The sequence below is a fragment of the Oceanisphaera ostreae genome, assembly GCF_042676125.1.
GTDB classification, from domain to species: Bacteria; Pseudomonadota; Gammaproteobacteria; order Enterobacterales; family Aeromonadaceae; genus Oceanimonas; species Oceanimonas ostreae.
The window spans coordinates 1-57,671 of sequence record NZ_JBHTJS010000006.1 but is presented as its reverse complement, the minus strand read 5'-3'; the positions used below and the strand labels follow the sequence as shown (position 1 = coordinate 57,671).

Genomic DNA, 57,671 nt, shown 5'->3' with positions numbered 1-57,671 from the left:
TTATTGGGTACCTTGGCTGCTGCTTGCGGTAAGCGTGCTCTATGCCCGCCAATTATTAAGTAAGGCGGGGTTTGAAGGGCCATTGGTACTGCGCCTTCGTGGTTGGCCATTATTATTTAGTGGCAGCTTTTATGGTGGTTTTTTCGGTGGCGGCTTAGGCGTACTGTTCATGTCGATAACCGGTCAGTTACGCATGGGATCTAATTTACAGCAGCACGCTATTAAGCTGTATTTGTCGATGTTAGCCAGCGGTGCCACCATAGTGGTGTATTCACTCTCAGGCTTAGTCTATTGGCAGGGCGGTGTCGTACTGGCGCTGGGCTATTTAATTGGCGGCAAGCTCGGTGCCAAACTACTTACCCGGATTAATCCCAAGCTACTGGCATGGAGCATAGTTACCTTCGGCATGGTGTTAAGCGGCTACTACTTCGTACGATTCTATTTATAGACACCGCTAAAGCAGCGCCTACAGAAAACACCTGGCACAAAAACAAAACCCCGAACCTTTGCAGGTATCGGGGTTTTTCTTTAGCTAGGCTTTCATTCAACATTAAGCATTTAAAACTCAACATTCCCGCGCAGCGGGTAGCCTGGCGCTACATTTACTTAAACTTCAAACATCGCTGAAATTGACTCTTCGTTGCTGATGCGGCGAATGGCTTCGGCCAGCATTGGCGACAGCGTCAATTGTTTTACTTTGCTCAACGACTTCATTTCTTCGCTAAGTGGTACAGAGTCGGTGACGATCACTTCATCAATCACAGAATCTTTAATGTTCTGATAGGCATTGCCCGAGAACACGGCGTGAGTTGCATAAGCAAACACGCGCTTGGCGCCACGCTCTTTCAGCGCTTCAGCGGCTTTACATAAGGTGCCGCCGGTGTCGATCATGTCATCAACAATGACGCAATCACGGCCTTCAACGTCGCCAATCAGGTTCATTACCTGAGACACGTTAGCGCGTGGACGACGCTTGTCGATAATGGCAATTTCAGTTTCATCCAGTAACTTGGCCACGGCCCGGGCGCGAACCACACCCCCGATATCCGGAGAAACCACTACCGCGTTTTGCAAACCTTTAGCCAGCATATCTTCTAGCAGCACCGGCGTACCAAATGCATTGTCTACTGGTACATCGAAGAAGCCCTGAATTTGCTCGGCATGTAAATCAACGGTCAACACGCGGTCTACACCGACGCTAGACAGAAAATCAGCCACTACCTTAGCGGTAATTGGCACTCGAGAAGAGCGTACACGACGGTCTTGGCGGGCATAACCGAAGTAGGGGATAACGGCAGTGATACGACCGGCAGAGGCTCGGCGTAACGCATCCACCATCACGATCAGTTCCATCAGGTTGTCGTTGGTTGGCGCACAGGTCGACTGGATGATGAATACATCGCCGCCCCGTACATTCTCGTTAATTTGTACGCTAATTTCACCATCACTGAAACGGCCAACATCGGCAGCACTCAGTTTAATGAATAAACGATCGGCGATACGTTGGGCGAGTTCCGGCGTAGCATTACCAGCAAACAGCTTCATGTCGGGCACGGTTGAAAACCTCAGGATTGTTTCATGGGTGGCGAGACTGGACGGGGCCGTGAACCCGTATCACGAAAACACTTTCGCTATCCAGCCCGTTTTAAAAATCAAATTAGAGTATACAGTGTATCAAACAAGGTGTTGAGTTGGAGTACTCAAGCGGTGAGATGGCGTTAGGCCTAATCATCCTGTTTGTACACTTAACAGTCAATTAACTCTTCGAATAAGAGCGAAAATGGGCCCACCCCATTCCCTGTCATTGCTGCCTAAATTGTCGAATTAGAAGACGGCACACGCTTAATCGCTGGCTTTAGCTTCTCTAGCGCACTAAATAAGGGTGACTGATTACAGCCTTTGGCCACGAAACCGAATACACCCCTCGGGGCTTTCGCAAGCACATCTTCAGCCGCTTGTTGACTACCAAAACTGGCGAAGATGCAGGCACCCGTGCCCGTCATTCTTGACGGCGCATATTCTAGCAACCAGCTAAGTAGCTTGGCAACCTCGGGGTGACGCTTTTTAACCAGCGCCTCACAATCGTTGCGCCAAGGGGTCTCTAGCCATTGTTGCAGGGTTAAAGCCGGGCTGTTACGCACCAGTTCTGGGTCGTTAAAAATAGTCGCGGTGGCCACTTCAAGCTGCGGGCAGAGTATTAAATACCAAGGCTCGTCGGGGCAAGCGGGAGTTAATATCTCACCAACGCCTTCGGCAAACGCGGCGTGCCCCCGTATAAACACTGGTACATCGGCACCTAATGCAATGCCTAGCTCAGCAAGTGTGTCGGTGCTTAGCCCCAGTTTCCATAGCTGATTTAGCGCAACTAATGTGGTGGCCGCATCGCTAGAGCCGCCACCCAAACCACCCCCCATGGGTAAGAGTTTAGTTAAATGGATATGTGCGCCTTGGGTGGCGCCGGTTTTCTTTTTTTGCAACTCTTGCAACAATCGCGCAGCTTTTATAATCAAATTTTGTTCAGGCAAAACGCCGGCAAGCTCGGGTGTTAGTATCAGTTCACCGTCGTCGGTAGGCGAAAAAGCTAACGAGTCACCATAATCTACAAACTGAAATAGGGTTTGCAAGTTGTGGTAACCGTCGTCGCGCCGCCCGGTAATGGATAAAAACAAATTAAGCTTGGCCGGTGCCGGTAACGTGAGCATATTCAGATCTCTCAAGAAGGATATAAAGAAAGCCGTACGTTTAACGCTGTACGCCGTACGTTAAAGAAAAACACCGGTTTGGTCTTTACGCACAGCGTTTAACGTAAGGCGTACCGCTGCTGTCATGGATTGCCGCGTCGCTACGCTCCTCGCAATGACGTCTAAAAGAAAGCCATACGTCTAACGCTGTACGCCGTACGTTAAAGAAAAACACCGGTTTGGTCTTTACGTACAGCGTTTAACGTAAGGCGTACCGCTGCTGTCATGGATTGCCGCGTCGCTACGCTCCTCGCAATGACGTCTAAAAGAAAGCCATACGTCTAACGCTGTACGCCATACGTTAAAGATACACACCTGTTTGGTTTTTACGTAAAGCGGTCAGCGTAAAGCGTATAGCCGTCTGCCGTCTGTTTTATTTTAGCTCCCATTGATGAATGGCTAAACGCAGCTTGGTCTCTTTATGGGTAAGGTCTAATCGGCTGGGTAACCACAGGCCATCAATTTGGGTGTAGCCGAAATAACGTAGTTGCCAACCGTGGGCATTAATCGTTTGTGGGCGGCCATGCTCGTCATAGGTCACTTGGTCGTCGGCACCAGGCAGCCCCTTTATCCAATAAGATAACTGTTCAACGGGTAAGTCCCAGCCGGTTAATCGCCACACCAACTCGCGGGCATCGGTGGCTTGGTGCTGTTGCCCTTTACTGTCTATTAGCGCCACCTTGTTGCCACTGCGACTAAGATCAAATACCCGCTTCCCCACTACATTGGTGAGGTTCATGCGGTAGTCATCAGAGTTTTGTCGCCAAAACAAACTTAGGCTGCCACGTTCTTCGGCAGTAATAATGCCCAGCTTGGCCGACAGCTGCCAATCCTGTAATTGTTCAAGCGAGTTTTTTTGTGCCAACCAGCTACCTGCTGGGGCTTCTTCGGCCTTATAAGCACAGCCTGACAGCCATAACAGGGCTAAAATAATCAGTGTAATCCGCACGTGTAATTCCCCCTAAAAATATGTTGTCAGTATAAGGGCAAGGTTGGTGCCTTTTAAAGCCTTACTCTTTCTCGTACAATGTACGGCTACTTGAAAGATGCAACGAGCCGCGCAAAACCCTCATGAGCCTGCTGGTACTGGGAATTAATCATAAGACAGCTTCCGTCGCCCTACGCGAACGGGTAGCATTTGGACCTGAAGTTGCCCCTAGGGCACTGCAGGAGCTAGTGCGTACCCCAGGCGTGGAGGAAGCGGTGATCCTGTCTACCTGCAATCGCACCGAGCTTTATTGTAGTTTAGAGCCCGACTGCGATAGCAATTTGGTAAGGCAGTGGCTGCAACAGTTTCATCAGCTCGATGAAAACGAGCTTAATAGCTGCCTATATCAATATCATGGCGAAGAAACGGTGCGCCATCTGATGCGTGTAGCCTGCGGACTAGACTCATTAGTGCTGGGCGAGCCGCAGATTTTGGGGCAAATGAAGCAGTCCTATAACCAGTCCCAAAAAATGGGTAGCCTAAAAGGGTCGCTGGATCGATTGTTTCAAAAAACTTTTTCTGTCGCCAAACGGGTGCGCACCGAAACCGAAATTGGTGCCAGTGCGGTATCGGTGGCCTTTGCCGCCGTTAGCCTCGCCAAGCGTATTTTCTCTGACTTAAGCCGCACTCGCGTGCTGTTGGTCGGTGCCGGTGAAACCATCGAGCTGGTGGCGCGCCACCTTAAAGAACAGTCGGTAACCCAAATGATGGTGGCCAACCGCACACTAGAGCGCGCCCAAAATCTGGCACAAGAATTTAATGCTCAGGTGATGACCCTCGAGCAAATTCCCGACTATTTGCCCTCGGCTGATATCGTGATCAGCTCCACTGCTAGCCCGCTGCCGATTATTGGCAAAGGGCTGGTTGAGCGCGCCTTAAAAGCGCGCCGTCAGCAGCCTATTTTGCTGGTCGATATTGCAGTGCCACGCGACATAGAGCCCGAAGTAGACGAGCTAAACGACGCCTATCTTTATACGGTGGACGACCTACAGGGCATTATCGAGCAGAATATGGCTACCCGCCAACAAGCCGCAGGCCAAGCCGAGGTGATCATCGAAGAAGAGCGAGATCACTTTATGGCGTGGTACCGCTCGCTTGAGTCGGTGAAGTTGATTTTAGACTATCGCAGCCACGCCGAACAATTACAGCAACACGAGCTGGCACTAGCGCTACAGGCGCTGGCACAGGGCAAAGACAGTGCACAAGTCATGCAACGACTGGCCCGTCGCCTTACCAACAAACTGATCCATACTCCTACTCAAGCGTTGAACCAAGCAGGCAAAAACGGCGATCAAGATATGCTTACCGTATTAGCCAATAACCTTAAACTTGGTCAACATTGATTTAGCCCTAGCTGCGAGACACCATGAATAAATCCATATTAAAGAAACTGGAAGGGCTGCAGGAACGTCACGAAGAAATAGAAGCGCTGCTTAGTGAAGCGTCTGTGATCAACAATCAAGAACAATACCGCGCCCTTACCAAAGAATATGCCCAGCTAGAAGACGTAGTTGGTTGCTATGGGCGCTATCGCCAAGCCGAAGCTGACTTAGCGGCAGGCCAAGAAATGCTGGCCGAAGACGACGCCGAAATGAAAGCCATGGCGCAAGAAGAAATTGAAGCCGCTAAAGAGACCATTGACGCGCTCGGCGTTGAGCTGCAAGTGCTGCTATTGCCTAAAGACCCTAACGACGACAATAACTGTTTCTTAGAAATAAGAGCCGGTGCCGGTGGTGACGAGGCGGCGATTTTTGCGGGTGATCTGTTTCGTATGTATAGCCGTTATGCCGAACAGCAGCGCTGGCAGATAGACATTGTTAGTGTTCACGAGGGTGAGCACGGCGGCTATAAAGAACTGATCGCTCACATTAGCGGCACCGGTGTGTACGGCAAGCTCAAGTTTGAGTCTGGCGGCCACCGCGTGCAGCGCGTGCCTGAAACCGAATCTCAGGGGCGAGTACATACCTCTGCGTGCTCAGTGGCGGTAATGCCAGAAATAGCCGAAGCCGAAGCCATCGTCATTAACCCGGCGGATCTGAAGGTAGACACCTTTCGAGCCTCGGGCGCGGGCGGTCAGCACGTTAACAAAACCGACTCCGCCATTCGTATTACTCACTTGCCCAGTGGCGTAGTGGTGGAATGTCAGGATGGGCGATCGCAACATAAAAACCGTGCCCAGGCGATGAAGGTATTGGGCTCGCGATTAGCGCAAATTGAGGAGGATAAACGTCACGCTGCAGAGCAAGACACCCGCCGCAACTTGTTAAGCACCGGGGATCGCTCCGACCGCATTCGTACTTATAACTATCCGCAAGGTCGGGTTTCGGATCACCGTATTAACTTAACACTGTATCGCTTAAACGAAGTGTTAGAAGGCGATCTCGAGATGCTGTCACAGCCAATTTTGCAAGAGCATCAGGCCGATTTATTAGCGGCATTGGCAGACTATTAATGACGCTAGCACAGTGGCGACACTGGATGCGCGAGCAGCTGGTCAACTCAGAGTCGGTGGCGCTGGATACTGATGTGTTGTTATGCCATGTGCTAGCTAAGCCGCGCAGCTTCTTAATAGCGTGGCCGGAGTATATTCCCACCGAGGCCGAGCAAACTCAGCTATCGGCCCTTACTGCGCGCCGTAAAACGGGTGAGCCGGTGGCGCACTTGACCGGCGAGCGCGAGTTTTGGACGTTATCGCTGGCGGTATCTTCGGACACCCTGATCCCTCGGCCCGACACCGAGCTGATTATTGAAGCGGCACTGGCTCGCTTGCCTGCATCGACATCCACCTTGGCCGATTTAGGCACCGGCACCGGCGCCATTGCGCTGGCGCTAAAAAGTGAACGACCACAAGACACCATCATTGCCGTTGAATTTAATCCTCAAGCGGCGGCGCTAGCACAGCGTAACAGCGAACGTTTAGCGCTTGAGATAGATGTGCGCCAAGGCAGCTGGTTTGAACCCTTGGCCGACCAGTGTTTCAATATGATTTTATCCAACCCGCCTTATATCGACGGCGCCGACCCGCATTTACAATTAGGTGATGTGCGCTTCGAGCCGGCTTCTGCCTTAATTGCCGATGCCGGTGGCATGGCAGACTTACAGCATTTAATCACCCATGCACGTTCGCACCTTGTACCTAATGGCTGGCTATTACTCGAACATGGCTGGCAGCAGGGCACGTTGGTGCGTGATTATTTTAGCGAGCAGGGTTACCAACAAGTAAGCACGCTACGCGACTACGGCGGGCATGAGCGTATTACGCTGGCACAGTGGCCCGGGAGGCACAATGCTGAAAACAAACATCAGTGATCGTTGGTTAAATGATGAACCTGCCAATTTGATGACATTGGCATTGGACGTAATAGAAAGTCTGTATGGGTTAGCAGCGCGAGATAAGAGCGAAGTCATGCTGTTTGCTTTAGAGCAGGAGTTGGCCACACATTTTGCTGAACACTTAGCGCAGCAGTCTAAGCCCATAGCGGCCAGTGACTTGTTGGCAGCCTTATACGGCCCGCTCGGCTTTGCTGGTGACTGGGAGCGTTTCTTTTCTATCGACAACTGCTTAATCGATAAAGTGCTAACTCGCCGCCGTGGCATTCCGGTCACATTGGCTATTGTGGTATTGCACCTATGTGAGCGTTTTGATATTCGCGGCGAAGGCATCAGCTTTCCGGGGCATTTTTTGCTGCGCGTCTTTAGTCGTAACGAGAGCAACGGCGAGAGCAGCGATATTATTGATCCCTTTACCGGTAAAGTGTTAACGCGTCGCGACATCGATTTGCTACTGCGCGGTGCTAGAGGTAACTTGGCCACAATAAAGCCCAAGCATTTAGACGCGGCAGAGCCATTCGAGGTATTAACGCGCTTGTTGAATGTCACCAAGGGGTCGTTTATTCATCATCAGCAGTTTGCCCAGGCGCTAATGTGCAGCGAGCTGCTGCTTAAGCTGAATCCCGAGTGCCCCTTTGAGCGGCGTGATCGTGGCTTTTTGTATGAGCAACTCGACTGTAATCAGCTAGCGGCCGACGACTTCGAATTTTTTATTGAGCAATGCCCAGAAGATCCCGTATCCGACGTGCTTAAAGCTCAAATTTTGGCCTTGAACCTCGTACCCAAAACCCTTCACTAAGGAAAAATGATGAAAACCGTTCATATCAATCATATTCCCGTTGCCAACGATAAGCCCTTTGTGTTGTTTGGCGGTATTAACGTGCTGGAGTCTCGGGACTTGGCCATGCAGGCCTGCGAACACTTCGTTAACGTCACAGAAAAGCTCGGCATCCCTTATGTGTTTAAGGCCAGTTGGGACAAAGCTAACCGCTCCTCCATTCACTCCTATCGTGGCCCAGGTCTTGAAGAGGGCATGAAGCTGCTGCAAGAGGTGAAAGACACCTTTAAAGTGCCGGTTATCACCGACTTGCACGAACCTCATCAAGCTGTAGCAGTAGCCGAAGTTGCCGATGTTATTCAGCTGCCCGCCTTTTTGGCCCGTCAAACCGACCTCGTTGAAGCCATGGCCAAAACTGGCCGAGTGATCAACATTAAAAAGCCGCAGTTTTTAAGCCCCGGCCAGATGAAAAACATCGTCGATAAGTTTATCGAGTGTGGCAACGATCAATTAATGTTGTGTGAGCGCGGTGCTAACTTCGGTTACGACAATCTAGTGGTCGATATGTTGGGCTTGGGTGTGATGAAGCAAGCCACCGGCGGTGCGCCCATTATTTTTGATGTGACTCACGCGCTGCAATGTCGTGATCCCTTAGGCGAAGCTTCGGGCGGGCGCCGCGAACAAATCGTCGACTTGGCTCGTGCGGGTCTAGCCACCGGCCTTGGTGGTCTATTCTTAGAAGCTCACCCCGATCCTGCTAACGCCAAATGCGACGGCCCCAGCGCCTTACCGCTTACCAAACTAGAGCCGTTTCTCGCCCAGCTTAAAGTACTAGATGACCTGATCAAAAGCTTTGCCGTACTGGATACATCTAACTGAACGTAGATAGTGAAGCGTGAGGGGGAGAACGCCTTACGCTGTATGCCTTACGTTAAAAACAACACCCCCGAATCTGCATGCAGGTTCGGGGGTGTTGTTTTGTGCATATAAGCTTGCTTTTGTAGGGGCGAATTTATTCGCACAAAATCATGGCACAGATTTAAAACGGTCGAATAAATTCGATCTACGAAAAATGGACCCCGGGCTCCGTTTTATCTAGAGCTCGGCGCTGCTCTTTTTCGCCGGCAGGTCGAGTGGGTCAAAATCATCTACGTTAATGGTGCGTAGGCGGCTTATTTCGGTCTGATGCAAGATGTTGGCTTCCTCTTTGTTGATAATATCGGCACTTAATGCCTCAACGGCCAGTGCATCTAATCCAGTAAAGGGGCGTCGGCCTAACACCTCAACAATCTTGTTAAAGATAGGCTCCGCCTGAAAAATATCGGCAAATGCTTGCTCTAGCATGCCCAGCGGATTGCCTTCTTCAACGGTTAAATACAAATCTTTACTGAGGGCCTCTCGGGCCACACCGGGCGTTTGCAGTGCTTGGGCCACTTGATGATCCAGTCGGTCAGACGGACGAACTAGGGTGGCACCCCAAGGGTAAACTAAGGCTCCCAGTAACTTACCGAGCATCGGTGACGGGAAGTTTTCTAACAGCTCAATAACCGCCGTTTGCGCCTGATATAAGCCGTCTTGGCAGGCCCAATGCACCAAGGGCAGTAACTCGTCGGGGCGCCCGTCATCGTTAAAGCGCTTTAAAGTAGCCGACACTAAGTACAACTGACTAAGCACATCGCCTAAGCGTGCCGATAAGCGCTCTTTGCGTTTTAGCTCACCGCCCAGCGTGGCCATGGCGACGTCGGATAACAAGCTGAGGTTGGCACTTAAGCGGTTCATCTGGCGGTAATAGGGCGCGGTTGCGTCCGTTACCGGCGAGGTGCTAAAGCGAGCGTTAGTTAAGCCTAACCAGAAGCTGCGCACCGTGTTACTGATAGCAAATCCAATATGACCAAACACGGCCCCATCAAACTGCTCCAGCGCCTTGTGTGCATCCGGCTCTTGTACCGACAGCATTTCTTTTAGCACATAAGGATGACAGCGAATGGCACCTTGGCCATAGATGATCATGCTGCGGGTGAGAATGTTGGCACCCTCTACCGTAATCGCGATGGGTGCGCCCTGATAACCACGCGCCAAATAGTTATTCGGCCCCAAACAAATGCCTTTTCCGCCGTGAATATCCATGGCATCAATTAAGCTGTGCTGGCTGCGGTGCGTTAGGTGATATTTAACGATGGCAGAAATGACCGACGGCTTCTCGCCCAAATCGATACCGGTTACGGTGAGCATGCTGGCCGCATCAGACAAATACGCATTACCGCCTAGACGCGCCAACGGCTCTTCAATACCTTCCATCTTACCGATCGGGATGCGGAACTGACGACGAATTCGGCTGTAAGCGCCAGACGCAATAGCCGATACTCGCGTGCCGGCGGTACCCGTTGAGGGTAGGGTGATGCCCCGGCCTACCGACAAGCATTCGGTCAGCATGCGCCAGCCTTGGCCTGCCATGTCGGGGCCACCAATAATAAAGCTGATGGGTACAAATACGTCTTTGCCTTGAGTAGGCCCATTTTGAAACGGCACGTTTAGCGGAAAGTGCCGACGACCTATGGTGATGCCCGCCATATCGGTAGGGATTAAGGCACAGGTAATACCCAAGTTTGGTTTATCACCTAGTAACCCTTCTGGATCTTGCAGCTTAAAAGCCAAGCCGAGCACGGTGGCAATGGGGGCCAGCGTGATATAGCGCTTGTTCCAGGTTAGGCGCATGCCCAGCACCTGCTCGCCTTGCCATTCGCCCATGCACACTATGCCCACATCGGGAATCGCACCCGCATCGGATCCAGCCTCGGGGCCGGTGAGCGCGAAACACGGAATTTCATCACCATTGGCCAGACGGGGCAGGTAATAATTTTTTTGTTCGGTGGTGCCGTAATGTTGCAGCAACTCACCTGGGCCCAGTGAGTTAGGTACCCCCACGGTAGAGGCCAGTACTGCACTGGTACCACACAGCTTTTGTAATATTCGCGACTGGGCGTAAGCCGAAAACTCTAAGCCGCCATACTGCTTTTTGATGATCATGGCGAAAAATTTATGCTGCTTTAAATATGCCCATACTTCAGGGGACAAGTCGGCAAGCTCGTGGGTCACTTCCCAGTCGTTAGTCATGCGACAGACTTCTGCTACTGGGCCATCCATAAAGGCCTGTTCTTCGGCGCTAAGCTCAGGCTTAGGGTACTGATGCAACGTCTCCCAGTTTGGCTTACCGGCAAATAATTCGGCTTCCCACCAAGTCGTGCCTGCTTCAATGGCTTCACGCTCGGTGGACGACATTTCGGGCATTAAGCCTTTATATACCCTGAACATGGGGGCACTAAGCAAGTGAGTGCGCAGCGGCGTTAGGTTTAACACCGCAGCTAGCACCGCAAACACCAACCAACAGGTTGGGCCCACTTCACCGAATAAGGTACCTAACACCAGCACGGCGGCAGTTAGCCAGCTAAAGGTGAGTAGCGATGCTCGGCGATAAGCCAACAGGCTCCAAGCAAGTACGAGTAGCAGTAAGGTGATCATCAAAAACTCCTTGTCGCATTAATAAGTGAGCATATAAATCGATACGGGTCGCTGAGGTCAGACCTGTTGATAGTTCTAGTTGTAATTGATGCCGATGTTTAAATCAAGTGATCAAAAAGTTAAAACAGCGCCAAGCGCCCAGCTAACGAAAAACACTTTTTGCAACGGAGTCCACGGAGCCCACAGAAAAATAGAGCTCAAATCTAAATAAAACCTGTTAATGGTGAAGTGTAAAGAGCGAAGAAGACAACCTAATTGATGCCATCTGATTTCTGTTTGTTTTTACCAATAAGAGCCCTCGGTACTTTTCGCTTTTATCTCAGCTTAATTTTTCCGTGGGTTCTGTGGATTCCGTGGCAAAAATAGATTTAGACTTTGTTATTAGCTTGCTGCTGGGCGCTTGGCGCAATGTATGCCAAAATGGACTTTTACCGTGAGTGAGAGGCAATTTCATGTATCAGGATCAGATCCGTAGCGAACTGAGTGAAGCGGCAGAGGTGCTAAATCGCTTCTTGGCCGACGACACTAATCTGCAAGCCATCGAGAAGGCGGCCAAATTACTGGCTGAACGCTTTAAAGCCGGCGGCAAGGTGTTGTCTTGTGGCAATGGCGGTTCCCATTGTGATGCTATGCATTTTGCCGAAGAACTCACCGGTCGTTATCGCGAAAATCGTCCTGGCTATCCGGCGATTGCTATCTCTGATCCTAGCCACATATCTTGCGTAGGTAACGATTTTGGCTTTGAATTTGTATTTTCTCGCTACCTAGAAGCAGTGGGGCAAACCGGTGACGTGCTGTTTGGTCTGTCTACCAGCGGCAACTCGGCTAATATTATTAACGCTATTACTGCAGCGAAAGCCAAAGGCATTAAGGTGATTGCACTAACCGGTAAAGACGGTGGCAAAATGGCCGGCCTAGCTGACGTAGAAATTCGCGTGCCACACTTTGGTTATGCAGACCGCATTCAAGAGATACATATCAAGGTCATTCATATTCTGATTATGTTGATCGAAAAAGAAATGGAGCAGGCGTAATAACATGTGTGAATTGCTAGGGATGAGCGCCAACGTACCCACGGATATTTGCTTTAGTTTTACCGGCTTAATGCAGCGCGGTGGGCGTACCGGCCCGCATAAAGATGGCTGGGGCATCGTGTTTTACGAAGGAAAAGGGTTACGTACCTTTAAAGATCCCAAGCCCTCTAGCCAATCGCGTATTGCCAAGCTAGTGCAGGAATATCCCATTAAAAGCTGCTCGGTAATAAGCCACATTCGCCAAGCGAATCGCGGCGGTATTGCGTTAGAAAATACCCATCCGTTTACCCGAGAGATATGGGGGCGCTACTGGACCTTTGCACATAATGGTCAGCTAACGGACTACGACAAGCTAACAACCGGCCGTCATAATCCGGTGGGCGAAACCGACAGCGAACTGGCATTTTGCTGGATCTTAGATGCCATGGAGCGTAAGTATCCGACTAAGCCCCAGGACGCGTCGGCCATGGCGGAGATGTTTCGCTATGTCGCCAGCTTATGCGACCAACTCCGCGAGTTAGGCGTATTTAATATGTTGCTGAGCGATGGCGAATATCTGATGACCTATTGCAGCAACAACCTGCACTGGATCACCCGCCGAGCGCCGTTTGGTCCGGCACGGTTAATAGATGAAGAAGTGGAAATCGATTTTCAAAAAGAAACCACCCCCAACGACATCGTGACCGTTATTGCCACACAGCCGCTGACCAACAACGAGCAATGGCACAAGATGCAGTCGGGCGAGTTTAATCTGTTTTTGCTGGGCGAGCGCATCGCGGCCACCGATCTGTAATAAGTGCGATTTGTGACAAGAGGGTAGGGAGCAAAGTATCAACAAGCATCTCAACCCTAAATAACATTTTTGCCACACAATACACGGAAAAATCGTGAAGGCTGATGGAGAAAAAAGTAAAGAGGACGGTATGGACAAAGTCCACTCTGCACCTAAAGGTTCTGTATGTAAGTCTGTCCCCTTTACTCTTCACATATTCTTTCGTGGAGAATAAATCTGTCATCTTGATGTGATTGCAGCTAACAAGCCTCAAGCACCGACTGCTTTTCAGTGATTTGTAAGTAGCTTAAAAACCACATAATTAACCCACCGCTAAATAAAGCCGCAGCCACATAGCCCGTTTGATTTGGCGCAGCGCCCTGAGCAATCACTATGCCGCCTACCCACGGACCAATAGCATTGGCCGTATTAAAGGCACATTGCACTAACGCCCCAATCATAGCGTGACCATTAGGCGATACATCCATTAATAATGTTTGGATTAAGGTGGCTAAACCGATACTACAACCAATAAAAAATATCACTCCATAAAGCAGCCAAATATTATGACTGGCCGTTACATAGATAAGTGAAAATATAATCGTGCCGACCAGCACCATTCCGGTAGTTTTAATTGCCGATTTATCGGCGGCTTTACCCAGCACATAATTACCAAGAGTCGAGCCGATACCAAACATTACCATGGCAATTGAAATAGTATAGGCTGGGCTTTCGGTGACCACTAAAATAGTATCGGCAATGTAAGTATAAATACAAAACACACCACCAAAACCAATAATTACAATACCTAAAATAGACCAAACCAGTTTATTTTTTAGTACACCAAATTCGTTAATTAAATTAGATGGTTGTGCATTTTTAACGTTTGGAACAACGTAATAGACACAAATAAAAGCAATGAAAGCTAAAGCCCCAGCACCCGCTAAACAGTAACGCCAGCTAAGATATTGTCCGACTAGAGTCACAATGGGTACACCGACAATAGTCGCGATGGTTAACCCCATAAAAACTTTCGACATAAAACTTGCGCGCTTGCCTGCTGGCGCAATCGACGAGGCTAATAGAATGGCCGCACCAAAATACGCGCCATGGGGTAGGCCGCTTAAAAATCTAAATAACACCAGTTGTTCAAGTGACGTTGCGAAGGCACTTAAGCCATTTGAAATGCACATTAGACTCAAAAATATTAGCAGCGCGGTGCGTTTCTTCATGTTTGCGGTGGCTAACATTAAAATGGGGGCTCCAACTACTACACCTATTGCATAGGCACTAATAGCATAACCGCTTTGTGACGGAGTGGAGTTAAACGTTTCACTAATGAGAGGAAGCATCGGCATCATTGAAAATTCAGCTAACCCTAAAATAAAGGCTCCGAGTGCTAACACAATTAAAATTGCGGTTCTGTTAAGTTGACTAGATGCCGATGTTACATCTGTGGCCATATAAAACACCTTAAGGTTAACATTTAATACATAAATAAACCGAAGCCACGGCAAGCTACGCGGATCTATCGCGCGGTATAAAGGCTAAAGAAGTGTAGATGTGTATGTAGATATAAGAATAGAGAGCTATTTTAAGTTAAAAGAGATACTGCGTCATCTATAAAAAACAAAACCCCAAGCCTGCTGGCTCGGGGTTTATTATTTGCTTGGCGCTAAAGCTTAAATTATTCTTCGGCGTAGCCGTGAGGTGGCAGTAAGGCACCGTCTAAATAGGCGTTGCCTTGTTGCATAACCACGCGGCCATCGCAAAACCAGCGCACCGTAAGCGGATAAATAGCATGTTCTTGCACTAGTACCCGTTCGGCTACTTCGCTGGCAGTGTCACCGGCAAAAATAGGCACTCGAGCTTGCAATATTACCGGACCACCATCCAGCTCTTCGGTAACAAAGTGCACACTGCAACCGTGCTCTTTATCACCCGCATCAATGGCTTTTTGATGGGTGTGTAGACCCTGATAACGAGGCAACAAAGACGGATGAATATTGAGCATCCGCCCCCGATAATGGCGCACTAACGTCGGCGTTAAAATACGCATAAAACCGGCTAGCACCACAAGGTTCGGCTGATAGCCGTCAATGACCTGCATTAAAGCCGCATCAAAGCTTTCGCGATCCGCATAGTCTTGGTTTGACACCACCGCCGTAGCAATGCCTGCAGCGTGGGCGCGCTCTAGACCATAGGCGTCGGCTTTATTGCTGATCACGGCCATAATTTGGCCGCCAAGCTGATTGGCATCAGACTGATCCAGCAAGGCCTGTAAATTACTGCCATTACCTGAGATCAGCACTACAATACGGGTCATTTAATATCAACCTGCTCTTCGCCGTCGGCTGCATTATCAATGTTGCCAATTAACCAGCACTGCTCACCGGCATCTTGCATAAATTTAACGGCCGCATCAGCTTGATCGGCAGGTAGCGCAATCACCATGCCCACACCACAGTTAAAGGTGCGATACATTTCTTTGGTTTCTACGTTACCGGCTGTCTGTAACCAGCTAAATACCGCAGGCCACTGCCAGCTAGCGCCATCAATTACCGCTTTAGTACCGTTAGGCAACACGCGAGGAATGTTTTCCCAGAAGCCGCCACCGGTAATATGGCTAAGAGCGTGAATATCAAACTTCTTGATCAGCTCAAGCACCGGCTTAACGTAAATGCGAGTTGGCTCCATAAGGGCATCAGCCAGTGTGGTGTCGCCTAAAGGCTGCTGTAAGTCGGCATTGCTCACTTCTAAAATTTTGCGGATCAATGAAAAGCCGTTAGAGTGCGGGCCGCTTGAACCTAAGGCAATCAGTGCATCACCTGCACCTACTTTAGTGCCATCGATAATGCCGCTTTTTTCTACCACGCCCACACAAAAGCCGGCTAGATCGTAGTCGCCTGCTTTATACATGCCGGGCATTTCTGCGGTTTCGCCACCAATTAAGGCACAGCCGCTCAGCTCACAGCCCGCACCGATACCCGTAACCACTTCGGCTGCGGCATCAATGTCTAACTTGCCAGTGGCATAGTAGTCGAGGAAGAACAGTGGCTCGGCGCCTTGTACGATCAAGTCGTTTACGCACATGGCCACCAAGTCGATGCCCACGCCTTGGTGGCGTTTAAGATCGATGGCTAAACGCAGCTTGGTGCCTACACCGTCGGTGCCGGCCACTAACACGGGCTCTTTATAACCAGTGGGGAGCTGGCATAGGGCGCCAAAGCCCCCAAGACCACCCATTACTTCTGGGCGTTGTGTGCGACGGCTAACGCCTTTGATGCGTTCAACCAGGGCGTTACCAGCATCAATATCAACACCGGCATCTTTGTAGCTTAGGGGTTTGTTCTGCGTCACGAGTGGTTACCTTGTCATTATATTTAGGAACGGGTTTAGCATGCATCAGTCTCATTTAGCGCTAAGCTAGCAGAGGGGGGGACGGCTGTTCCGTTTTATTAGTCACTGTTTCGGTCGCTATTCTAATTTAATGTGCAAGGCAGTGCCACCTAAACACCGTAAGGAGTGCAGCGTAAGGAGTGAAGGGATGAGATTGAGCACCAAACCAGGCCTAGGGCCAGCTAAATCCCGTGATGAGGTAGGCGCAGCTTTAGAAATTATTACCAAACTCTGCGCTAAAAGCCTGCCTAAGTTCGCTATTTTATGCTAAAGTTTCGCGGTTTTTTTGCGCATCGCCATAAGTCGGAGAGTAAAGTATGAAAGTCGTTGAGGTTAAACACCCTTTGGTGAAACACAAGTTAGGACTAATGCGCGAAGCGGACATTAGTACTAAACGTTTTCGTGAGTTGGCCCGAGAAGTCGGCAGCTTACTTACTTATGAAGCCACGGCCGATTTTGATACTGAGAAAACCACCATTCAAGGGTGGAATGGCCCCACTGAGGTTGATCAGCTTAAAGGTAAAAAAGTCACGGTAGTGCCTATTTTGCGTGCAGGCCTTGGCATGATGGACGGTGTGCTAGAGCACATGCCAAGCGCCCGGGTTAGCGTCGTCGGCGTCTATCGCGACGAAGAAACCCTGCAGCCGGTGCACTACTTTAATAAGCTGGTAAGCCATATTGACGAGCGTATGGCATTAGTTGTCGACCCTATGCTGGCCACCGGCGGATCTATGATTGCCACCATCGACTTATTAAAAGAAAAAGGCTGTTGCTACTTTAAGGTGATCGTTCTGGTAGCAGCTCCCGAAGGGTTAGCCGCGTTAGAAGCTGCACACCCAGATGTTGAATTGTACTGCGCCTCGATTGATGAACGGCTTGACGCTAACGGTTACATCATTCCGGGCCTCGGTGACGCCGGTGACAAGATATTTGGTACCAAATAATAGATGAGTAAAAACCGGCAGAGGCCGGTTTTTTTCTGTGTAAATAAGGTAAATACAAGATGAGCTCAGTAGAACAACCAGCAGGCCTAGCCCCGCATCCCGATGTAGCTAATACGCCTCTGCGCCAAGCATTAGCCGGATCGCAAATGCTCTTTGTCGCCTTTGGCGCCTTGGTGCTTATGCCGCTGATTACCGGTCTAGACCCTAACGTGGCGTTATTTACCGCAGGATTTGGCACCCTGATTTTTCAGATCTGTACCAAACGACAAGTGCCGATCTTTCTTGCCTCATCTTTTGCTTTTATTGCCCCCATTTTATACGGCGTACAAACCTGGGGCATACCCGCTACCATGAGCGGCATAATGGCAGCCGGAATAATGTATGTGTTGCTGAGTCAGCTGGTGCGCTGGCGCGGCACCGTCTTGCTTACGCGATTGCTGCCACCGGTGGTGGTGGGCCCGGTGATCATGGTGATTGGCCTTGGGCTGGCCCCCATGGCGGTGAACATGGCCATGGGGAGAGCAGGTGACGGATCTGCACAGCTGATACCGCAGAACATTGCACTGTGGTTATCCCTGCCGGCCCTTGCTACTACATTACTGGTGTCTACCATGGCTAAAGGCGTGTTCCGCTTGGTGCCTATTACCGCAGGCATCGCCGTGGGCTATGGCTTGGCGTTGTGGTTTGATGTGGTGGACTTTACGCCAGTGCAAGCGGCTGCTTGGTTGTCGCTACCGAATTTTGTTGCGCCCGAATGGCACTGGCAAGCGGTGCTATTTATGCTGCCGGTAGCCATTGCACCCGCTATTGAGCACATCGGCGATGTATTAGCCATTAGCTCGGTTACCGGGAAAGACTACTTGAAAAAGCCAGGCCTGCATCGCACCTTGCTGGGTGATGGCTTGGCTACCATGGGTGCGTCTTGTTTTGGCGGACCGCCTAACACGACTTACTCAGAAGTGACCGGCGCGGTGATGCTCACCAAAAACTTTAATCCGGTGATCATGACGTGGGCGGCAGGCTTTGCCATCGTATTGGCGTTTGTCGGTAAATTTGGCGCACTCATGCTTAGTATTCCCACGCCAGTGATGGGCGGCATCATGATTTTATTATTTGGCTCCATTGCTACCGTGGGTTTAAACAGCCTGATCAAACATCAGGTGGATTTATCTCAGGCACGCAATCTGTGCATCGTGGCCGTTATTTTAATCTTTGGTATTGGTGGTATGGCATTTGGTGTTGGCGGCTTTAGTCTGCAAGGCATTAGCCTGTGCGGCATTGTTGGTATTCTGCTTAACCTGATCCTGCCTAAGTCGCAACCGCATTGAGTCTGGTTTGAAGGCCACTCTGTGGTTATTATGGCAACCTGCTTTTTAATAATGGCAACAAGATGCTAAAAAATCTGCTTTTGGCTGCGTTATGTCTGTGTTCGGCGCTGGCTTCAGCTCAGTCGGTATTTGAAGTAACGCTTAACCCAGCTCCTTACAGCCGAGATGAGGCCCGTAAACAGGCTCTAGACATAGTATTGGCTCGCCTTAGTGGCGAGCAGGCTAAAAGCTCTTGGGTGCAAGAAGAAGCGCGTAGTGAAATAACGCGCTATTTGCAAAGCGAGTCATCAAGCTCAGGCTATCAGGCACAGTTTAACCCTCACGAGTTGCAGGCGTTGCTAAGCAGCGCCGGCTTGCCCTTTGCCACCGAGAATAAACCCAGCATATTAGTGTGGTTGCGCCACAATGGTCAGGTGAAAAATGAAGCCAGCCGTGGCTGGCAAACCGCCGCCGAGCGTTACCAACAGCCGCTGTTATGGCCACTGTGGGATTTAGAAGAACACATGACGCTTAATGATCAGTCGGCTTTTAATACTAAGTTATTGCGCCACGCCAGCGCGCGATACGACGCAGATTATTGGCTAGCCATCGAGTTAAATGATGCAGCGGCAACCGGCCACTGGCAATTATTTTCAGCGGTACAAACGGCACCACTATTCAGTGGCGAGTTAAACGAACAGTTAAATAAACAGCCGAACGAACAGCGCAATGGTAAGGCAAATACTCTTAACCACCTCATGGCGAAGTTAAACGACTATTGGGCTCGCCAAGCCGTACCTGCAGCGACCTTGCTGGCCCCTACTTTAATGGCCAAGAATATGCCCCCCGAGCAACCCTTGGTGGCCACGGCCGATAATGCCGACGAACTCACCATTTTAGTGTCCGGATTACACGCGTTTTCCGACTCGGTGTTGCTTGAGCGCAAGTTGCGCCAACTTAACGGTGTAGAGTCGGTATATGTAGTAGATAGCATGGGCTCGCAAGGACGATATCGCTTAAGTGTGCCAGGCTCGCGTGCCGCCATTTTGCAAGCGTTAACCACAGTAAACGGACTTACCCCCCAGGGTGACCGTACCTTTAGCTGGTCGGGGAGCTAACGTGACACACGACGATACAGAAAATCAGCCAGCTCAATTGGCACTAGCAGTACAATTGCCCGATGATGAAACCTTTGCCAGTTTTTACCCCGGCGATAATGCTCAGCTGATCACAGCCCTTAAAGATGCCGCCATTGGTCAAAATGACGATTTATTGTACTTTTGGGGACAAGAGGGCAGTGGCCGCTCACATTTGTTGCACGCCGCATGCGCCGAGCTAGATGATGAAGAAGGCCAAACAGCGGCGTATATTTCGCTGGATACTTATCACAGTATGTCGCCGCATATATTAGATGGTATGGAACAGCAGGCGCTGGTGTGCTTGGATAATTTAGATGCCATTGCGGGCATTGATATGTGGGAACGGGCGGTATTTAACTTTTTTAACCGTAGTCGAGAACGTGGCATTGGCTCATTGGTGATTAGTGCCATTAATGCGCCTCGTCATTTAGGGCTGGCCTTGCCAGATCTTGCTTCGCGGCTAGATTGGGGCGTGGCCTATCAGCTAAAACCGCTAGACGACGAGGGTAAGCTGAGCGCCTTGCAGTTACGGTCTGAGCTGCGTGGTTTTAAGCTACCCACCGACGTGGGGCGCTTTCTGCTTAATCGGTTATCACGAGACATGAGCACGCTATTAGCGGCCCTCGATTTACTGGACAACGCTTCGTTTCAAGCAAAGCGTAAACTGAGCATCCCCTTCGCTAAAGAAGTGTTAGGGTTTTAACCGGGTGTGAAGAGTGAAGAGGGCAAGCCACCCTTCACCCTTCACTTTTTTTTAGGTTCGACCGCTAAAAAATGACACACTTCTTCTAGTCGGGCTTGAGTGTCTTGATAGCCTAAATCAATAAGTTCGCGGCAATAACCTTTTTCAAATAACAAGAAGCTGGCTAAACCGGTGGCATCACCGGCATCTACGCCAAATAACCGCAGTAAGGCCCGAATGTTGTATGGCAACTTGTGAAAGTGCTTATGAGTAAGATCGTCTAGGTTTTTGCTGGGTTTAAGCACTAAGTTATCGATATGGCGCAACGATAACTGCTCGCGGTTTCGCTCTGGCACCAGTTTAATGGTGCTATTAATACGCTGCAGCCGTTCTATGTCTGAGGTTAGCGCATCGGTAAACACCGTATCCAGCAAGTGCCCGGCAATATCCGAACTACTCGGATCGCTGGGTAGGGTATCGGCATCACTTTCATCTGGGGCCAAGCTAATAATTAAAATGCGCTGTGCACCTAAATGAATCGCTGGGCTAAGCGGATTTAGCTGGTGAATAGAACCATCGCCATAATGATGGTTTTGCAATAAACAGGGTTTAAAAATAAAGGGTAGGGCACTGCTGGCCATTAAATGGGGCGGGGCAATAATGGCTGAGCGCCCAGAACGGCCCGCCCTTGCCCAAGGCTGATGATAAGGTCTGCCCTGATAAAAAGTAGTAGAGTCACCGGTATTGTAGTTAGACGCTGTTACCGCCAGTACTTCTAACGCGCCATACAGCAAGTTATTATCAATACGCGGAAAGTCTATGACCTTTTCTAGTAATCGTTCTAAGGGGCTGGTATCAAATAAGGGCAGGGCAATCTGCGTGGGCTTACCCAACACGCCCCAGAGCAGACTTTTAAGCGAATGCTGAATGACCTTTCTGGCCTGCAAGCGCAGCACATCTTCCGTGTTTAGATGCCGCCAAATATATTCCAGCTTACGTACGCCAAGATGAAAACAAGAGGCATAGCACGCCAACGCGGTGGCATTGATGGCCCCGGCCGAAGTACCGCATAAAATAGGAAAAGGAATCGCCTGACTACGAGGGTAGCACTCAGAAATGGCCTTCAATACCCCTACCTGATACGCCGCTCGCGCTCCCCCGCCGGTTAATACCAAAGCGCAGGAGTTATTTTCTTCTTGTTCCATTTATCACTCCCTTTGCAGCAAGTATAAGGCTTTGCCCCTTCATCACAAAGATTAGCCTAATTATGGAGTCGGGAACTGTGAAGCATAACGGTTGTGTTACGCCGTACGCTGCGCGTCTTACGTTGCAGATATCTCTTTAGATTTAAAAATCCCGCTGAGGCGGGACTGCCAGCTAAAGCGCCACCCTACAAAAGACCGCTTTACGCCTAACGCCTTACGCCTTACGTTAAAGATAAACACCTGCCTTTGTAGTCTTGCGCTTTAGCTGCAAGTCCTGCGAAACAGTAGGGTTTAAAGGTTTACGCCTTCGGCGTAATGCGAGCGCAAGCGTTCGCCTACAGCACACAAAAAATAAAACCCCGAGCCTAGGATATAGGCTCGGGGTTTGTTTTTAGCGCTTGCAGACAGCGTATAGCTAACGGCTTACAGCTGTTTTGAGGCGTTAATCAGCTGTGCGGCAATGTCACCAGTAGCCACTTCTAGCTTGTCGCCTTGGCGGCGGGTTTTATACTCAACCACGCCTTTTTCTAAGCTGCGGTCGCCAATAATCACGGTATGAGGCACACCTAACAGCTCCATATCGGCAAACATCACCCCTGGGCGCTCTTTGCGATCATCAAAGATCACCTCAATACCGGCCGCGGTCAACTCGTCATACAAAGTGTTAGCCACCTCTTTAACGGCGTCAGACTTATGCATATTCATCGGAATAATGGCCACCTGGAAAGGAGCAATTGCTTCTGGCCAGATAATACCGCGGTCGTCGTGGTTCTGTTCAATGGCAGCGGCCACAATGCGTGATACGCCAATGCCATAGCAGCCCATTTCTAAGACTGTGGACTTGCCTTGCTCATTAAGTACGGTGGCATTCATCTTGCTGGAATAGTTATTACCCAACTGGAAGATGTGGCCTACTTCAATGCCGCGCTTAATCTGCAACACGCCTTTACCGCAAGGGCTAGGATCGCCTTCTTTAACATTACGCAAATCGGCGATAGTTGGCAGCGCTACATCACGGCCCCAGTTAATGCCAAAGTAGTGCTTATCTTCAATATTGGCACCGGCTGCAAAATCACTCATTACCGCCACAGAACGATCCACAATCACCGGCAGGTTTAGCTTCACTGGGCCTAATGAACCTGGGCCTGCACCCACTAGCTCGCGAATTTCAGCCTCGTTGGCAAAGGTAAGCGGGCTAGCTACTTGTGGCAGCTTTTCGGCTTTAATTTCGTTTAGTTCGTGATCACCACGCACCATCAGCGCAACCAAAGTAAACTCTTGGCCTTCTGCTGCGTGTACGAACAAGGTTTTCACGGTTTGTTCAATATTTAGGTCAAACTGCTCTACCAGCTCATTAATGGTTTTAGCGTTAGGGGTATCCACCACGCTCATTTCTTGAGTAGGTGCATCTGCTTGAGCTTTAAGCGTCACAGCCTCGGCCTTCTCGATGTTAGCGGCATAATCTGACTCGCTAGAGAAGGCAATATCATCTTCGCCGCTGTCGGCAAGCACGTGAAACTCGTGGGAGGCACTGCCGCCAATGGCACCGGTGTCGGCCAGTACGGCTCTAAAGTCTAGATCCATACGCTCAAAAATGCGGCTATAGGCTTGGTACATCTCTTGGTAAGTCTGCTCTAAGCATTCTTGAGTGGTATGGAAAGAGTAAGCATCTTTCATCGTAAACTCGCGGGAGCGCATGACACCAAAACGCGGGCGAACTTCGTCACGAAACTTAGTTTGCACCTGATACAAATTCAGCGGCAGCTGTTTATAAGAAGACACTTCGTTGCGCACTATCGAGGTAATCACTTCTTCGTGGGTTGGGCCCAGTACAAAGCCGCGGTCGTGGCGGTCTTTAATACGTAATAATTCAGGGCCAAATTTGTCCCAACGACCAGTCTCGTGCCACAGCTCAGACGGCTGCACCACAGGCATTAGCATTTCCACCGCACCGGCACGGTTCATTTCTTCGCGCACGATGGCGGCCACTTTATTCAATACTCGCAGGCCACTGGGTAGCCAAGTGTATAAGCCAGACGCCAATCGGCGGATCATGCCCGCGCGAAGCATAAGCTGATGACTGATCACCTCAGCGTCGCTTGGGGTTTCTTTAAGAGTGGAAAGCAAGTATCGAGTAGTGCGCATGTGCTGAAACCTTATTGTGCTTAAAAACCATAATAGAGCTTAAAAAACCCATATAGAGAGTTTAAAAAGCCGATGGTTGAGCTGAAAACGGAATGGCGGTAATTGTAGCAGGGCAGGCAGAAGAGCAGAAGGAAAGAAGAGTAAAACACGCTGGCTTATATAATTCTCTGCCGCTTATGCTCAGCGCTCAGAGGCAACTGGTTAGCCTCTACCGACACGCTGCAAGCATCCTTATGACGCTCAATACATGACATCCGACCGCCATGGATGGCGGGAGTGTCAGCATTGCAGGAGCCTTTGTTGACGCTGTCATATGACGGTTGGCTGAGGCTATCCCTGCTGCCTCTTCCTTAGCATTGGAGTCGTCAATTTGTGATACAAACAGGCAACTCCACAGCTTATAGGAGGGCAGAGTGCGTCTGCTCAGCCGACCCTCCGCGCCAGGGCAGAAAAATGCTCCTGCCATTTCTGCATTTTCGCCATCCCTGGCGGGCAGATGGCGCGGCGGAGCCCCCATGGATGGGTTTACGGCGAGTCGGAGGAGTAGTGCGCTTTGCCTGACTGATGCCACTAATATCAACAAAAACTGGTGATTAATAAATAGTTTTACGTTTGGTCGCAGGCGTCGATGCTGAGTACCCGAGTGAGCTGGCCAAACACTTCAAAGCGCACATTGTAGTCATATAATCGCACCCCATATTGCTGCCATTCTTCCTGTTTACGTTTATAGGCTGGGCGCGGGTCTTGCATTAGCACTTCAGTAATAAATAGTTGTAAATCGGCAATATGAGAGCGGGCGCAGGCCAGCTCTGCGGCGGGGGTAAACCGCACTTCCATGCTTAAATCCGGTGGCGTAGGGGCAAAGCCACCATGGGCTCCGGGCACGCTGTCGACCCAAGGCAAGTACGGCTTTATATCTACAATAGGAGTGCCGTCGACTAAATCTACGCCGCCAAGCTCTAACCATACCTTGTTGCCGTCTTTGCACATGTCGAGCAGGCGCACCACAGACAACCCCAATGGATTAGGCCTAAAGGTAGAACGAGTGGCAAATACTCCTACCCGCTCGTTACCACCAAGCCGTGGTGGGCGTACGGTGGGGTTCCAGCCTTTATCTTGAGTTTGATGAAACACAAACATCAGCCATAAATGACTAAACTCGGCCAAGCCTCTAAAGGCGCTGGGCTCATTATACGGTGCTAGCATTTCTAGGCGCGCAGTAGCAGTCGATACCAAACCGGGCTGGCGCGGTACCGCAAACTTTTCTTTATAAGGCGAGCGAATAATGCCGATGGTATCTAGCACCGTTTGCGGCGCGCCGGTTGATTCGGTTTGCGACGGCTCTGTTTGTGCCATTAATCGGCTACCTTAATCGCTTGGCCGCTACATAGCACCTGCTCTAGGCAGCCGGGCATGTCGTTAAAACGAATACAGCGATCGAGCAACAAGCCATTTGCCCCCATGTCTGCGGCGCGTCGACGTATGCTTGCACGGGCATCGGCGTCTTTAGGCGGAGCTTCATTAGCGGCTACCTGACAGGCCTCACCTTCAATGGAGCCCAAGGTCACGTAATTTATCTCGGTTAACTCGGCCTTGCTATACAGCGTCACGCCATCGCCTTTGTAATAGTCTTTCACGCCCTCTGGCGACACATTGCTATTAAAACCCCAATTAGCACAACCCGATAATGCGAGGGTCAGTAAACCTATTCCAACAAGGCGCAGCTGCATAAGACAAGTCCTTATATTTAAAAAAGAAGTTAGCCCTATTCTGCACCAAAACATCCAGCAGCGCCAAGCTTACCCGCTGCGTGGGAATGTTGAGTGTTGAATGCTTAATGTTGAATGAAAAGCGTCGCTTTTGTAGGCGAACGTTTACTCTCGTATTCTGCCGCTTTAAACCGGTGAAGTGGAAGGGAAGCGAGCTTATGTACACCAATCCTTCAAATACGGATTATTATGTGTAGTCTTTATTCTATGTCGTCCCTTTCACTCTTTACGCTTCCTCCGTCACGGGTCTTTTGGGTCATTTTAACGTAAGACGTACAACGTAAGGCGCAAAACGGTATTTTCTTAACTATAGTGGACTCAATAGAAAACAAGTAAATCAGCCATCGTAGGGAGCCCATAATGAACCAACAGCAAATGGCGGTGTTACATCACGGTGCCGTACATGGCGTTACTGGCTCTTGCCACGAGTTACGATTAAACGATGCGGGCATACTCATTGACTGTGGCCTATTTCAAGGCAAAGATCAGCGCGACGATCTGTCCATCGACTTTGCCATCGATCATATTAAAGCGTTGGTGGTAACTCACGTACACATTGATCATGTAGGGCGCCTGCCCTATTTACTAAGCGCGGGTTTTAAAGGGCCTATTTATTGTTCGCAGCCAACGGCCTTATTATTGCCAGCGATGTTGGAAGATGCCCTTAAAATTGGCTTTACCCGCAATAAAAAACTCATAAATAAAGTGCTTAAACTGCTGAAGCAACGCCTGCGGCCGCTTGCTTATGGTGAATGGCAGCCGGTAGCTAACACCGACATTAGTATACGGTTGCAGCGTGCGGGGCATATTTTGGGGTCTGCTTACGTAGAGTGTGAGGCTCAAGGCGCGCGCGTGGTATTTAGCGGTGACTTGGGGGCTGCGCATTCGCCGCTATTAATGGCCCCCGCATCGCCAGAGGCCTGTGATGTGCTGGTGTTAGAAAGCACCTATGGCGATAAAAATCATGACAGCCGAATAGACAGACGATTACGGCTTAAAAGTGCAATAGAGCATGCCTTGGCTGACGGCGGTACCTTACTTATTCCGGCCTTTAGTTTAGGTCGCACTCAAGACCTATTATATGAAATAGAAAGCTTCATTAAAGAGTTTGGTAACGATGCCGCCGCACCGGGTTTACCTTGGCAAGAGTTAGAAGTGGTGGTTGATTCACCATTGGCGGCCAATTTTACTCGGCTTTATCGTAAGCTTAAGCCCTTTTGGAATAACGAGGCCAAAGCGCGATTAAAAGAGGGGCGCCATCCGCTTTCATTTGAGCAGCTGACCGTAATCAACAGCCACCAAGATCACCTTAAAGCGGTGCAATATATGGTCCGAAGCCATAAGCCGTTTGTTGTGTTGGCTGGATCGGGCATGTGTACCGGTGGGCGAGTGGTTAATTACCTAAAAGCTCTGCTGGAAGATCGCCGAAACGACGTATTATTTGTTGGTTATCAGGCAGAGGGCACGCCCGGGCGTGACATTCTGCAATATGGCCCCCGCTTTGACATCGGCGCTGATCCTTCTGCTGATAAAGATTCAAGAGGCGAAGAGGGCTGGGTAGTGTTGGATGGCACGCGCTTTACAATTCGCGCCAAAATACACCAGGTGAGCGGCTATTCGGCTCATGCTGGGCAAGATGATTTAATACGTTTTGCCACCGACATTACTCCCGCGCCTAAGCAAATTCGCCTGATCCACGGTGAAGATCAAGCCAAAGCCATACTGCAGCAAAAACTCACCGCCGCCTTACCTGATACCGAAGTGGTTATACCTTAAGAGCCCTTCGGGCAGCTATACGCGGTAAGCCGTACGCTGTCAGCTAACGATCAAGACAAACCCCGAACCGGTCGGCACGGGGTTTGTCTTGTGTTTTTTAACTGACAGCTTAAAGCGTACGGCTTACCGCTGCCCGAAGGGCTTGATGTCTTGCTTTTAGCTGGGCGCCGTACGCTTGCTCCTTGGCGCTAGGATCCCTTCAATACAGTCAAATTGCTGCAATTCTTGCTGCAAGCGTTGTTCATCCAATATCGCTTCTATTTTTCGCCACTGACCAATTTTAGCTGCCTCTCGCGCATTAAAGCGCGGAGACCGCTTAACTACAAATTTCTGACTGAAGCTGCTCCTTTCCATGGGCTCCTCCTGCTAGTTAATTAGTTGTTAATGGGTAGTATCAATTTAGATTTAGCATGACAGGAGTAAGAATAGAAGGGGGGTATGACATTGGAATGACAGAACAGTGATCGGAGTCAAGTAACGCCTAAGAGAAAGCTGGAAGCTATCAGCTAAAGACAGACGCTGATTTTTGTAGTCTAACGCGACCGCTGTTGGTCCTGCTGGGCAGGATGGGTTTCTGGGCTCTGTTTATCTTTAGGCTTACAGCTTACGGCTTTATCTTCGATCTGATCCCTGTTTTTCGTGGATTCAGTGGATTCTATTGCGAAAAGGTGTTGGTGTCAGGTTTTAAACCGTTCAGCTTTCGCCTACAGAAATATCGAATATAAAAAATAAAACCCCGAGCCTGAACGGATCGGGATTTTAGGGTATTCATTCAACATTAACAATTAAGCATTCAACATTGCCCTTTAGGCGCTGTAGTTATTTGTTAAGCATCTCCGTGAGCATGGTTTCTAGTTTGTTCTGGTCGATGGCGAAGTTGCGAATGCCTTCGGCCAGCTTTTCGGTCGCCATGGCATCTTGGTTGTGTTCCCAACGGAACTCGGCTTCGGTCATTGGCGTAGGGCGAGTCTCGGTTGCGCCTTTGTCTTGCAGCTTGGCAACTAACTCGCCTTTAGCTTGGCTAAGCTCTTCTAACAAATTAGGACCAATGGTGAGACGGTCGCAACCGGCTAGTGCCAAAATTTCGCCGGTGTTACGAAAGCTGGCGCCCATTACGACTGTGCTGTAGCCGTGTGCTTTGTAATAATCGTAAATTTCCGTCACCGATATCACGCCAGGGTCTTGCTCTGCGGTATATTCTTTTTGCTCGGTATTTTGCTTATACCAATCAAGAATACGGCCCACGAAAGGTGAAATTAAATACGCACCAGCTTCGGCACAGGCACGGGCCTGAGCAAAACTGAATAGCAAAGTGAGGTTACAGTTAATGCCTTCTTGCTCTAATACTTCGGCGGCGCGAATGCCTTCCCAAGTGGCAGCCAGCTTAATCAGGATCCGCTCGCGGCCGACGCCGGCTGCTTGATATAAAGCAACCAAATGGCGAGCCTTGTTGATGCTGGCCTCGGTATTAAACGATAAACGGGCATCTACTTCGGTAGAAATTCGACCAGGGATAAGCTTTAAAATTTCGCAGCCAATATTCACTGCCAGCTTATCGGAAGCATCCATTAGCTGCTGAGCCGCGTCTGTGCTCTGGGTTTTTGCCCAGTCTACTGCTTGGAGCAGCAACGGCTGATACTCAGGAATTTGTGCTGCCTTCAAAATTAAAGAAGGGTTGGTGGTGGCGTCTTGCGGCTGATATTTACGAATAGCTTCAATGTCGCCGGTGTCGGCAACCACTGTGGTCAGCGCTCGTAATTGCGTGAGTATATCGGTCATCATCAGGATCCTTGGCTTGAGTCTGCGTAAAAACAGCGCACAGTATCCCCCATTCAGACCAGTAAAATAAAGCCAAGCTTCTGACTCGTGTCTCGTTTTGGTCAGCAAGCAGTGAAAAAAACGCTGTCTGCGCGTTTTTATAGACGATGATAGTTTATTATTAAGGGTTCAAACCAATACCATCATTTACCTAGCCAGGACGTCACTCATGGATACCACAATTGCTTTTATCAACAATCTGCTCTGGGGGAGCTTGTTGGTCTATCTCCTGTTGGGTGCGGGTGCCTTTTTTACTATACGGCTTGGCTTTATCCAGTTTCGCCACTTTGGTCACATGTTTTCTGTGCTTAAATATAGCCGTCGCTCCGATGACGCAGGTATTTCCTCGTTTCAGGCCCTGTGTACCAGCCTTGCGGCTCGGGTAGGCACCGGCAACTTAGCCGGTGTTGCGGTCGCTTTATATTTGGGCGGTCCTGGTGCTATTTTTTGGATGTGGTTAATTGCGCTTATTGGCATGTCGACCGCCTTCGCCGAAAGTGCACTGGCGCAGTTGTATAAGGTAAAAGACGAACAAGGCAACTATCGCGGCGGGCCGGCCTATTACATGGAAAAAGGCTTGGGTATGCGCTGGATGGGCATGCTGTTTGCTGTGTTTCTAATTATTGCCTTTGGTCTGGTTTTTAATGCGGTGCAGGCCAACTCGATTAGTGTTGCTATGGAGGTTGCCTTTGGCATTCCCGAGTGGGCGACCGGTGTGGCATTAGTGTTGGGTGCTGGGCTAATTATTTTTGGTGGTTTGCGCACCATCGCTCGCTTTGCCGAGCTGGTAGTACCCTTGATGGCGCTGGCTTATTTAGTGATTGCACTGGTTGTGGTGGCCATGAATATTACCGAGTTACCCGGTGTATTTATGTTGATCATTAAGTCGGCCTTAGGGTTGGAGCAAGCGGGGGGTGGTGCAATTGGTTATGCTATTTCTCAGGCATTAATGAACGGTATTAAACGCGGCTTGTTCTCTAACGAAGCCGGCATGGGCTCGGCGCCAAACGCCGCAGCGTCCGCATCACCATATCCGCCACACCCCGCGTCTCAGGGCTATGTACAAATGCTGGGGGTATTTATCGACACCTTAGTTATTTGTACCTGTACGGCGTCTATTATTCTGTTGTCTGGTCAGTTTGAGCCCGGCTCAGGCGTTACCGGCATCGAGCTTACCCAGCGGGCTTTGTCCCATGAAGTGGGTGAGTGGGGCAGTATCTTTATTGCTATCGCTATTTTGTTTTTTGCCTTTACTAGCATCGTCGCCAATTATGCCTACGCAGAAAACAACATCGTGTTTTTAGAGCACGACAGCAAAGCAGGTCTACTTACATTTCGGTTATTTGTACTGGGCATGGTGATGTTTGGCTCAATTGGAGAGTTACCCACCATTTGGGCTCTGGCTGATATCTCCATGGGCTTAATGGCGTTAACCAACCTAGTGGCTATTTTGTTGTTGTCGGGGGTTGCCGTAAAACTGGCCCGAGATTACAACGACCAACGCAAACTCGGCAAAGTGCCCACCTTTGATGCCACTAAATATCCCGAGCTACACAGCCAACTAGAAGAAGGCATCTGGGACAACAACAAGAAATAACCATGAAGCGGGGATTAGGGACTAGAGATTGGGGAGTGAGTGGATATGTGCTGTCATTCCCCATTCCCCATTCCCCATTCCCCAAATTGTCAGGGCTGTTCGCCACGTAAAAACTGTTTGCTGATGGTTTTAAACTGCTCGGTGCCCGCTTGTTGTAATAGCTCAAAAACCACCATTTCTCGGCTAACAATGTGTGCCCCGGCATCGCGCATACGATCTAACCCCAGCTGGCGGTTTTGCTCGGTACGACTCCCCACTGCATCGGCCACTACAAAGACCTCTTTACCGGCTTTTACCAGCTCCAGCACGGTTTGCAGCACGCACACATGAGTTTCCATGCCGCACACGATTACCTGAGAGTAATGTTGCCAGTGTTTGGGCAAACAATTGGCGGCCACCACCGAAAAATGCATTTTCTCTACTATTTCTGGTTGCTCAACTAACTGAGTAAGCGCGGGCAGGGTATGGCCTAGGCCTCTGGGATATTGCTCGGTAAATAATATGGGGGTATCAAAGGCGTGACAGGCCGAAATCAGCCATTGAATACGGGCCTGTAATTGTTCGCTGTCAGGCATAGCCGGCAGCAGCTTTTCTTGCACATCTATGACCATTAACGCCGCTTTACCCGGTTCCATTAACATATTGTTCTCCTGATTATTACGCTGGGCCCAGTATGCCGCTTTGCCGGGGAAAGAAAAAGGCGCCCGTTTGCAGGCGCCTTTGAGGGTGAACTGATATTAAAGTGAGATCACACCTTGAACTCGCCTAGCAGTTTGTTTTGGCGCTGCATCTGTTCGAGCATAGCCTGGCAGTGTTTTACCTGTGCCACGGCACCGGTGGCCACATGCTGACTGATATCACGGATGTTAGTCGTGTTCTGGTTTATCTCTTCGCTGGTGGCGCTTTGTTCTTCTGCTGCGGTGGCGATTTGCAGGTTCATGTCGTTAATGCGGGTGATGGCATCGCGAATGCGGGCCAACACATCGTTAGCTTCGCTGGCATCAACCGAGGTCTGTGCCGCCAACTCTTGGCTTTTCTTCATCTTGTTCTCTGCCAGCTTAACGCCACTTTGCAGACGCTCTATCATGCCGCCTATCTCTTGAGTTGAGCGCTGAGTGCGAGAGGCCAGCGAGCGTACTTCATCGGCCACCACGGCAAAGCCACGCCCTGACTCTCCGGCTCGAGCGGCTTCAATGGCCGCATTCAGCGCTAGCAGGTTGGTTTGTTCGGCAATGCCGGTGATTACAGACAGAATCGACTCAATGTTATGGCTCAGTTGTGCCAGCTCATTCACCGATATCATGGTGTCTTCCATGTCTGCCGCCAGTCGCTCTATAGCCTGTGTTGAGCGAGATACAACCAATGCTCCCTGTTCGGTTTCTAGATTGGCCGCGTTGGCGGCTTCGGCTGCGTGCTGGGCGTGTTGGGCTACTTCGTTGGCGGTAGCCGCCATTTCATGCATGGCAGTCGCCAGTTGATCGAGCTCCTGCAGCTGCATCTGTAGCTGATTTTCAGCCTGCTCCGATTGCCCAGACGTATCATTAATACTGGCTCTCAGTTTGTGAGAGCTGTCCATCACTTCGCCGATTAGCTTCTGTAAATGACCTAAAAAGCCGTTGAATTCATTGGCGACTAGGCCAAAGTCATCTTGGCGTAAAATGGGGAGCCGTTTAGTCAAATCGCCCTGGCCGCCATTAATGTCTTTTAGAGACTGGTGCAGGCCATTCAGTGGCTTGAACAGATTACCCATCAGCAGGATCAGCAGTACCAGACTTATCAATACGCCTAGGGCCGAAACCAGCAACGCCTGCCACTGCAGACTATCGGCCTTGGCCATCACCATGGCTTCATTCAGAACAACACCTATATACCATTGAGCACCCTGCAGGTCGGTCAGGGGAGTAAAAGAGACCCAGTGGGGCTGACCAGCCAGAGAATAATGCGCGATGGCAGGGCTGAAGGTCGGGCGCTGCCCCTCAAACAGGCTGTCGACGGACTGACCATTGAGCTTAGTATCGGGGTGAGAGATGATATTGCCGTTTTTCGCCACCAGAAACGCATAGCCGGCGCCGTTGAAGTCGATGACGTTAATGGCTTCGGCCACAGTCTGCAGGCTGAGATCGCCGCCGAAGGCACCTTGAAACTGGCCGTTGGCGCGAATGGCGGAAACCACCGAAATCAGAATGTCACCCGTTGCTGAGTCTTCATAGGGTTCAGTCAGTACTGCTCTATCTGCTTGTTTAGCCAATGGGTACCAAGGGCGCTGGCGCGCATCCCAGTCAGACGGATTCCAGCTAGGATCATTGCCAATGCTGCGTCCGTTCTGGCTTTCCAGCCCGCCGAACACCAGCAGAAACTCTTCCTTTAATATCTGTGTGTCGAACACGCGCTGCACTTGTTCCGAGCTATACTGGTTATTGATGTTTTGGGCCATCATATCAACCAGCTTGAGTTTGGAGTTAAGCCAGTTTTCTATTTGTTTTGCTAGAGTCGAGCTGGTTTCGGTGATCGCAGCCGAAGTCTGGCTGCGCAGGGCGTCCCTTACTTGCGATAGCTGCATCCATGACAAAATACTGACCGTTAGCAGCAGCACTGTGGCGGCGGCGATACCAACCTTGTGAGCTATTTTCATACAACTAGATCCTTTAGTAATGACGTGTTCAAGAACGACTTATAATCTAGTCGCATATATTAGGGCTACAGACTGCATATACTTTGCGCTGGATCTCGGTGTCTATTTTTCCTACGGACGCGTGCAAGTAATGTTAAAGATATGTTTTATTATCGGCAGTCAAAGCGGATACTTGAGTAAGTTACGTTGTTTTACTGAAGAAACGTCGTAGTAGGCGGGCGGTTTACTTTAAGTCTTTGTATTTATTGATGACGGGGCTGGAGCATCAAATAAAGATGTCATCAGCTGAGGGGGGAGCCGTTCAGAATTTTTTCGCGTTATCACTTATATGACTACTTATGTCACGACTTATGCCACTATGGCGATGGCTCTTTTATGCCATGCTACCAAGGAGAACACACCGACAAGCCGTGTAACCGACACTCGTCTGGCACGCCCCGCCTTCCTTCTACTGCCAGATCCTACGGAGACAGCTCCGTCATCTCGATTCACTGTATTTTGTCACTGTTTTTAGTTTTACCTGGAGGTAAGACGTTGTGAGTAGTGCTAATCCCTGTTTGACCTGCGGCGCCTGCTGCGCCTTTTTTCGCGTTTCATTTTACTGGGGCGAGACCCTCAGCGATTTTCTGGTACCCGAATCTCTGACCGAGCCGGTGAGTCCGGCTAAGATGGCGATGCAGGGCACCAATCAGGCACAGCCCCGTTGTATTGCGCTAGAAGGAGAGGTTGGCGGCTGTGTTTCTTGCAGTATCTATCTCAACCGACCTAGCCCCTGCCGTGAGTTTGAGGCCTTTGATGCGGAAGGAGCCTGCAATCGAGCTCGAGCCGCCTATGGCCTGCCACCGCTCGCGGCGTGAATCTAGGTATTCGTTGGTGTTTCGGGGTTTGTACGGTAGGCTGGAGCATAAAATAGAGGAGTTGGTATATGGAAGTGCTTTCGCTATTAGAACAAAGAGTTATTGGTTGTTTAATCGAAAAACAGGTGTCCACGCCCGAAGTGTATCCGCTCACCCTGAAATCACTGCTTAATGCCTGTAATCAAAAAAGTAATCGCCAGCCGGTGATGAGCATCACCGAGGCCGAGCTACAAGTGGCTCTGGATTCGCTATCGGCACGGCATCAGGTAAATAACTGTGCCGACTTTAATGCCCGCACTGCTAAGTATCAGCACCGTTTTTGTAATACTGAGTTTGGTGACCTGCAGTTTAGTGCCGCTGAGCTGGCCATTATTTGCGAATTATTATTACGCGGACCACAAACCCCAGGCGAACTGCGCAGTCGCACCCCGCGCTTACATCAGTTTAGCGATGTGCCCAGCGTAGAAGAAAGCTTACAAAGCCTGATTGATAAAGGCCCTTACGTCATCAAGCTGGCCAAATTACCCGGTAAGCGCGACGCGCGTTACGGCCATTTGTTTTGTGATGCCGACTACGAACATTATGCAGACACGGGCAGCGCCGAAGATAACCAAGCCCTGTTACAACAGGTAAGCGACCTGCAAGCCCAAATCGCCCGTCTGCAAGCCCGAATACAAGAGCTGGAAGAATAAATAAAGCGCCGGACTACAAAATACGGTGGGTTTTGCCGTCATCCTGATAAATATCAGGATCTCGGGTTTGGCCTTTAAATACGAAAAGCGAGATACCGGTGCCGTCTTGCCGGGCTTGACCCAGTACGGGTAAGACGGCATAGGGTGGTTTTCTGTAGTCTGCCGCTTCAGCTGGCAGTCCCGTCTCAGCGGGGTGTTAAAAACCATCCTGCTCCGCAGGCCCGGCAGCTGAAACGCCGGACTATAAAAACGGTATTTATCTTTAACTTGCCGCTTCCAGCTTACGGCTGACAGCTTTCTTTAAAGCCATAACTTGTTAATCAGTGCTTCTGGTCCGCCGGGTAGGCCGACTTGCTGAAACTGTAAACGACCTTGCGTAAGTGGGCTGTCTTTAGTCAGGTAAAGCGGTCGAACCTCCCCGCGAGGAAGTTCGACCATAAACGGCACCGACGCCTGCAATATAGTTACGCTAAGCAACAGCGCCGTTATCATTAGTGGGCACTCCCTTCCATAATGATGGCCTTGCCTTCGTCGCGGCGTTCTTTCACGTCGTCGGGTGAAATAACCGCGCCATTATTATCCCAGCTATTAAGTATATAGGTTAAGGCGTTAGCGGTATCTTCATCAGATAAGCTCATGGCCGGCATAATGCTGTCAAACGCTTTACCATTTACTTTAATCGGACCCTTCAAGCCGTGTATCACCACATCAATGGCACGGGTGGTGTCTTCATTCAAGAAGTCAGACTTTGCCAATGGGGGGAAGGCGCCAGGAATACCATTACCATCCGCTTGGTGACACGCCTGACAGTTAGCTTCATAAACCCGCTTACCAAACAGCAGTTGATCGTCTTTGCTCGTTGCCACTAACTTAGGTCGACCATTAGGAATGCTCTGCACCGCTGAGCCTTCTGGCAAGTAGACGTTCTCGGCCACTTTGCCCGAATACACCACTTTATCCTCTTGGCCATCAACCGAAATCATGCCGAGAGCACCTTTGTTAAAGGCACGAAAAATAGAGTGATCCACCATAATGAAGTTGCCAGGTACCTCGAGCTTAAACTCGGCAACCGCGGCGCCTCCGGCTGGAATCAAGGTAGTTTGTACATTATGGTTTTCTAAGGTGCCTCCCTCAACATTAACTTTGTCAAAAATTTCGCCAATCACATGGAAAGATGACGTTAAATTAGGCCCGCCGTTACCCACATATAAACGCACGGTTTCGCCTACGTTGGCCGTTAATGATTTTTCACCATTGAGTGCGCCAACTGAACCGTTGAACAGCACATAGTCGGCGTCTTCTTTTATGGCTTTATCCATATCAAAGGGTTGAAAACCCTGTTCGCCATAGGCGCCCTTAGTATAAAAATCGCCCTGCATTACATAGTATTCTTTATCTACTTCTGGCAAGCCTTCCTCTGGCTCAACCAATATGAGGCCATACATACCGTTGGCAATGTGCATGCCCACCGGTGCGGTGGCACAGTGATACACATAAAGTCCGGGATGCAATGCTTTAAAGTTAAATACCGAGGTGTGGCCGGGTGCCGTAAAAGATGCTGCCGCGCCGCCTCCTGGGCCATTTACCGCGTGCAAGTCGATGTTGTGAGGCATTTTAGAGCTGGGATGGTTAGAAAGGTGAAATTCAATTTCATCTCCCTCGCGAACACGCAAAAACTGGCCAGGCACAGAGCCACCAAAGGTCCAGAACATATATTCTACGCCATCGGCAATTTCCATGACCTTTTCGACCGTCTCCATTTTTACCACTACTTTAGCAGCGTGGTCCCGCTTAATAGGAGGGGGCACCATGGGCGGAGACGTTAGCACTGCATCAATAACCGGCAAGCTATTTGCTTGAGCGGTTAAGGCAAACGCCATACCGATTGCGGCGACAAGTTTATTTAGCTTCATACATTGCTCCCTGCTTATTGCCGAACTAAATGTGCATATTAAATGCAATTATGTGGGTGGCTGGGAGAAATAATGCTGATATGGATCAATAAACAAGCGTATACCTTCGAATGTTTCAAGGCAGAGGCAGCGCTTGAAGGGGCGGCTTAGTTGGGGAAATAGGGCAGTAATAGCCAAAAATGGGTGGTAAAGTCGGCATTGTCCAGCTGAATAGTCTCGGGAAATGATTTGCGAACCGGGATTAAACGTTTCAGCTAATTGGTATAAGTAATCACGCATAACTTATGTGGGTTCCGGGTTCCCGCCTTAGCAGGAATGACACTCGCTTTATCGTCACCCTCGCGAAGGCGGGGGTCCAGTGCCTTTGTAGTCAGCTCTATGGCTGACAGCTCTGCGCCACAAACCCTGGATTCCCGCCTTCGCGGGAACGACAAGAGAGAGTGCGAGAATGGCAACAGAACCACGCCGGTTATGCGGCATTACTTCACAAGCATAAGGATCACCAGATGAACATTATTCCTCACCTGATCAATGGCGAACGCCACCACAGCACCACCACCCTTGGCGTCTATAACCCGTCCACCGGTCTGGTGTGCAGCCAGCTTTGCATGGGTGACGAAAGTCTGGTGGCCGAGGCGGTGTCTGCTGCCAAGGCGGCCTTTCCTGCCTGGCGCGATACGCCGCCGGCCAAGCGAGCGCGGGTGATGTTTCGCTTTAAACAGTTATTGGAAGAGCGGGCCGATGATATTTGCCGGCTCATCAGCGAAGAGCACGGCAAAACGTTAGAAGACGCCCGCGGCGAACTGCAGCGGGGCATCGAAAACGTGGAGTACGCCTGTGGTGTGCCCGAACTGCTGAAAGGCGACTACACCCGTAACGTGGGCCCCAATATCGATGCTTGGTCTGATTTTCAGCCGCTGGGCGTGGTGGCCGGCATCACACCGTTCAACTTTCCGGCCATGGTGCCGCTATGGATGCTACCCATGGCCATCGCCTGCGGTAACTGTTTTATTCTCAAGCCGTCGGAAAAAGATCCCAGCTCCTCGTTACTGATCGCCCAGCTGTTGGCAGAGGCTGGTCTGCCCAATGGCGTCATTGGCGTGGTGCACGGCAACAAGACGGTAGTGGATGCCTTGCTGACCCACAAAGACGTTAAGGCCATTAGCTTTGTTGGCTCCACTCCAGTAGCGGAATACATCTACGCCCAAGGCACCGCCAACGGTAAACGAGTACAGGCGCTGGGTGGCGCTAAGAACCATGCGGTGCTGATGCCCGACGCCGATCTTGATAATGCCGTTGGTGCCCTGATGGGTGCCGCTTATGGCTCCTGCGGCGAACGCTGCATGGCCATTTCGGTGGCGGTGTGCGTGGGGGATGCGGTAGCCGATGCGTTGATCGCTAAGTTGGATCCTCAGATCCGCGGCCTAAAAATCGGCCCCGGTACCCTGTGCGGTCAAGACATGGGCCCGGTGATCAGCAAAGAACACCTGGCCAAAATCGAAGGCTACATCAACGCCGGGGTAGAGCAGGGCGCAGAGCTGACCGTGGATGGACGCGGTATGAGCGTGAGCGGCCATGAGCAAGGCTATTTTATTGGTGGTTGCCTGTTCGACCGAGTCACGCCCGAAATGAGTATCTACCAAGAAGAAATTTTTGGCCCGGTACTGTGCGTGGTACGAGTTAACAGCCTAGAAGAAGCTATCGAGCTTATCAACGCTCACGAATACGGTAACGGCACCTGTATTTTCACCCGTGATGGTGAGACCGCCCGCTTGTTTGGCGATGAAATAGAAGTAGGCATGGTCGGTATCAACGTGCCGCTGCCGGTACCGGTTTCTTACCACAGCTTTGGCGGCTGGAAACGCTCGCTGTTCGGCGACCTAGCCGCCTACGGGCCCGACTCGGTGCGCTTCTACACCCGCCGCAAGACCATCACCCAGCGCTGGCCGGAGCGCGCCAGCCACCAGGCTTCCGACTTCGCCTTTCCGAGCATGTAGAGCGTTTGAGTGATAAAAGTGAGCATGAGAGGAGGCGTTCAGCATCCGGCTTTTTCTGGCAGTAGGGCCCATATCAATAGGCCCTGCTAATACCAATCACATTAAGTATTTGTTCAGTTGTTGGGTCGGAACGTCAGAGGTAGCACAGCCGCCTCCCATGACACGCTACGAGTGACCATCACATGACAGGGAGGTCATGTGCTGAGCGCCACAAGGATGTGCTTGCAGCGGGTCTATGGGGCGGGCCCTTTGTTCGGGGCTGGTATAGTAACCGCACAGATCGATTGTTGAATGGAATTGGTATAATAGCTTCTTAAATACCGCTATGTTGGGTCTTTTCTTGACCGCCGCAAGCTGGCACAATGTACGCTTCTTGGGGGAGTAATCGTTCGGCGCCAGCCGAAACCATCGTCAACAATCTCTAAGCCGCATGCTTATGGTGATGGTGTCCTAACGGATTGATGAGACCTGAGTTAAACCTATTTTCCGGGCGGGAACTGGGTTTGACTCTGGTATTTAAGATCCCGCCCTTAAGAGCCTTTTATGTTATCTGCTATAAAAAAACTCAACAAAACCAAACTATTAAATACTAGTCATGTCGTTCATGTGGGGGCTTACCTATGTTGATGTCTATTGCGGCCATTGTACTTGGCCTAGCCGTGCTGGTCTGGAGCGCCGACCGCTTTGTTGATGGCGCCTCGGCGACCGCCCGTTACGCCGGTATGCCGCCATTATTAATTGGTATGGTCATTGTAGGATTTGGTACCTCGGCACCGGAAATTGTGGTGTCGGTGATCTCCGCCATGGAGGGCAACCCTGGCCTAGCGCTGGGTAACGGTTATGGCTCTAACATCGCTAATATTGGCCTAATATTGGGGGTAACGGCGCTGATTAGCCCCATAGCGGTGCATTCGCAAGTGTTGCGTAAAGAGCTGCCTATTTTGTTGTTCATTACCTTATTGTCGCTGGCGCTATTATGGAACGGCATGATAACGCGTACCGACGCCACTATTTTACTGGTGGTGTTTGTGCTGCTAATGGGATGGAGTATTAAGCAGGGCATGAAGGGCGGTGCCGACAGCATGGGCAGTGAAGAGGCCCAAGAGTTGGACGACAATCCGATGAGCCTAAAGAAGGCTATCATCTGGTTAATCGTCGGCTTGCTGTTATTAGTGGTAAGCTCACGTATTTTAGTGTGGGGTGCCGTCGATATTGCTCAAGCCTTTGGCGTAAGTGACTTAGTTATTGGCTTAACGGTGGTGGCTATTGGTACCTCGCTGCCCGAGCTCGCCTCGTCTATTGCCGCCATTCGCAAAAACCAGCATGACTTAGCCATCGGTAACGTCATTGGCTCTAACTTATTCAACACACTAGCGGTTGTTGGATTAGCGGGGGTGATCAGCCCCATGGAAGTGGCCAGCGAAGTGTTCAGTCGTGACTTTGTGGTGATGATAGGGTTAACACTATCGCTATTTGTACTGGGCTATGGCTTTAAAGGTCGTCCAGCGCGCATTAATCGTATAGACGGCGGTTTACTACTTATCATCTATATCAGTTACACCGGCTGGGTAGCACAAGGCGCACTCGTCGGGGTGTAAGTATTTGTTATTGTTGGTGTTTTAGGCCCAGCTAAGCTGGGCCTTTTTGTTTTAGTACTGTAAGTTTTATTGTTCATATATCAACCATTAACAATAATTTCAAAATGCATGTCAATAAATGCACTTTGCGATTGATTTAGATATTGTTTCCCTTCAAAATAGACTCAAAAGAGAATGTTGAAAGCGTAGGCCTTGTATTTTGTTTGTTTTTTATAAAGCGAATCGGCCATGATTTTTATTTTAATGGCGTGATATAAGGTGAGGGAAATGAAAGGTATTTTACTTATTTCTTGTGTTGGTATTTTACTTAGCATTAGTGGCTGTTCACAGACGGTGCCAAAGTGTGGAGATACTGAAACAGTAGATTTAGTGAAAGAGATAGCAGATTCTGAAATGGTTAGTCAGTTAGGTTCAGAGGCCGCAAAACTGTTCACTTACTCTGTTGATGCGATAAGAACGACAAGTACCAACGAACAAACAGGGGCACATGAATGCTCTGCAGATCTAGATGTTACTGCAAAAAATAATAATAAAACGAGTAGGTTGCCGATTACCTATACGGTTGAGATAACAGATAGTGGTGAGCACCTCTACGTTAATGTATACGGGCTTTAATGATAAATTAGGTAACTAAATGAACATAAGCTTTATCTTAGGATGAAGTGATTTTATACGTTCTTATTTACAATTTATTATGTGAATTACTACATTAACGACTTACCTGAAGAAACTAGAAATAAGCGTATTGTTAGTGGTACCAACGCGGCAGGAATCACTGCAGACCCTAGTGGTTTAAATTTAATTTACTCTTTATTTTAAGGATGAACGACATGGCTTTTACTTCAATAATATTTAAAAACCCTAACACTGGCGCCATAAAAGAAGCGCCTGTTGGCTTCTCTTGGACTGTATTCTTTTTCGGATTTTTTCCTCCTCTTTTTCGTGGTGATTGGAAGTGGGCAGTGATCATGCTGTTATTAGCATCGTTTACTTTTAACCTAAGTAGCATAGTGTTCATGTTTATTTATAATAAGCTATACATTAAAGATTTAATTGGTTCTGGCTTTAAAGCTGAGTCAATCGCTAGTGGTGATATGAGCTTTGCTAGCTCTCGAATTGGTATGAATATACCTCAGATTGATGCTGCTTAAATTACAGAGTAGTTAAGCTCTATTTTTAAAAGCCCCTACTTTCTATAGCTAGGGGCTTTTTTAATACTATTTTTTGTGTTTGGTTTGGTGTTGAAGATACCCTTCATCCGCCTTAGGCTGAGGCCACCCCTTTACCTATAAGTCCTTTTGGAAAATGATGCGCTCATATCTAGGGTAGGCAGTGGGTATAAAAGTTGCGTAATCGATTGTTGGGTAGCTCTTGGAGCAAGACAGGAAGAGGGAACTATCGCTTACCGCCTGCAGATAGCTACTCAGCCTCAAACAACAGCGTATAAGGTCGGGTAAGGGCGGCACGAATATCGGACAGCGAAAACACCTTGAAAAACTCGGTAAAGCGGCTGCCTTCAAACCAGATCTGCACCACCGGCAGCGCCATAATGCGCTGCTGGGCACACAAGGCGCCGCCAGCAGCCTGGCAATCGACATAACAGGCTTGTATGCGCGGAAATTGCTCGGCCAGCAGCCGTTGCAGTTGTGGCTTTAGCGCATGGCACACGCCGCAGGCCTGGCCGCCATACAACACCAACACCGCCGAATGACTGGTCAGCAACGCATCCAACTGAGTTTGATCGCTAACACTCAACATAATAAATCCAATATCCCGGTAAATAAGACAAGGCGCTTAAGCGCCACCCAGCATCTGGTTAAAAATACACACCGTTTTCTGTAGTCCGCCCATCTCTTTGGTAAAGAGGACTTCGGCGGGCCAGCGTAGCTGGATTTATTTTAACATCCCGCTGAGACGGGACTGCCAGCTAAAGCGGCAGCCTACAAAAAAACCAATTATGTGGGTTTGGGTAGCTTGTTCGCTTTACACTTCCCCCTTTACACTTCACAAACCCCGTCAGGATGACGGCTTAACTACCAAAAATCAGATCTACCACGGAATCCCAATCCCCAATCCCCCTCCATGTGTTTAGCTCGGCGCCATGTTTCGCTTTCTGGCATAGGCTTATATGCAAGCTACCTGTTGGAGGGCAAGTTGATGTCTTATCAGCCACAACGATTAATTGTGCTGTTCGACGGCACCTGGAACGACCCGCAACACAACACCAATGTTATTAAGTTGGCGCGTAGCATAGCGCCGTTTGACGGCGAGTGCCGCCAGCGCTTTTTTTATAGTCCAGGGGTTGGCACCACCGATACGACTCGGCTGCTGGGCGGCATGTTTGGCGTCGGCTTAAGCAAGCACCTACTACAGGGCTATGACTGGCTGGCGCGGCATTATCGGCCGGGCGATGAAGTATGGGTGTTCGGTTTTAGCCGTGGGGCTTATACCGGACGAAGCATGGTGGGCATGATCCGAAAATGCGGCTTGTTGCACGTTGTTACACCTACTCAATTAGCGGCCGCCGAACGGCTATACCGCAATAAAAACGCGGCTCCCGACGGTGAACTCTGCCAACAATTTAGGTGCGAATACAGCCAAGAGATCAAAGTACACCTGTTGGGGGTATGGGACACCGTCGGTGCGTTGGGCATACCGGGCACGTTATTGTCGGAGCGGGGCACCTATTCTTGGCACGATACCAGGTTATCTAAAATAGTAGAGCGCGCTTATCAAGCCATAGCGCTAGATGAACACAGAGCCGTGTATAACACCGTGCCTTGGACCAGCCCTAACGGCCAAAAAAAGCCCGCTCAGTTAGACGTTGAACAGCGCTGGTTTATTGGTGCTCATGCCAATGTGGGGGGCGGTTACCTTAATGATCCACTCGCCGATTTACCACTGGCTTGGATGCAACAAAAAGCCATGGCGGCAGGGTTAGTGCTTACCCCCGTTCTACCCGAAGAATATGCTTGGCTAACGCCCCCTGTCGATTCGTTTCGCCAGTTTTTGGGTGGTTTCTATCGTCATTATCGGCGCTGGTTTCACCACGGCGATGGTCGCTATTACCGCGATCTGTATCGTGATAAAGAGGGCCAGCAGGCGGTGGAGGTGACCATAGACGACTCGGTATGGGCGCGCTGGCAGCGTGTGGATCATTACCGACCTCGAAGCTTGGCTAATGCCCGACTGGGTCCTGTTGGTTAATTTAACGCAGGACACCGCTATTTTTAACTGATTTCGCAACAAAATAACCTAAGGTCGGATGTCTATTGGGTCACTACTCTGTTAAGGTCTCGCGCCTTGTGGATGTTTAAACAGCATCTGTTGTCTAGGCACGCTTGTGGCGCACAGCTGACAGGCTATTAAATGGATTGTTAGACGATCATGTGGAATATAGTGAAAATAGCCAGTGCATTCATTGGCATTATCGTTGGGGCGGGGTTCGCTTCCGGCCAGGAAGTACTGCAGTACTTTACCAGCTTTGGTTACATGGGTACCGCCGCCGCCGTAGTGGCCACGGCACTGTTCGCTTATTTGGGCATGATGCTCGCCATGTTGGGCAGCCGCACCAGCACCAATTCGCATAAAACCGTGATTTACCAAATCAGCGGTCGCTATATCGGCGTTATCGTCGACTACGTGATCATCTTTACATTGTTTGGCGTAGGCGTGGTGATGATCGCTGGCGCAGGCTCTATGCTTAATCAGCAGTTTGGCTTACCCGCTTATGTGGGCAGTATAGTGATGACCCTACTCATGGGCGCCACCCTGATGCTGAAAGTGAAGCGCGTAGTAGGGCTGATTGGCAGCATAACGCCATTTCTGGTGCTGGCACTGGTCCTTATTTGCTGCTACAGCCTGTTAACCATGGACCGTAGCTTTGCCGAGCTGGCGCCCATTGCCGAAAGCGTAGAGTCTACTCTGCCGCACTGGCTGGTATCGGCCATCAACTATGTGTCATTCAATATTGCCGTGGGCGCAGCCATGACCCTAGTTATAGGTGGTGCCGAGAAAAATGAAAACATCGCCAAATGGGGCGGCCTGTTCGGCGGCTTGGGCGTTGGCGTGCTGATCATGATCAGCCACCTGGCTATGTTCTCGCAAATCGACAACATCGTTGGTTATCCTTTGCCATTGCTTAAAATCATCGACGGCATTTCACCGTGGCTGGCTACTGCCATGTCGTTTGTACTGTTCGGCATGATTTTCAGCACCGGCGCCAGCATGTTCTACGCCTTTGTCGCGCGCTTTGTAGAGATGCGTACCCCTAGGGGCAACGGCTTTAGTATTGCTACGTTAGTAATTGGCTTTGTTGCCAGCTTCGCCGGCTTCACTAAATTGGTCGCTTTCTTCTACCCACTTATTGGCTACCTCGGCCTGTTCTTAGTGTTCGCGCTTATTTTTGCCCCGTTTAAACTCAAGCGTGACGCGAGACTAGCGCAGCAACAAGCTTAAGGCTGACCTGCTGCGCGGGAATGTTGAATGCTTAATTTTTAATGTTGAATTAACCGCATAAAAAAACCCGAACCTATTGGTTCGGGTTTTTTATTTCTGCCGTCATATCGGTACCGAGGCTTCGTCATGCTGAACGTGATTCAGTACCGGCATGACGGCCTCGGTATCTGGCACTGGCACTGTGCCCTATAACGTCAATCCTTCAAATACGGATTGTTCTGTGTGGTTTTTTCTATGCCGTCCTCTTCACTCTTTACGCTTCACCCTTCACGGCTCTTTTGTAGGCTAGCTTTTAGCTGCTAGTCCCGCCTCAGCGAGATTTTTAAACCATCCTGCCCAGCAGGGCCGCCAAAGTTATTTTATAAAATAAGGGACGGACTACAAAGCACGCACGGTAGTTTTTCTTTGGCGCTGGGAGCTGGGCGCTAGGCGCTGCTTTTCAGTAATATTTACAGTGGGTAAGCTTGTTTGCGCTGTTTGGGCTAAACTGTGCTCCGTTGACTGATATTCAAAAGGAGTAATTGAGCGTAATGGCTGAAGAAGTTAAATCAAAAACCTTAGTCGAGCCTAAGACCCAACTTGCCTCTAAACCGACAGTTCAATTTAAGCTGTCGGTTGAGCCTAAAACCATTGCCGAGCTAGAGGCAATGCACACCGGCACATTAATGAATCGCCGCAAGGCATTGCTTGCGTGCCCAGAAACCTCGGTGTTGCCAGAGCTAGAAAAAGTATTAGCGATTGGCGAGGTTCGCTCTAAAGACACCGCCGTATGGCGACAGGCATATCAAGACTTAAAAAGCGTACTCGACCAAAGAGAACACCTACCTAGCAAGCAAGAGCGCAAATCGATGCGCCAACAACGAGCAAGAAGACGGTTTTAATACCGCCGCAAGCCTAAGAATAAACACTGTCCCTAAACCTACATAAGCCATGCTTTGTAGGCGAGCCATGCTCTCGAATTCTGCTACATGACATCAAGATTTTTTTGCCACGGAAGACACGGAAGAACACGGAAAAATAGGGAGCAGATCGAAGGGAAAGCCGTCAGCTGTAAGCGATAAGCCTAAAGATAAGCCCCAAGCAAAAGTGACAGGCAGAAGCACAGGGCAGTGTTGAATTTTTAGTGCTGAATGTTAAGTTAAATCGTCATTGCGAGGAGTGAGCGACGCGGCAATCCATGGACTGAAAGCCATAAGCTATAAGTCGTAAGTGAATAGCGAAAAGATGGATTGCTTCCTTGCGCTCGCAATGACGGCGTTTATTTTAACGTAAGGCGAGCAGTGACCTTTGCTCTATGTCGTCCTCTTCCCCCTTTACGTTTCACCCTTCACCCTTCACCCTTCACCCTTCACGGATCTTTTGTAGGCTGACGCTTTAGCTGGCAGTCCCGTCTCAGCGGGATGTTAGAACCTAAAGATATATCTGCCACGGAATACACGGAAGAACACGGAAAAATAGGGATCAGATCGAAGGGAAAGCTGTAAGCCGTCAGCTGTAAGCCCTACGCGATCAGCCAAATAAAGTGGATTGCTTCGCTGCACTGCACTCGCAAAGATGGCGTTTGTCTTGAACGTAAGGCGTACAGCGTTAGACGTACGGCTGCCCGAATGGGCCTGCTTTTGCGAGGAGCGTAGCGACGCGGCAATCTATGAACTAAAAGCCATAAGCCGTACGCTGTAAGCGATAAGTCTAAAGATAAGCCCAAGGCAAAAGTGACATGCGAAACAGAGACTGAATATGCAGGCTGGTTTAGGTGTTGTCCCTTATGCTGTCTTGCCGGGCCTGCCCCGGTATCTCGCGGTTTGCTTTTGGGAAAGGCCACAAAATACTTCCACTTAATGTCTCGCAATCATCTCGGCTCCTTTACGCTCAAATATATGACCTCCGTCCGCTATGGAAGGCGGAAGTGCCGAAATGGCAGGAGCACTTTCGGCCCTGTCATGTGATGGTCGCTGGGGTCGATCCCTTCATCCTCTTTGAGGTTATGGAGTGTCTGTTGGGATCGTTATATGCAACTCGATACTAATTTGAATAAGAATATGCCCAACGTTGAGCCTGAGATTTAGAGGCAACACAGTCGCCTCTCACGACACGCCATAAACCCATCCATGGGGGCTCGGGAAATGCCATCCTTGGCATTACACGGTCGTGGGAGGCCGATCTCTGTTGCCTCTTCTTGATCACCGAGTGGCCTGTGGACTGCGCAAGCCGCTGGGGCTAAAATACCTAGCCAATTCTATGTAAGCGCCCTTAAATCAGCATCTTTTAACCCTATCCTTACAGCATCACACTAATACCTCTCATTTTGAAAGGGGTATTAGCTATGAAAACGCAAGAGCGGCGGCAAGCTTGGCAGCAGCATATCGCTGCCTCAGAGGAATCGGACTTATCTGGTGCGGCTTTTTGTAAGCAGCATGATTTAAATTACGGACAGTTTAATTATTGGCGTAAAAAATTCCAGCAAACGGAGTCGACTGAAACGTCCGCGGGCTTTGCTCAGGTAGTCCCATTATCTGTGGAGCCCCGTCACTCGAGTGATGAACTTAGCGTCCATTTGCCCAGCGGCATTCATTTTTCAGGCGTCAATGCCGATAATGTAGATGTTGTGTTAGCACTGCTGAGGCAGGTGTAATGCAGATGCGCTATTTACAACCTGCGAAGCAGATGTCAGAAATCTATTTGTACCGTGCGCCCGTTGATTTTAGGAAGCAAGCCAACGGCTTGGCGCTGCTGGTTGAACAAGAGCTGGGCCATAACCCGTTCAGCGGCGCACTGTATGCTTTTACCAATCGCCAACGCAATAAAATCAAATGTGTTATGTGGGAAGACAATGGCTTTGTGATGTATTACAAAGCGCTGGCAGAAGAAAAATTCAAGTGGCCCAAGCCTGCCGATGAGCTATTAGCCTTAACCGGTGAGCAAATAAATTGGCTGCTCGATGGCTACGATATCAGCTTATTTAAGGGCCATAAAAAGCTACAGTACGACAGCCTTGGATAGCCTGATATTGCTGGGTTTAGCTGCTTTTAAAGATGATTTTTAGGGTATGTTTTGCTATCATTTCACCATGAAAAAGACGCCATCCACCTCCATTAAAACGCCTGATTTAAGCGGTCTCAGTGCCGCTGAATTGCGTTTGATGCTGGCTAAAATGCAGCAAGAATTCCAAACGGTTGTAGACAAACAAAAGAGCGAGTTAAACGCAGCCCATCGTCGTATCGAGCTACTGGAAGAAATGAACCGTCTGCTGAAAACGCAGAAGTTCAGTGCTAGCAGCGAAAAATCCACCTTTCAACTCAATCTCTTTGATGAAGCCGAGCTGGAAACCCAACTCGATGAGTTGTTTGACGTTTTGCCTGAAACCCGTGAAGAAGGCGAAGAGATTACCCAGCAGCGCAAAGCACGTCAGACACGCCAACGGGGTTTCTCGGCAAACCTGGTGCGCGAACGCATTGAGCATACGCTGACTGAACTTGAAAAAGCCGGTGCCGATAAGACCTTCTTCACCAAAGTGAAAGAAGAGCTGCACTACATCCCCGCTCAACTCAAAGTGTTAGAGCACTGGCAAGAAAAAGCAGTGTTTACGTCTAACAGCGGCGCCCAAGAAGACCAGATGATGGCCGCGCAACGTCCGGTGCATCCCTTTGGTAAGTGCTCGGTCACTACCGCACTGATTGCGCACATTATTACTGACAAATATCTGTATGGTATGCCGCTGTATCGTCAAGAAGGTAAGTTCAAAAGACTAGGCCAAGCGATTTACCGTAATAACATGGCGCAATGGTGCATGCGCTTCGCTGACACGGCTCAACCCTTGCTGCACCTGATGCGTGAGGCACAAAACAGCGGTGATTATCTTCAAGCCGATGAAACCCGCCTACAAGTGCTGAAAGAAGACGGAAAAACAGCACAATCTGATAAGTGGATGTGGGTCACTCGAGGTGGGCCGCCCAGTCAACTCAGCGTGCTCTTTGAATACGATCCCTCGCGTGCAGGTAGCGTAGCTGTGCGCCTGCTCGATGATTTTAACGGCGTGCTGCAAGCGGATGGCTATTCTGGTTACAGTAAAGTATGCAAAACAAACGGCATTATTCGTATTGGGTGCTGGGATCATGCACGCCGTAAATTTGTTGAAGCCAATAAAAGTACTGACTCTAAAGACAAAGCTAAAAACGGTGTCGCGAGTAAAGCGGATGTCGCGCTCAGTTATATCCGCAAACTGTATCGCGTAGAAAGCAACCTAGCGGATAAAACCGATGCAGCGCGTTTAAAGGCGCGACAAGAAATTAGCGTGCCGGTACTGAACGAATTTAAGCAATGGCTTGAGACAAACGTGGGCAAAATTATGAAAGGCGGCGCATTGAGATCTGCCATCGACTACACCCTAAATCAATGGCCATACCTTATCGGCTACTGCGAACGCGGCGACCTGATGCTCAGCAATATCATGGCTGAAAACGCCATCCGGCCCTTTGCCATTGGTCGTAAAAACTGGTTGTTTGCCGATACCCGCAAAGGCGCAGAAGCCAGTGCGGCTTGTTACTCACTAATAGAAACGGCCAAGGCGAATAACCTTGATCCGCAAGCTTACATTAAACACATTCTTGATCACATTATCGTCGCCGACACGCTCGAAAAACTCGAAGCCCTGCTGCCATGGAACGTGAAATTAAGCTAACACGCTCGCGAAGTGTTTATTTAAGCGCCAAAGTGCTGATTTAAGGGCGCTTACAATTCTATGGTTTTTGGGAAGAGTCCGAGATGTGTGAACAGATGCTTGAATTTGGTTCACCTAATATTGATGCGATCATCAGCGCCACCGAGGTGAGTGGTTACGAACAACACTGTGAAGTAACAGCCATCGGAGAACAAACACCAAATAGCATTGAAGTGAAGTTAACTTAAATTGCGTGGATTCAGGAGAACACTTTTCGTCAGCCATGGAGCTAAGGAATTTTGATAATAAATATCTGGTGATCTCCCGCGATGGCGATAAAACCTGGCCGCTAGTGCGTTGTGAGTGAAATACGTAATGTTTAATCATCACTAAGATATTACTTGATGGTTTAAAGTAATTGCATAAGAAAGGAAGCAAAGTAATGAATATGGAAATGTTCACATCGTCCACATTAATGACTGTTATAAGTGTTTTGTTTTTTATTGTTGTGGCCTTGCTAAGTGTTAAAGCTCGTAGTAAAAAATCAATTCATCCGTATCAAAGATTAAATACAATTTTCACTCCCGCCGAACGATCATTTTTTGGCGTGTTAAGCCAAGCGGTGGGTGATGACGCACTTATTTTTGGCAAAGTACGCGTAGCTGATGTACTTACGCCGAAAAAAAGCACGGTGAAAGGCGTGTGGCAAACGGCGTTTAATAAAATATCGGCCAAGCACTTCGACTTTGTGCTGTGTAGCAAAGATGATTTATCGTTCTTATGCGCCATAGAACTAGACGATAGATCTCATAACAGTGCGAAAAGACAGGTGAGGGATGCTTTTTTAGAAGATGCATGCGAGTCAGCCATTTTTCCTTTGATCCGCTTTTCCGCAAAATCTGGCTACAAAATCAGTGACGTACGCGATGCATTGAAAGTCGTTCTGGGAGATTCTTCAGCGAGAGAAGCAGTGTCTGCAGCAGCAAATACTCAATCATTCGAGAACCTTGAATCAAGAGAATCAAGCGTAATAGGCAAAGTGAGCGCAAGCAGCGACTTGAAGCAGGAGCACAAAAAGAGCTGCCCTAAGTGCGCCTCAGAAATGACGTTAAGAGTCGCTAAGAAGGGCAGTTCAGCCGGTAACGAATTTTGGGGCTGCAGTGCTTTTCCCAAGTGCCGGTATATAGAGCCGTTAAGTAATTAGCTCTCAAAAATTTAGTGCTGAGAGTCTTATATGATAACGCCCTTCAATCGTGCAAAAGGTTTCATGTCGTCGGTGACGGTGAGGTCTTCATAGCCGGGGTTGCTGGCTTGTAGTCGGTAACTGCCGTCTGTATTTTTCTTCACTATGCGCAGCAGATACTGGTCGCCGCCGGTGGCGTCTTGCTGTTCGATGGCGATGATTTGATTGCTGGTGGAACCCGCACTGCTTGCGCTTATTTGTTCGAGCAGTAGCAGGTCGCCGTCTTGTATTGGCTGCTTGCCGCCGTTCATCGAATGGCCACAGGCTCTGGCCAGAAAGTGCCGTTTAATATCGAGTGGGCCGTATTGATCCTGTATAGCCGTCAGTTCGGCGTTGTCGCTGCGGCCGGTTTTAAAATGGCTGCAGGCAATTTTCAGGCAGAGGAATTAGGGCTGTTTCATGATATTTGGCAGGCTAACGGCTCTGGAAGTTGTGATACTCGCCAGTCCCTCGGCTTTGCGGCGGCGGTACTCAGCCAGACGCAGGTTGACTAGTTCTTGCATCATTTGGTGTAAGGTTTCTAGTTCATTTTCTGGCAGGGTAAAGCGCGGCGTGAAGTGCTCGTCGGCGACGGTAAACCAATAGTCGGCTTGTGAGTCTTGATTGCCGCTAGTGCTGAATTTAATGGGGTTATTTTTCCAGTAAGTCAGCCAAGTGTTTGAGTCGGCACTCATGGCTTGTTGTGCTGTTGGTAAGTCGAGTTGTAATAAGTCGGGGTGGCGATCTAGCACGTAGCGCGATTGTTCGGCCAGTGCAGTTAGGCTGGGTGGGTGGCGCAGACCATCAAGCTCTAATAAGGCTTGTAGCAAGATGATCTTGAAGCTTTTGACTAGCGTCGTGGTTTCTATACCGGTGAGTAAGAAGTCTCTGAGTTTGTCTAACACGATCACCGAATTTTCCGGTAGATCGCCTTCGCTTAGCGTCAGTTCAAACCAACTGCCGTGTTGCTTGCGTAACTTACTAAAATCGAACCCTGCCTGAAAAGCTTGTACCGCCGTGGGCCTATGACCTAACTCATCTTTTAAGCGACGGTAATCATCCACTACTTTTACTCGGCCGCCATAGCGCAGCTTGTCCATTAGTGGGATCAGCTCGGGATCTAGGTTGATAAAGCAGCCGTCGGGCAAGTTGGGTGTTGTTGATCCATTTTCGGTATTAGTTTGAGTAATGGCACGCAGTAACTCGGGTTTGAATAAGCAGGCCTTGTGATTGCCGACTAGGTCTACAACCATCAGGTGCGTTTTGCCTTCACACAGACGTAAACCGCGACCGAGTTGCTGTAAAAAGACAATGCGAGATTCAGTAGGGCGCAGCATCAGCAGGGTATCTATAGCGGGTAAGTCGGTGCCTTCGTTAAATAAGTCGACCGAGAAAATAACCTGTAATGTCCCTTCTGCTAATTCACTGAGCGCCCGATTACGTGGCATGGCAGAGCCTGAGTAAACAGCTGCAGCCTTAATACCTGCTTCGTTAAAAATGCGCGCCATAAAGTCGGCGTGACGAGTGGATATACAAAACGCCAAGGTGCGACTTTGCTTAAACTCTTGCCACTTTTTCAACGCATGCTGAGCGCGTTTTTGGCTGGCAAAAGCGGCATCCAGAGCATCAGGATCGAAGCGACCGTTGCGCCACGGGATCTCGTCGTAGTTTATAAACTCATCAAACACGCCTTGGTAGATAAAAGGTACTAAGTGCTTATCGACAATGGCATCGCGCAGTCCGCGCTCAAACACTAGGTTATCGTCGCACAGGGCGAGAATGTCGGCTTGGTCGGTTCGGTCTGGTGTGGCCGTTAGTCCGAGTAAGAAACGCGGCCGAAAATGATCCAATAATTTTCGATAGGTTGGCGAAGTACTATGGTGAAATTCGTCGACGATAATGTAGTCAAAGTGATCTTGAGCGAACTGTTGTAAGTGTTCGGCGCGGCCTAAGGTTTGCACCGAAGCAAACAGCCAGTCGGCTTGTTGCTGTTGTTGGCCGTTATATAAGCCGGTGTGCGCCTTGGGGTTCATGCGAATAAAGGTGGCTTGTGCTTGGCGAATAATCTCATCGCGATGCGCCACAAACAGCAGTTTTTTAGCATGCAGCTGACGCGCGTCAAAGGCGGCGAGCCAGGTTTTGCCAAGGCCGGTAGCCATTACCACTAAGCCGCGTTTAAAGCCTTGTTGGCGAGTTTGGTGTAAGGCGGCTAATGCTTCTTCTTGTACCGCATTGGGTAATGGCGTTTCGCGCAGCGTTTCATCGTCGCTGGCAGTATCGCCGGTGATCAGACGAAGCTGCGTTAAGGGGCTTTGCTGGTAGCGTTCAAGATAACCATCGATCCAAGCATGTGTCAGTGGCACCAGGCGACAGTCTGTAGCGAGTTGCACTAGCTGTGTTTTTAGCGCCAGCAAACTGATAGCAGCAGGGCTGTTGATATCATTATCAACGCTTAGTTGCCAATTCCATTCTAACGACTGGGTAAGTGCGGCACGGGAAATATTGCTAGAGCCGACTAGACCAAGTCCTGTCAGGTGCTGGCTGGTATGCTGCTGAATAAACAGGTACGACTTAAGGTGAAAGCCGACATTGTTGGCACTTTCATAAATACGAACGAGGGCACCGCGCTCGGCTAACTGCATCATTTCGCGTAAGGCCACGGGCTCGGTTACATCCAGATAATCAGAGGTAATAATCTGTAGTGCTACGCCACGATCTAAGGCTTCAAATAGGGCGTCATGCAAAAGCCGCCAACCGCTGTGACGGATAAACGATACCGCAATGGTAATTTGGCTATCAGCATTGGTTTGGTTGATGGCGTTGAGCAGAGTATCGAGTAGCGGCTGATTAAAGCTCGGATCGTTGGGGCCGCCACCGACGAGCAGTTGTGGTGTACTCATGCTGGATCTTTCCTTACACCTTTCTTGCAGATAGCATTCAGCCAGCGCTCGTGTTCTCGGCCGGGGCGTAAGTCACTGGTTTGCCATTGTTCGATGATGCTTAACGGTAAATCCTTGATTAACTCGTTTAAGCTAGACTCATCTAGGTTAGTGAAGTGACGGCCTTCGCGGCTGACTTCGTCTTGGCCGTATTTAAATGAGCAATAAAAAACACCGTTGGGCTTTAACTGTGCGGCCAAGTGCGCCATGGCATGACTAAGTTCGCTGCGAGGTACATGCAGTAAAGAAGCGCAGGCCCAGATGGCATCAACGGGCGTGGTGGCGGTGAACTGCTCAAAACGGCACAAACTAACAGGAAGGCCGGTGTGCTGTTGGGCAAGTTCAACTAACGCGGGGCTAGCGTCGAAAGCGCTAACGGTAAAGCCTAGGTTAGCAAAATACAGGCTGTCTCGACCCGAGCCACAACCGGCATCGACTATGTGCCCACCAGCGGGCACATAGGGCAAAAAGCGTTGATACAGTGGTGTCATGTCCACTGTTATCGTGCTTTGATAGAAAGACTCAGCTTGTTGTTGGTAGTAGTCGATAGACATAGTTCTGCTATGAAGAGTGGTTACCTGTTTGGTACAGTATCAGACTCACGGTGGGCTTACCTTGATCTCGACAGCACAAGTTTGCTCTTAAAAAGCCAAAGAGTTATCTACCACTACTCTTTGTTACTAATATCCATTAGAGGGCTTGGTCTGACAGGTAAAACATGTTCTGATTTTAGCTCTATTTTTTCCGTGTTATTCCGCTCTCGTCGCAAAGAAACGTGGCAAAGAGCTCTTTAATTTAAACAGATGAATGCGATTGTTAAGCAGGAGGCTTTAATGACATTAAGCGAACAAGACTTACGACACCTGCGCCGTTGTCTGGCGTTGGCGGAAGAATCATTGAATGCAGGCGACCAGCCGTTTGGCTCTATGTTGGTGTCGGCAGAAGGCGCGGTGCTGGCCGAAGACCATAATCAAATTCATATCAATGCCATTTTTCATCCCGAGTTGGCGTTGGCGCAATGGGCGGGGGAGCACCTAAGCGAAACCGAACGCGCGCAAACCACTATGTATACCACCGGTGAGCATTGCCCTATGTGTGCTGCAGCCCATGCGTGGGCGGGCTTAGGGCGAGTGGTGTACATTTGCTCGGGTAAACAGTTTGCTCAGTGGTGCAATGAATGGGGGCTGCCGCCATCACCGGTTAAGCCGCTGGCCATTAACGAGGTAGCGCCAGATGTAACCGTATTAGGCCCAGTGCCTGAGTTAATGGATAAAGTGCGAGCGCTACACATGCGTTATTTTGGAATTACCCAGAAATAGGGGAGAGCAGCGCCGAGCACCAAGCGCCCGGCGCCCAGCTAAGGATAAAACTAAAACCGAAGCGAGATCCTGACTTTCGTCAGGAAGACGGCTAAGGGCAGCGCCGAGCACAAAGCGAAAATAAAGCTGTGCGCCGTAAATTAAGGTGTACACAAGCATTTCGGGCAGCTGGAAGTCGTTAGTTTTCAGAAAAGCACCGTCTTTTGTAGCCGCTGCTTTAGCTGGTGGTCCTGTGGAGCAGGATAGATTTGCCGGTTACGCCTGCGGCTTAATGCGAGAACAAGTGTTCGCCTACAAAACCCCATTTATGTTGCCCTCGCTTTAGCTACGTAACTCTATGTAGCTGGATGGTTTTCAAATTATTTCAACATTCAATATTGGCCTTCAAAGGTTCCTTACGTTTTAAAAATTGCTCTGCCTTTAGCCTCTATAGGGGATAAATTGATTTTACCCCCTACAGGGGTTAAAGTTATTTTATTTGCTGTAGGGGGTGATTTTGCGAATAACAACGGCGGGTATGTTGGCTCACGCGGTTCGCGATGAGCGGAAAAAGCGCCAGCTTAGTCAGCAGTCGTTGGCTGAGCTTGCGGCTATTAAGCAGTCTACTATTTCTGCTTTTGAAAATAACCCCGATGGCACCAAGCTTGAAACGCTGTTTAAGTTGCTGTCTGAGCTAGGGTTAGAACTCCATTTGGCAGAAAGAGATAAACCCAGCAGTATTGGCTCTGGCTGGCAGGAGGAGTGGTAGTGATGGCTAATTTAACCGTTGCGCTTAATGGCATTGTTGTTGGTATCTTGCAACAACAGAAGTCTGGAGCTTTGCAGTTTGGTTATGATGCTCATTGGCTTGAACGGTCTGGTGCTCGTGGTATATCGCTCTCGCTGCCTTTATCCGAACAACCATATAGTGGGTCTGCGGTTTACAATTTTTTTGATAATCTGCTACCTGATAGCGATGCTATTCGTACTCGAATGCAGGCTCGCTTTAAAATCCCAACTAAACGACCTTTTGACCTCTTGGCCAGTATCGGTCGAGATTGTGTTGGTGCAATTCAGATATACCCTGAAGAAAGTCATATTCCTCCCGTTAATACCGTTACTGCCGATTCCCTCACCGAAGCTGATATTGCTCGATTATTAAAAGGCTATCAGACCGCTCCTCTAGGTATGACTGAAGAAACGGATGACTTTCGAATTTCTATGGCCGGAGCTCAGGAAAAAACAGCACTGTTATGGCATAAAGAGCAGTGGCATCGACCATTAGGGAGTACGCCAACTAGCCACATATTTAAGCTGCCAATTGGCTATCTTTCACAGCACAATATCGATTTAAGAAAAAGTGCTGAAAATGAATGGTTGTGCCTACAAATAGCCAAGGAGTTCGGCTTGCCGACGGCGAACGCAAACCTTGCTTGTTTTGAAGATCAGCAGGTACTTATCGTTGAGCGGTTTGATCGCCGTTGGTCTAGTGACGGTAGTTGGTTAATGCGCTTACCGCAGGAGGACTTTTGTCAGGCTTTGGGTGTCTCACCAGCATTAAAATATGAGTCAGATAGCGGCCCAGGCATAGCTAAAAGCATGGAGTTGCTGAAAGGTTCTCAGCAAGCGACTCATGATAGAGAGACATTTTTTAAGAGCCAAGTTCTGTTTTGGCTGCTTGCGGCAATAGATGGTCATGCTAAGAATTTTAGTGTGTTTATTGAGCCGGGTAGTGCTTATCGAATGACTCCATTGTATGACATTATTTCTGCTTATCCGTTAATGTCAGGTAAGTCGATTCATCCTAAAAAAGCTAAAATGGCAATGGCCTTTTTCGGAAAAAATCGTCATTTTCATTGGACGTTAATAGCCCCTCGCCATTTACAAAGTACGGCCGAGCAAGTGGGTTATTCATCCAGCAAAGCTGAAGAGATGTTGGTGATGATGAAGCAGCAAACTGAAGCTGTGGTTGCGAATATAATCGCTAGGTTACCGCCAGATTTTTCTGTAGATATCAGCCAACCTATCTTTGATGGTTTGTTACGCCAAGCAGGGCGATTACCGGGATAATTCTTATGTGATACATCGAGTAAAAATGGTTTACACGCTTTAGCGTATAAATGCATGGTTATACGGTGTAGCAGGTAAGGGGTAGATACTGAATCGCGGTCAGTTTGAAGCAAGAAGTAAATACGAGTGACGGTAAAAAGCGTTTAAATCCAGCTACGCTGGCCTGCCGACTAAAGTGGCAGCTACAAAAGATGTAAAGCGAGATACCGGGGCAGGCCCGGCAAGACGGCATAAGGGACCACACCTAAACCAGCCTGCGTATTCAGTCTTTGTTTCGCCGATCACTTTTGCTTGGGGCTTATCTTTAGACTTATAGCGTATAGCTGACGGCCTGTCACTTAGTCACATCTTTTGATTGCATTATAAATCAAAATGAGACGCATGATTTAGTCGGC

53 protein-coding genes (1 of these 53 running past the window's edge) are annotated in these 57,671 nt (G+C 49.6%); 32 read left to right on the top strand and 21 right to left on the bottom strand.

What is annotated here, in order from left to right; translation table 11 throughout:
- Positions 1–448 carry the 3' portion of a sulfite exporter TauE/SafE family protein gene (locus ACFQ1C_RS02645; protein WP_379556979.1) on the top strand. Its footprint begins 281 nt before the window's first position, so the window shows 448 of its 729 coding nt (coding positions 282–729); its start codon lies off the left edge, out of view; its stop codon occupies positions 446–448.
- A gap of 158 nt (positions 449–606) precedes the next feature.
- Here the strand turns inward: ACFQ1C_RS02645 and ACFQ1C_RS02640 are convergent, their stop codons facing one another.
- The 3 genes from ACFQ1C_RS02640 to lolB all read right to left on the bottom strand — a co-directional run bounded on the left by ACFQ1C_RS02640 (position 607) and on the right by lolB (position 3,690).
- Positions 607–1,554: a ribose-phosphate pyrophosphokinase gene (locus ACFQ1C_RS02640; RefSeq protein ID WP_379556978.1), complete on the bottom strand. Its 948-nt coding sequence runs from the start codon at positions 1,552–1,554 to the stop codon at positions 607–609.
- Positions 1,555–1,811: 257 nt separating this feature from the next.
- Positions 1,812–2,702 (bottom strand): 4-(cytidine 5'-diphospho)-2-C-methyl-D-erythritol kinase, encoded by an 891-nt coding sequence (gene ispE, locus ACFQ1C_RS02635; RefSeq protein WP_379556977.1) that lies wholly within the window; start codon positions 2,700–2,702, stop codon positions 1,812–1,814.
- A gap of 412 nt (positions 2,703–3,114) precedes the next feature.
- Positions 3,115–3,690 carry a lipoprotein insertase outer membrane protein LolB gene (lolB, locus tag ACFQ1C_RS02630; RefSeq protein WP_379556976.1) on the bottom strand — a complete coding sequence of 192 codons (576 nt, stop codon included), beginning with the start codon at positions 3,688–3,690 and terminating at the stop codon, positions 3,115–3,117.
- A 122-nt stretch (positions 3,691–3,812) separates the two neighbouring features.
- Between lolB and hemA the strand changes: the two genes are divergently transcribed.
- The 5 genes from hemA to kdsA are packed head-to-tail and all read left to right on the top strand — an operon-like array spanning position 3,813 to position 8,716.
- On the top strand, positions 3,813–5,072 hold the full coding sequence (gene hemA / locus ACFQ1C_RS02625; protein ID WP_379556975.1) for a glutamyl-tRNA reductase: 1,260 nt from the start codon (positions 3,813–3,815) through the stop codon (positions 5,070–5,072).
- 23 nt (positions 5,073–5,095) lie between these two features.
- Positions 5,096–6,181, top strand: a complete 1,086-nt coding sequence (gene prfA / locus ACFQ1C_RS02620; protein ID WP_379556974.1) for a peptide chain release factor 1 — start codon at positions 5,096–5,098, stop codon at positions 6,179–6,181.
- Positions 6,181–7,038, top strand: a complete 858-nt coding sequence (gene prmC / locus ACFQ1C_RS02615) for a peptide chain release factor N(5)-glutamine methyltransferase (RefSeq protein WP_379556973.1) — start codon at positions 6,181–6,183, stop codon at positions 7,036–7,038. Before prfA ends, prmC begins: the two co-directional genes overlap by 1 nt.
- On the top strand, positions 7,016–7,858 hold the full coding sequence (locus ACFQ1C_RS02610) for a SirB1 family protein (RefSeq protein ID WP_379556972.1): 843 nt from the start codon (positions 7,016–7,018) through the stop codon (positions 7,856–7,858). Before prmC ends, ACFQ1C_RS02610 begins: the two co-directional genes overlap by 23 nt.
- A 9-nt stretch (positions 7,859–7,867) precedes the next feature.
- Positions 7,868–8,716, top strand: a complete 849-nt coding sequence (gene kdsA / locus ACFQ1C_RS02605) for a 3-deoxy-8-phosphooctulonate synthase (protein ID WP_379556971.1) — start codon at positions 7,868–7,870, stop codon at positions 8,714–8,716.
- A gap of 216 nt (positions 8,717–8,932) precedes the next feature.
- On the opposite strand, the gene fadE is transcribed toward kdsA, so the two are convergent.
- Positions 8,933–11,356, bottom strand: a complete 2,424-nt coding sequence (fadE, locus tag ACFQ1C_RS02600) for an acyl-CoA dehydrogenase FadE (RefSeq protein ID WP_379556970.1) — start codon at positions 11,354–11,356, stop codon at positions 8,933–8,935.
- 452 nt (positions 11,357–11,808) lie between these two features.
- On the opposite strand from fadE, the gene lpcA reads away from it, so the two are divergent.
- Together lpcA and ACFQ1C_RS02590 are read left to right on the top strand one after the other, a co-directional pair.
- On the top strand, positions 11,809–12,390 hold the full coding sequence (lpcA, locus tag ACFQ1C_RS02595) for a D-sedoheptulose 7-phosphate isomerase (RefSeq protein WP_379556969.1): 582 nt from the start codon (positions 11,809–11,811) through the stop codon (positions 12,388–12,390).
- 4 nt (positions 12,391–12,394) lie between these two features.
- The gene (locus ACFQ1C_RS02590; RefSeq protein ID WP_379556968.1) at positions 12,395–13,183 is read left to right on the top strand and encodes a class II glutamine amidotransferase; all 789 of its coding nucleotides are present in this window, start codon (positions 12,395–12,397) and stop codon (positions 13,181–13,183) included.
- Positions 13,184–13,422: 239 nt separating this feature from the next.
- Here the strand turns inward: ACFQ1C_RS02590 and ACFQ1C_RS02585 are convergent, their stop codons facing one another.
- The 3 genes from ACFQ1C_RS02585 to purM form a co-directional block, all read right to left on the bottom strand.
- Positions 13,423–14,625 (bottom strand): MFS transporter, encoded by a 1,203-nt coding sequence (locus ACFQ1C_RS02585; protein WP_379556967.1) that lies wholly within the window; start codon positions 14,623–14,625, stop codon positions 13,423–13,425.
- Between the two features lie 224 nt (positions 14,626–14,849).
- On the bottom strand, positions 14,850–15,488 hold the full coding sequence (purN, locus tag ACFQ1C_RS02580; protein WP_379556966.1) for a phosphoribosylglycinamide formyltransferase: 639 nt from the start codon (positions 15,486–15,488) through the stop codon (positions 14,850–14,852).
- The gene (gene purM / locus ACFQ1C_RS02575) at positions 15,485–16,522 is read right to left on the bottom strand and encodes a phosphoribosylformylglycinamidine cyclo-ligase (RefSeq protein WP_379556965.1); all 1,038 of its coding nucleotides are present in this window, start codon (positions 16,520–16,522) and stop codon (positions 15,485–15,487) included. The genes purN and purM overlap by 4 nt, the downstream gene beginning before the upstream one ends.
- Positions 16,523–16,709: 187 nt before the next feature.
- Here purM and ACFQ1C_RS02570 point away from each other — a divergent pair, with 187 nt between their 5' ends.
- From ACFQ1C_RS02570 to hda, 5 genes are all read left to right on the top strand, one after another.
- Positions 16,710–16,832: a hypothetical protein gene (locus tag ACFQ1C_RS02570; protein ID WP_379556964.1), complete on the top strand. Its 123-nt coding sequence runs from the start codon at positions 16,710–16,712 to the stop codon at positions 16,830–16,832.
- Positions 16,833–16,878: 46 nt separating this feature from the next.
- Positions 16,879–17,505 (top strand): uracil phosphoribosyltransferase, encoded by a 627-nt coding sequence (gene upp / locus ACFQ1C_RS02565; protein WP_379556963.1) that lies wholly within the window; start codon positions 16,879–16,881, stop codon positions 17,503–17,505.
- A 59-nt stretch (positions 17,506–17,564) separates the two neighbouring features.
- A complete protein-coding gene (locus ACFQ1C_RS02560) occupies positions 17,565–18,833 on the top strand; it encodes a uracil-xanthine permease family protein (protein ID WP_379556962.1) in 1,269 nt (422 codons plus the stop codon).
- 62 nt (positions 18,834–18,895) lie between these two features.
- Positions 18,896–19,930 carry a DUF2066 domain-containing protein gene (locus ACFQ1C_RS02555; RefSeq protein ID WP_379556961.1) on the top strand — a complete coding sequence of 345 codons (1,035 nt, stop codon included), beginning with the start codon at positions 18,896–18,898 and terminating at the stop codon, positions 19,928–19,930.
- Between the two features lies 1 nt (position 19,931).
- Positions 19,932–20,654, top strand: coding sequence for a DnaA inactivator Hda (gene hda / locus ACFQ1C_RS02550; RefSeq protein ID WP_379556960.1), 723 nt, complete (start codon positions 19,932–19,934; stop codon positions 20,652–20,654).
- A 41-nt stretch (positions 20,655–20,695) separates the two neighbouring features.
- On the opposite strand, the gene ACFQ1C_RS02545 is transcribed toward hda, so the two are convergent.
- The 4 genes from ACFQ1C_RS02545 to rcsF all read right to left on the bottom strand — a co-directional run bounded on the left by ACFQ1C_RS02545 (position 20,696) and on the right by rcsF (position 25,713).
- The gene (locus tag ACFQ1C_RS02545) at positions 20,696–21,838 is read right to left on the bottom strand and encodes a patatin-like phospholipase family protein (RefSeq protein ID WP_379556959.1); all 1,143 of its coding nucleotides are present in this window, start codon (positions 21,836–21,838) and stop codon (positions 20,696–20,698) included.
- Positions 21,839–22,261: 423 nt separating this feature from the next.
- Entirely contained in the window at positions 22,262–23,983 is a 1,722-nt protein-coding gene (locus ACFQ1C_RS02540; RefSeq protein ID WP_379556958.1) for a proline--tRNA ligase, read from the bottom strand.
- A 606-nt stretch (positions 23,984–24,589) separates the two neighbouring features.
- Entirely contained in the window at positions 24,590–25,339 is a 750-nt protein-coding gene (tsaA, locus tag ACFQ1C_RS02535) for a tRNA (N6-threonylcarbamoyladenosine(37)-N6)-methyltransferase TrmO (RefSeq protein WP_379556957.1), read from the bottom strand.
- On the bottom strand, positions 25,339–25,713 hold the full coding sequence (rcsF, locus tag ACFQ1C_RS02530) for an Rcs stress response system protein RcsF (RefSeq protein ID WP_379556956.1): 375 nt from the start codon (positions 25,711–25,713) through the stop codon (positions 25,339–25,341). The genes tsaA and rcsF overlap by 1 nt, the downstream gene beginning before the upstream one ends.
- Before the next feature lie 399 nt (positions 25,714–26,112).
- On the opposite strand from rcsF, the gene ACFQ1C_RS02525 reads away from it, so the two are divergent.
- Positions 26,113–27,528, top strand: a complete 1,416-nt coding sequence (locus ACFQ1C_RS02525) for an MBL fold metallo-hydrolase RNA specificity domain-containing protein (protein WP_379556955.1) — start codon at positions 26,113–26,115, stop codon at positions 27,526–27,528.
- A gap of 156 nt (positions 27,529–27,684) precedes the next feature.
- Here the strand turns inward: ACFQ1C_RS02525 and ACFQ1C_RS02520 are convergent, their stop codons facing one another.
- Together ACFQ1C_RS02520 and tal are read right to left on the bottom strand one after the other, a co-directional pair.
- A complete protein-coding gene (locus tag ACFQ1C_RS02520) occupies positions 27,685–27,882 on the bottom strand; it encodes a DUF3545 family protein (protein WP_379556954.1) in 198 nt (65 codons plus the stop codon).
- A 465-nt stretch (positions 27,883–28,347) separates the two neighbouring features.
- Complete coding sequence (tal, locus tag ACFQ1C_RS02515; RefSeq protein WP_379557059.1) at positions 28,348–29,307, bottom strand: transaldolase; 960 nt, start codon at positions 29,305–29,307, stop codon at positions 28,348–28,350.
- Between the two features lie 208 nt (positions 29,308–29,515).
- On the opposite strand from tal, the gene ACFQ1C_RS02510 reads away from it, so the two are divergent.
- On the top strand, positions 29,516–30,943 hold the full coding sequence (locus ACFQ1C_RS02510) for an alanine/glycine:cation symporter family protein (protein ID WP_379556953.1): 1,428 nt from the start codon (positions 29,516–29,518) through the stop codon (positions 30,941–30,943).
- An 89-nt stretch (positions 30,944–31,032) separates the two neighbouring features.
- Here the strand turns inward: ACFQ1C_RS02510 and ACFQ1C_RS02505 are convergent, their stop codons facing one another.
- Both ACFQ1C_RS02505 and ACFQ1C_RS02500 read right to left on the bottom strand, forming a co-directional pair.
- Positions 31,033–31,584 carry a hydrolase gene (locus ACFQ1C_RS02505; RefSeq protein ID WP_379556952.1) on the bottom strand — a complete coding sequence of 184 codons (552 nt, stop codon included), beginning with the start codon at positions 31,582–31,584 and terminating at the stop codon, positions 31,033–31,035.
- A 107-nt stretch (positions 31,585–31,691) separates the two neighbouring features.
- On the bottom strand, positions 31,692–33,575 hold the full coding sequence (locus ACFQ1C_RS02500; RefSeq protein WP_379556951.1) for a methyl-accepting chemotaxis protein: 1,884 nt from the start codon (positions 33,573–33,575) through the stop codon (positions 31,692–31,694).
- 536 nt (positions 33,576–34,111) lie between these two features.
- Between ACFQ1C_RS02500 and ACFQ1C_RS02495 the strand changes: the two genes are divergently transcribed.
- Both ACFQ1C_RS02495 and ACFQ1C_RS02490 read left to right on the top strand, forming a co-directional pair.
- The gene (locus ACFQ1C_RS02495; protein ID WP_379556950.1) at positions 34,112–34,432 is read left to right on the top strand and encodes a YkgJ family cysteine cluster protein; all 321 of its coding nucleotides are present in this window, start codon (positions 34,112–34,114) and stop codon (positions 34,430–34,432) included.
- A 68-nt stretch (positions 34,433–34,500) separates the two neighbouring features.
- Complete coding sequence (locus tag ACFQ1C_RS02490; RefSeq protein ID WP_379556949.1) at positions 34,501–35,124, top strand: YceH family protein; 624 nt, start codon at positions 34,501–34,503, stop codon at positions 35,122–35,124.
- 300 nt (positions 35,125–35,424) lie between these two features.
- On the opposite strand, the gene ACFQ1C_RS02485 is transcribed toward ACFQ1C_RS02490, so the two are convergent.
- Entirely contained in the window at positions 35,425–35,616 is a 192-nt protein-coding gene (locus ACFQ1C_RS02485) for a hypothetical protein (protein WP_379556948.1), read from the bottom strand.
- Complete coding sequence (gene nirK / locus ACFQ1C_RS02480; protein ID WP_379556947.1) at positions 35,616–37,037, bottom strand: copper-containing nitrite reductase; 1,422 nt, start codon at positions 37,035–37,037, stop codon at positions 35,616–35,618. Before nirK ends, ACFQ1C_RS02485 begins: the two co-directional genes overlap by 1 nt.
- Before the next feature lie 506 nt (positions 37,038–37,543).
- On the opposite strand from nirK, the gene ACFQ1C_RS02475 reads away from it, so the two are divergent.
- The 4 genes from ACFQ1C_RS02475 to ACFQ1C_RS02460 all read left to right on the top strand — a co-directional run bounded on the left by ACFQ1C_RS02475 (position 37,544) and on the right by ACFQ1C_RS02460 (position 41,783).
- Complete coding sequence (locus ACFQ1C_RS02475; protein ID WP_379556946.1) at positions 37,544–39,034, top strand: CoA-acylating methylmalonate-semialdehyde dehydrogenase; 1,491 nt, start codon at positions 37,544–37,546, stop codon at positions 39,032–39,034.
- 620 nt (positions 39,035–39,654) lie between these two features.
- A complete protein-coding gene (locus ACFQ1C_RS02470) occupies positions 39,655–40,632 on the top strand; it encodes a calcium/sodium antiporter (RefSeq protein ID WP_379556945.1) in 978 nt (325 codons plus the stop codon).
- Positions 40,633–40,899: 267 nt separating this feature from the next.
- Entirely contained in the window at positions 40,900–41,247 is a 348-nt protein-coding gene (locus ACFQ1C_RS02465) for a hypothetical protein (RefSeq protein ID WP_379556944.1), read from the top strand.
- Positions 41,248–41,462: 215 nt separating this feature from the next.
- Positions 41,463–41,783, top strand: coding sequence for a hypothetical protein (locus ACFQ1C_RS02460; protein WP_379556943.1), 321 nt, complete (start codon positions 41,463–41,465; stop codon positions 41,781–41,783).
- Positions 41,784–42,051: 268 nt separating this feature from the next.
- Here ACFQ1C_RS02460 and ACFQ1C_RS02455 read toward each other — a convergent pair whose 3' ends face one another.
- Positions 42,052–42,390 (bottom strand): thioredoxin family protein, encoded by a 339-nt coding sequence (locus tag ACFQ1C_RS02455; RefSeq protein ID WP_379556942.1) that lies wholly within the window; start codon positions 42,388–42,390, stop codon positions 42,052–42,054.
- Positions 42,391–42,789: 399 nt separating this feature from the next.
- Between ACFQ1C_RS02455 and ACFQ1C_RS02450 the strand changes: the two genes are divergently transcribed.
- The 8 genes from ACFQ1C_RS02450 (at position 42,790) to ACFQ1C_RS02415 (ending at position 50,951) form a co-directional block, all read left to right on the top strand.
- Positions 42,790–43,839: a DUF2235 domain-containing protein gene (locus ACFQ1C_RS02450; RefSeq protein ID WP_379556941.1), complete on the top strand. Its 1,050-nt coding sequence runs from the start codon at positions 42,790–42,792 to the stop codon at positions 43,837–43,839.
- 180 nt (positions 43,840–44,019) lie between these two features.
- Complete coding sequence (locus tag ACFQ1C_RS02445; RefSeq protein ID WP_379556940.1) at positions 44,020–45,090, top strand: YkvI family membrane protein; 1,071 nt, start codon at positions 44,020–44,022, stop codon at positions 45,088–45,090.
- A gap of 530 nt (positions 45,091–45,620) precedes the next feature.
- On the top strand, positions 45,621–45,971 hold the full coding sequence (locus tag ACFQ1C_RS02440; RefSeq protein ID WP_379556939.1) for a hypothetical protein: 351 nt from the start codon (positions 45,621–45,623) through the stop codon (positions 45,969–45,971).
- A 1,442-nt stretch (positions 45,972–47,413) separates the two neighbouring features.
- Entirely contained in the window at positions 47,414–47,722 is a 309-nt protein-coding gene (tnpA, locus tag ACFQ1C_RS02435) for an IS66 family insertion sequence element accessory protein TnpA (protein ID WP_379556938.1), read from the top strand.
- Between the two features lie 5 nt (positions 47,723–47,727).
- Entirely contained in the window at positions 47,728–48,090 is a 363-nt protein-coding gene (tnpB, locus tag ACFQ1C_RS02430) for an IS66 family insertion sequence element accessory protein TnpB (protein ID WP_379556937.1), read from the top strand.
- A 67-nt stretch (positions 48,091–48,157) separates the two neighbouring features.
- Positions 48,158–49,768 carry an IS66 family transposase gene (tnpC, locus tag ACFQ1C_RS02425; RefSeq protein WP_379556936.1) on the top strand — a complete coding sequence of 537 codons (1,611 nt, stop codon included), beginning with the start codon at positions 48,158–48,160 and terminating at the stop codon, positions 49,766–49,768.
- Between the two features lie 83 nt (positions 49,769–49,851).
- On the top strand, positions 49,852–49,995 hold the full coding sequence (locus ACFQ1C_RS02420; RefSeq protein WP_379556935.1) for a hypothetical protein: 144 nt from the start codon (positions 49,852–49,854) through the stop codon (positions 49,993–49,995).
- Positions 49,996–50,189: 194 nt separating this feature from the next.
- Complete coding sequence (locus ACFQ1C_RS02415; protein ID WP_379556934.1) at positions 50,190–50,951, top strand: DUF2726 domain-containing protein; 762 nt, start codon at positions 50,190–50,192, stop codon at positions 50,949–50,951.
- A 26-nt stretch (positions 50,952–50,977) separates the two neighbouring features.
- On the opposite strand, the gene ACFQ1C_RS02410 is transcribed toward ACFQ1C_RS02415, so the two are convergent.
- The 3 genes from ACFQ1C_RS02410 to ACFQ1C_RS02400 all read right to left on the bottom strand — a co-directional run bounded on the left by ACFQ1C_RS02410 (position 50,978) and on the right by ACFQ1C_RS02400 (position 54,462).
- Positions 50,978–51,265, bottom strand: coding sequence for a S24 family peptidase (locus ACFQ1C_RS02410; protein WP_379557058.1), 288 nt, complete (start codon positions 51,263–51,265; stop codon positions 50,978–50,980).
- A gap of 111 nt (positions 51,266–51,376) precedes the next feature.
- A complete protein-coding gene (locus tag ACFQ1C_RS02405) occupies positions 51,377–53,869 on the bottom strand; it encodes a DEAD/DEAH box helicase family protein (protein WP_379556933.1) in 2,493 nt (830 codons plus the stop codon).
- Positions 53,866–54,462, bottom strand: a complete 597-nt coding sequence (locus ACFQ1C_RS02400) for a class I SAM-dependent methyltransferase (RefSeq protein WP_379556932.1) — start codon at positions 54,460–54,462, stop codon at positions 53,866–53,868. Before ACFQ1C_RS02400 ends, ACFQ1C_RS02405 begins: the two co-directional genes overlap by 4 nt.
- Before the next feature lie 279 nt (positions 54,463–54,741).
- On the opposite strand from ACFQ1C_RS02400, the gene ACFQ1C_RS02395 reads away from it, so the two are divergent.
- From ACFQ1C_RS02395 to ACFQ1C_RS02385, 3 genes are all read left to right on the top strand, one after another.
- Positions 54,742–55,227 (top strand): nucleoside deaminase, encoded by a 486-nt coding sequence (locus ACFQ1C_RS02395; protein ID WP_379556931.1) that lies wholly within the window; start codon positions 54,742–54,744, stop codon positions 55,225–55,227.
- Between the two features lie 496 nt (positions 55,228–55,723).
- Positions 55,724–55,975 (top strand): helix-turn-helix domain-containing protein, encoded by a 252-nt coding sequence (locus ACFQ1C_RS02390; protein ID WP_379556930.1) that lies wholly within the window; start codon positions 55,724–55,726, stop codon positions 55,973–55,975.
- Positions 55,976–55,977: 2 nt separating this feature from the next.
- Entirely contained in the window at positions 55,978–57,276 is a 1,299-nt protein-coding gene (locus tag ACFQ1C_RS02385) for a type II toxin-antitoxin system HipA family toxin (RefSeq protein ID WP_379556929.1), read from the top strand.
- Positions 57,277–57,671 lie beyond the last annotated feature (395 nt).

Bases quoted from the DNA above. Each gene is read 5' to 3' on its own strand.
- prfA (WP_379556974.1), top strand. From the start codon at position 5,096: ATGAATAAATCCATATTAAAGAAACTGGAAGGGCTGCAGGAACGTCAC.
- ACFQ1C_RS02385 (WP_379556929.1), top strand. From the start codon at position 55,978: ATGGCTAATTTAACCGTTGCGCTTAATGGCATTGTTGTTGGTATCTTG.
- ACFQ1C_RS02405 (WP_379556933.1), bottom strand. From the start codon at position 53,869: ATGAGTACACCACAACTGCTCGTCGGTGGCGGCCCCAACGATCCGAGC.
- tnpB (WP_379556937.1), top strand. From the start codon at position 47,728: ATGCGCTATTTACAACCTGCGAAGCAGATGTCAGAAATCTATTTGTAC.
- ACFQ1C_RS02510 (WP_379556953.1), top strand. From the start codon at position 29,516: ATGGATACCACAATTGCTTTTATCAACAATCTGCTCTGGGGGAGCTTG.
- kdsA (WP_379556971.1), top strand. From the start codon at position 7,868: ATGAAAACCGTTCATATCAATCATATTCCCGTTGCCAACGATAAGCCC.
- ACFQ1C_RS02590 (WP_379556968.1), top strand. From the start codon at position 12,395: ATGTGTGAATTGCTAGGGATGAGCGCCAACGTACCCACGGATATTTGC.
- ACFQ1C_RS02445 (WP_379556940.1), top strand. From the start codon at position 44,020: ATGTGGAATATAGTGAAAATAGCCAGTGCATTCATTGGCATTATCGTT.
- upp (WP_379556963.1), top strand. From the start codon at position 16,879: ATGAAAGTCGTTGAGGTTAAACACCCTTTGGTGAAACACAAGTTAGGA.
- tal (WP_379557059.1), bottom strand. From the start codon at position 29,307: ATGACCGATATACTCACGCAATTACGAGCGCTGACCACAGTGGTTGCC.
- ACFQ1C_RS02475 (WP_379556946.1), top strand. From the start codon at position 37,544: ATGAACATTATTCCTCACCTGATCAATGGCGAACGCCACCACAGCACC.
- ispE (WP_379556977.1), bottom strand. From the start codon at position 2,702: ATGCTCACGTTACCGGCACCGGCCAAGCTTAATTTGTTTTTATCCATT.
- ACFQ1C_RS02440 (WP_379556939.1), top strand. From the start codon at position 45,621: ATGGCTGAAGAAGTTAAATCAAAAACCTTAGTCGAGCCTAAGACCCAA.
- ACFQ1C_RS02395 (WP_379556931.1), top strand. From the start codon at position 54,742: ATGACATTAAGCGAACAAGACTTACGACACCTGCGCCGTTGTCTGGCG.
- ACFQ1C_RS02500 (WP_379556951.1), bottom strand. From the start codon at position 33,575: ATGAAAATAGCTCACAAGGTTGGTATCGCCGCCGCCACAGTGCTGCTG.
- ACFQ1C_RS02610 (WP_379556972.1), top strand. From the start codon at position 7,016: ATGCTGAAAACAAACATCAGTGATCGTTGGTTAAATGATGAACCTGCC.
- ACFQ1C_RS02470 (WP_379556945.1), top strand. From the start codon at position 39,655: ATGTTGATGTCTATTGCGGCCATTGTACTTGGCCTAGCCGTGCTGGTC.
- prmC (WP_379556973.1), top strand. From the start codon at position 6,181: ATGACGCTAGCACAGTGGCGACACTGGATGCGCGAGCAGCTGGTCAAC.
- ACFQ1C_RS02485 (WP_379556948.1), bottom strand. From the start codon at position 35,616: ATGATAACGGCGCTGTTGCTTAGCGTAACTATATTGCAGGCGTCGGTG.
- fadE (WP_379556970.1), bottom strand. From the start codon at position 11,356: ATGATCACCTTACTGCTACTCGTACTTGCTTGGAGCCTGTTGGCTTAT.
- ACFQ1C_RS02415 (WP_379556934.1), top strand. From the start codon at position 50,190: ATGAATATGGAAATGTTCACATCGTCCACATTAATGACTGTTATAAGT.
- ACFQ1C_RS02560 (WP_379556962.1), top strand. From the start codon at position 17,565: ATGAGCTCAGTAGAACAACCAGCAGGCCTAGCCCCGCATCCCGATGTA.
- ACFQ1C_RS02420 (WP_379556935.1), top strand. From the start codon at position 49,852: ATGTGTGAACAGATGCTTGAATTTGGTTCACCTAATATTGATGCGATC.
- ACFQ1C_RS02400 (WP_379556932.1), bottom strand. From the start codon at position 54,462: ATGTCTATCGACTACTACCAACAACAAGCTGAGTCTTTCTATCAAAGC.
- tnpC (WP_379556936.1), top strand. From the start codon at position 48,158: ATGAAAAAGACGCCATCCACCTCCATTAAAACGCCTGATTTAAGCGGT.
- tnpA (WP_379556938.1), top strand. From the start codon at position 47,414: ATGAAAACGCAAGAGCGGCGGCAAGCTTGGCAGCAGCATATCGCTGCC.
- ACFQ1C_RS02505 (WP_379556952.1), bottom strand. From the start codon at position 31,584: ATGTTAATGGAACCGGGTAAAGCGGCGTTAATGGTCATAGATGTGCAA.
- ACFQ1C_RS02450 (WP_379556941.1), top strand. From the start codon at position 42,790: ATGTCTTATCAGCCACAACGATTAATTGTGCTGTTCGACGGCACCTGG.
- ACFQ1C_RS02455 (WP_379556942.1), bottom strand. From the start codon at position 42,390: ATGTTGAGTGTTAGCGATCAAACTCAGTTGGATGCGTTGCTGACCAGT.
- hemA (WP_379556975.1), top strand. From the start codon at position 3,813: ATGAGCCTGCTGGTACTGGGAATTAATCATAAGACAGCTTCCGTCGCC.
- nirK (WP_379556947.1), bottom strand. From the start codon at position 37,037: ATGAAGCTAAATAAACTTGTCGCCGCAATCGGTATGGCGTTTGCCTTA.
- rcsF (WP_379556956.1), bottom strand. From the start codon at position 25,713: ATGCAGCTGCGCCTTGTTGGAATAGGTTTACTGACCCTCGCATTATCG.
- ACFQ1C_RS02555 (WP_379556961.1), top strand. From the start codon at position 18,896: ATGCTAAAAAATCTGCTTTTGGCTGCGTTATGTCTGTGTTCGGCGCTG.
- ACFQ1C_RS02540 (WP_379556958.1), bottom strand. From the start codon at position 23,983: ATGCGCACTACTCGATACTTGCTTTCCACTCTTAAAGAAACCCCAAGC.
- purN (WP_379556966.1), bottom strand. From the start codon at position 15,488: ATGACCCGTATTGTAGTGCTGATCTCAGGTAATGGCAGTAATTTACAG.
- ACFQ1C_RS02525 (WP_379556955.1), top strand. From the start codon at position 26,113: ATGAACCAACAGCAAATGGCGGTGTTACATCACGGTGCCGTACATGGC.
- ACFQ1C_RS02460 (WP_379556943.1), top strand. From the start codon at position 41,463: ATGGCTTTTACTTCAATAATATTTAAAAACCCTAACACTGGCGCCATA.
- ACFQ1C_RS02545 (WP_379556959.1), bottom strand. From the start codon at position 21,838: ATGGAACAAGAAGAAAATAACTCCTGCGCTTTGGTATTAACCGGCGGG.
- tsaA (WP_379556957.1), bottom strand. From the start codon at position 25,339: ATGGCACAAACAGAGCCGTCGCAAACCGAATCAACCGGCGCGCCGCAA.
- ACFQ1C_RS02490 (WP_379556949.1), top strand. From the start codon at position 34,501: ATGGAAGTGCTTTCGCTATTAGAACAAAGAGTTATTGGTTGTTTAATC.
- ACFQ1C_RS02585 (WP_379556967.1), bottom strand. From the start codon at position 14,625: ATGGCCACAGATGTAACATCGGCATCTAGTCAACTTAACAGAACCGCA.
- ACFQ1C_RS02520 (WP_379556954.1), bottom strand. From the start codon at position 27,882: ATGGAAAGGAGCAGCTTCAGTCAGAAATTTGTAGTTAAGCGGTCTCCG.
- lpcA (WP_379556969.1), top strand. From the start codon at position 11,809: ATGTATCAGGATCAGATCCGTAGCGAACTGAGTGAAGCGGCAGAGGTG.
- ACFQ1C_RS02570 (WP_379556964.1), top strand. From the start codon at position 16,710: ATGAGATTGAGCACCAAACCAGGCCTAGGGCCAGCTAAATCCCGTGAT.
- ACFQ1C_RS02465 (WP_379556944.1), top strand. From the start codon at position 40,900: ATGAAAGGTATTTTACTTATTTCTTGTGTTGGTATTTTACTTAGCATT.